The sequence below is a fragment of the Aequorivita sp. IT1183 genome (genome assembly GCF_058068265.1).
In genome coordinates this window covers 173,014-230,684 of sequence record NZ_JBYRHS010000005.1, presented here as the reverse complement: position 1 = coordinate 230,684, position 57,671 = coordinate 173,014, and the positions used below count along the sequence as shown (strand labels likewise).

Annotated in this window: 48 protein-coding genes and 1 tRNA gene (2 of these 49 only partly in view); 30 read left to right on the top strand and 19 right to left on the bottom strand. The window is 37.4% G+C overall.

Features of this window, described 5'->3' with window-relative positions:
- Positions 1-653, top strand: partial view of a glutamate-1-semialdehyde 2,1-aminomutase gene (hemL, locus tag AC3RVF_RS11630; protein ID WP_489693433.1) — the 3' portion only. Its footprint begins 637 nt before the window's first position; 653 of the gene's 1,290 nt are visible here — the last part of the coding sequence; its start codon lies beyond the left edge, outside the window; its stop codon occupies positions 651-653.
- A gap of 117 nt (positions 654-770) precedes the next feature.
- Here the strand turns inward: hemL and AC3RVF_RS11625 are convergent, their stop codons facing one another.
- The 4 genes from AC3RVF_RS11625 to lysS all read right to left on the bottom strand — a co-directional run bounded on the left by AC3RVF_RS11625 (position 771) and on the right by lysS (position 5,943).
- Positions 771-1,118: a hypothetical protein gene (locus AC3RVF_RS11625; protein ID WP_489692166.1), complete on the bottom strand. Its 348-nt coding sequence runs from the start codon at positions 1,116-1,118 to the stop codon at positions 771-773.
- Between the two features lie 92 nt (positions 1,119-1,210).
- Positions 1,211-1,639, bottom strand: a complete 429-nt coding sequence (locus AC3RVF_RS11620; RefSeq protein ID WP_489692165.1) for a DUF4890 domain-containing protein — start codon at positions 1,637-1,639, stop codon at positions 1,211-1,213.
- 313 nt (positions 1,640-1,952) lie between these two features.
- Complete coding sequence (locus tag AC3RVF_RS11615; protein ID WP_489692164.1) at positions 1,953-4,070, bottom strand: T9SS type A sorting domain-containing protein; 2,118 nt, start codon at positions 4,068-4,070, stop codon at positions 1,953-1,955.
- A 181-nt stretch (positions 4,071-4,251) separates the two neighbouring features.
- Positions 4,252-5,943 carry a lysine--tRNA ligase gene (lysS, locus tag AC3RVF_RS11610; protein ID WP_489692163.1) on the bottom strand — a complete coding sequence of 564 codons (1,692 nt, stop codon included), beginning with the start codon at positions 5,941-5,943 and terminating at the stop codon, positions 4,252-4,254.
- Positions 5,944-6,152: 209 nt separating this feature from the next.
- Here lysS and AC3RVF_RS11605 point away from each other — a divergent pair, with 209 nt between their 5' ends.
- The 3 genes from AC3RVF_RS11605 (at position 6,153) to AC3RVF_RS11595 (ending at position 7,689) form a co-directional block, all read left to right on the top strand.
- Positions 6,153-6,311 (top strand): YqaE/Pmp3 family membrane protein, encoded by a 159-nt coding sequence (locus AC3RVF_RS11605; RefSeq protein WP_489692162.1) that lies wholly within the window; start codon positions 6,153-6,155, stop codon positions 6,309-6,311.
- Between the two features lie 3 nt (positions 6,312-6,314).
- Positions 6,315-7,058 (top strand): hypothetical protein, encoded by a 744-nt coding sequence (locus AC3RVF_RS11600; RefSeq protein ID WP_489693432.1) that lies wholly within the window; start codon positions 6,315-6,317, stop codon positions 7,056-7,058.
- 94 nt (positions 7,059-7,152) lie between these two features.
- Positions 7,153-7,689, top strand: a complete 537-nt coding sequence (locus tag AC3RVF_RS11595; protein WP_489693431.1) for a hypothetical protein — start codon at positions 7,153-7,155, stop codon at positions 7,687-7,689.
- 354 nt (positions 7,690-8,043) lie between these two features.
- Here AC3RVF_RS11595 and AC3RVF_RS11590 read toward each other — a convergent pair whose 3' ends face one another.
- Complete coding sequence (locus AC3RVF_RS11590; protein WP_489692159.1) at positions 8,044-10,290, bottom strand: zinc-dependent metalloprotease; 2,247 nt, start codon at positions 10,288-10,290, stop codon at positions 8,044-8,046.
- Positions 10,291-10,471: 181 nt separating this feature from the next.
- Between AC3RVF_RS11590 and lipB the strand changes: the two genes are divergently transcribed.
- Positions 10,472-11,185, top strand: a complete 714-nt coding sequence (gene lipB, locus AC3RVF_RS11585) for a lipoyl(octanoyl) transferase LipB (RefSeq protein WP_489692158.1) — start codon at positions 10,472-10,474, stop codon at positions 11,183-11,185.
- A gap of 33 nt (positions 11,186-11,218) precedes the next feature.
- Here lipB and AC3RVF_RS11580 read toward each other — a convergent pair whose 3' ends face one another.
- Positions 11,219-11,908 (bottom strand): TapB family protein, encoded by a 690-nt coding sequence (locus AC3RVF_RS11580; RefSeq protein WP_489693430.1) that lies wholly within the window; start codon positions 11,906-11,908, stop codon positions 11,219-11,221.
- A 167-nt stretch (positions 11,909-12,075) separates the two neighbouring features.
- Positions 12,076-14,523: a hypothetical protein gene (locus AC3RVF_RS11575; RefSeq protein ID WP_489693429.1), complete on the bottom strand. Its 2,448-nt coding sequence runs from the start codon at positions 14,521-14,523 to the stop codon at positions 12,076-12,078.
- Positions 14,524-14,715: 192 nt separating this feature from the next.
- Between AC3RVF_RS11575 and AC3RVF_RS11570 the strand changes: the two genes are divergently transcribed.
- The gene (locus AC3RVF_RS11570) at positions 14,716-14,946 is read left to right on the top strand and encodes a hypothetical protein (protein WP_489692155.1); all 231 of its coding nucleotides are present in this window, start codon (positions 14,716-14,718) and stop codon (positions 14,944-14,946) included.
- The gene (locus AC3RVF_RS11565; RefSeq protein WP_489693428.1) at positions 14,940-15,233 is read left to right on the top strand and encodes a type II toxin-antitoxin system RelE/ParE family toxin; all 294 of its coding nucleotides are present in this window, start codon (positions 14,940-14,942) and stop codon (positions 15,231-15,233) included. The genes AC3RVF_RS11570 and AC3RVF_RS11565 overlap by 7 nt, the downstream gene beginning before the upstream one ends.
- A 33-nt stretch (positions 15,234-15,266) precedes the next feature.
- Here AC3RVF_RS11565 and rnhB read toward each other — a convergent pair whose 3' ends face one another.
- Positions 15,267-15,878, bottom strand: coding sequence for a ribonuclease HII (gene rnhB, locus AC3RVF_RS11560; protein ID WP_489692153.1), 612 nt, complete (start codon positions 15,876-15,878; stop codon positions 15,267-15,269).
- A gap of 124 nt (positions 15,879-16,002) precedes the next feature.
- On the opposite strand from rnhB, the gene AC3RVF_RS11555 reads away from it, so the two are divergent.
- Complete coding sequence (locus AC3RVF_RS11555; RefSeq protein ID WP_489693427.1) at positions 16,003-17,889, top strand: putative porin; 1,887 nt, start codon at positions 16,003-16,005, stop codon at positions 17,887-17,889.
- A gap of 76 nt (positions 17,890-17,965) precedes the next feature.
- Here the strand turns inward: AC3RVF_RS11555 and AC3RVF_RS11550 are convergent, their stop codons facing one another.
- Positions 17,966-19,108 (bottom strand): acyl-CoA dehydrogenase, encoded by a 1,143-nt coding sequence (locus AC3RVF_RS11550; protein WP_489692151.1) that lies wholly within the window; start codon positions 19,106-19,108, stop codon positions 17,966-17,968.
- Positions 19,109-19,354: 246 nt separating this feature from the next.
- On the opposite strand from AC3RVF_RS11550, the gene AC3RVF_RS11545 reads away from it, so the two are divergent.
- From AC3RVF_RS11545 to AC3RVF_RS11490, 12 genes are all read left to right on the top strand, one after another.
- The gene (locus AC3RVF_RS11545) at positions 19,355-20,413 is read left to right on the top strand and encodes an anhydro-N-acetylmuramic acid kinase (protein ID WP_489693426.1); all 1,059 of its coding nucleotides are present in this window, start codon (positions 19,355-19,357) and stop codon (positions 20,411-20,413) included.
- 46 nt (positions 20,414-20,459) lie between these two features.
- On the top strand, positions 20,460-21,023 hold the full coding sequence (locus tag AC3RVF_RS11540; protein WP_489693425.1) for a DUF922 domain-containing protein: 564 nt from the start codon (positions 20,460-20,462) through the stop codon (positions 21,021-21,023).
- 177 nt (positions 21,024-21,200) lie between these two features.
- Entirely contained in the window at positions 21,201-22,427 is a 1,227-nt protein-coding gene (locus AC3RVF_RS11535) for a Glu/Leu/Phe/Val dehydrogenase dimerization domain-containing protein (protein WP_489693424.1), read from the top strand.
- Positions 22,428-22,449: 22 nt separating this feature from the next.
- Positions 22,450-23,829: a sodium:proton antiporter NhaD gene (gene nhaD, locus AC3RVF_RS11530; protein WP_489692147.1), complete on the top strand. Its 1,380-nt coding sequence runs from the start codon at positions 22,450-22,452 to the stop codon at positions 23,827-23,829.
- 48 nt (positions 23,830-23,877) lie between these two features.
- A complete protein-coding gene (locus tag AC3RVF_RS11525; protein WP_489692146.1) occupies positions 23,878-24,576 on the top strand; it encodes a MotA/TolQ/ExbB proton channel family protein in 699 nt (232 codons plus the stop codon).
- Complete coding sequence (locus AC3RVF_RS11520; protein WP_489692145.1) at positions 24,576-24,968, top strand: ExbD/TolR family protein; 393 nt, start codon at positions 24,576-24,578, stop codon at positions 24,966-24,968. The genes AC3RVF_RS11525 and AC3RVF_RS11520 overlap by 1 nt, the downstream gene beginning before the upstream one ends.
- 93 nt (positions 24,969-25,061) lie before the next feature.
- On the top strand, positions 25,062-25,880 hold the full coding sequence (locus AC3RVF_RS11515; protein WP_489692144.1) for an energy transducer TonB: 819 nt from the start codon (positions 25,062-25,064) through the stop codon (positions 25,878-25,880).
- A 62-nt stretch (positions 25,881-25,942) separates the two neighbouring features.
- Entirely contained in the window at positions 25,943-28,444 is a 2,502-nt protein-coding gene (locus tag AC3RVF_RS11510) for a T9SS type A sorting domain-containing protein (RefSeq protein ID WP_489692143.1), read from the top strand.
- A 12-nt stretch (positions 28,445-28,456) separates the two neighbouring features.
- Entirely contained in the window at positions 28,457-29,674 is a 1,218-nt protein-coding gene (locus tag AC3RVF_RS11505) for a bifunctional folylpolyglutamate synthase/dihydrofolate synthase (protein ID WP_489693505.1), read from the top strand.
- A gap of 147 nt (positions 29,675-29,821) precedes the next feature.
- Positions 29,822-29,899: transfer RNA gene (locus AC3RVF_RS11500), tRNA-Val, on the top strand.
- Between the two features lie 35 nt (positions 29,900-29,934).
- Positions 29,935-30,186, top strand: a complete 252-nt coding sequence (locus AC3RVF_RS11495; RefSeq protein ID WP_489693423.1) for a GIY-YIG nuclease family protein — start codon at positions 29,935-29,937, stop codon at positions 30,184-30,186.
- 178 nt (positions 30,187-30,364) lie between these two features.
- Positions 30,365-31,345: a YitT family protein gene (locus AC3RVF_RS11490; RefSeq protein WP_489692141.1), complete on the top strand. Its 981-nt coding sequence runs from the start codon at positions 30,365-30,367 to the stop codon at positions 31,343-31,345.
- Between the two features lie 60 nt (positions 31,346-31,405).
- Here the strand turns inward: AC3RVF_RS11490 and AC3RVF_RS11485 are convergent, their stop codons facing one another.
- The gene (locus AC3RVF_RS11485) at positions 31,406-32,686 is read right to left on the bottom strand and encodes a UDP-N-acetylmuramoyl-tripeptide--D-alanyl-D-alanine ligase (protein ID WP_489692140.1); all 1,281 of its coding nucleotides are present in this window, start codon (positions 32,684-32,686) and stop codon (positions 31,406-31,408) included.
- Between the two features lie 68 nt (positions 32,687-32,754).
- Positions 32,755-34,428 (bottom strand): gliding motility lipoprotein GldJ, encoded by a 1,674-nt coding sequence (gene gldJ / locus AC3RVF_RS11480; protein ID WP_489692244.1) that lies wholly within the window; start codon positions 34,426-34,428, stop codon positions 32,755-32,757.
- Between the two features lie 220 nt (positions 34,429-34,648).
- Here gldJ and porU point away from each other — a divergent pair, with 220 nt between their 5' ends.
- The 6 genes from porU to AC3RVF_RS11450 all read left to right on the top strand — a co-directional run bounded on the left by porU (position 34,649) and on the right by AC3RVF_RS11450 (position 43,929).
- Complete coding sequence (porU, locus tag AC3RVF_RS11475; RefSeq protein WP_489693422.1) at positions 34,649-38,482, top strand: type IX secretion system sortase PorU; 3,834 nt, start codon at positions 34,649-34,651, stop codon at positions 38,480-38,482.
- Between the two features lie 34 nt (positions 38,483-38,516).
- Positions 38,517-39,677, top strand: coding sequence for a type IX secretion system outer membrane channel protein PorV (gene porV / locus AC3RVF_RS11470; protein WP_489692138.1), 1,161 nt, complete (start codon positions 38,517-38,519; stop codon positions 39,675-39,677).
- A gap of 87 nt (positions 39,678-39,764) precedes the next feature.
- Entirely contained in the window at positions 39,765-40,247 is a 483-nt protein-coding gene (gene cdd, locus AC3RVF_RS11465) for a cytidine deaminase (RefSeq protein ID WP_489693421.1), read from the top strand.
- Positions 40,248-40,506: 259 nt separating this feature from the next.
- The gene (gene pdhA, locus AC3RVF_RS11460) at positions 40,507-41,505 is read left to right on the top strand and encodes a pyruvate dehydrogenase (acetyl-transferring) E1 component subunit alpha (RefSeq protein ID WP_489692136.1); all 999 of its coding nucleotides are present in this window, start codon (positions 40,507-40,509) and stop codon (positions 41,503-41,505) included.
- Positions 41,506-41,508: 3 nt separating this feature from the next.
- Complete coding sequence (locus AC3RVF_RS11455; RefSeq protein ID WP_489693420.1) at positions 41,509-43,194, top strand: pyruvate dehydrogenase complex dihydrolipoamide acetyltransferase; 1,686 nt, start codon at positions 41,509-41,511, stop codon at positions 43,192-43,194.
- 54 nt (positions 43,195-43,248) lie between these two features.
- Entirely contained in the window at positions 43,249-43,929 is a 681-nt protein-coding gene (locus AC3RVF_RS11450) for an SDR family NAD(P)-dependent oxidoreductase (RefSeq protein WP_489693419.1), read from the top strand.
- On the opposite strand, the gene AC3RVF_RS11445 is transcribed toward AC3RVF_RS11450, so the two are convergent.
- Positions 43,919-45,073, bottom strand: coding sequence for a PepSY-associated TM helix domain-containing protein (locus AC3RVF_RS11445; RefSeq protein ID WP_489693418.1), 1,155 nt, complete (start codon positions 45,071-45,073; stop codon positions 43,919-43,921). The genes AC3RVF_RS11450 and AC3RVF_RS11445 overlap by 11 nt on opposite strands.
- A 97-nt stretch (positions 45,074-45,170) precedes the next feature.
- Entirely contained in the window at positions 45,171-47,552 is a 2,382-nt protein-coding gene (locus tag AC3RVF_RS11440) for a TonB-dependent siderophore receptor (protein ID WP_489693417.1), read from the bottom strand.
- Positions 47,553-47,794: 242 nt separating this feature from the next.
- Here AC3RVF_RS11440 and AC3RVF_RS11435 point away from each other — a divergent pair, with 242 nt between their 5' ends.
- The 3 genes from AC3RVF_RS11435 to AC3RVF_RS11425 all read left to right on the top strand — a co-directional run bounded on the left by AC3RVF_RS11435 (position 47,795) and on the right by AC3RVF_RS11425 (position 51,044).
- A complete protein-coding gene (locus tag AC3RVF_RS11435; RefSeq protein ID WP_489692131.1) occupies positions 47,795-48,394 on the top strand; it encodes a SprT-like domain-containing protein in 600 nt (199 codons plus the stop codon).
- 134 nt (positions 48,395-48,528) lie between these two features.
- Positions 48,529-49,608 carry a mannose-1-phosphate guanylyltransferase gene (locus AC3RVF_RS11430; RefSeq protein WP_489692130.1) on the top strand — a complete coding sequence of 360 codons (1,080 nt, stop codon included), beginning with the start codon at positions 48,529-48,531 and terminating at the stop codon, positions 49,606-49,608.
- The gene (locus AC3RVF_RS11425; protein ID WP_489692129.1) at positions 49,608-51,044 is read left to right on the top strand and encodes a DUF389 domain-containing protein; all 1,437 of its coding nucleotides are present in this window, start codon (positions 49,608-49,610) and stop codon (positions 51,042-51,044) included. Before AC3RVF_RS11430 ends, AC3RVF_RS11425 begins: the two co-directional genes overlap by 1 nt.
- A gap of 6 nt (positions 51,045-51,050) precedes the next feature.
- Here AC3RVF_RS11425 and AC3RVF_RS11420 read toward each other — a convergent pair whose 3' ends face one another.
- The 4 genes from AC3RVF_RS11420 to AC3RVF_RS11405 form a co-directional block, all read right to left on the bottom strand.
- Positions 51,051-51,815 (bottom strand): ABC transporter ATP-binding protein, encoded by a 765-nt coding sequence (locus AC3RVF_RS11420; RefSeq protein WP_489692128.1) that lies wholly within the window; start codon positions 51,813-51,815, stop codon positions 51,051-51,053.
- Entirely contained in the window at positions 51,812-52,552 is a 741-nt protein-coding gene (locus tag AC3RVF_RS11415) for an MlaE family ABC transporter permease (protein ID WP_489692127.1), read from the bottom strand. The genes AC3RVF_RS11420 and AC3RVF_RS11415 overlap by 4 nt, the downstream gene beginning before the upstream one ends.
- 68 nt (positions 52,553-52,620) lie before the next feature.
- Positions 52,621-53,727, bottom strand: a complete 1,107-nt coding sequence (locus tag AC3RVF_RS11410) for an alkaline phosphatase (RefSeq protein ID WP_489692126.1) — start codon at positions 53,725-53,727, stop codon at positions 52,621-52,623.
- 169 nt (positions 53,728-53,896) lie between these two features.
- Complete coding sequence (locus AC3RVF_RS11405) at positions 53,897-54,760, bottom strand: glycosyltransferase family 2 protein (RefSeq protein WP_489692125.1); 864 nt, start codon at positions 54,758-54,760, stop codon at positions 53,897-53,899.
- Between the two features lie 53 nt (positions 54,761-54,813).
- Between AC3RVF_RS11405 and AC3RVF_RS11400 the strand changes: the two genes are divergently transcribed.
- On the top strand, positions 54,814-56,370 hold the full coding sequence (locus AC3RVF_RS11400) for a T9SS type A sorting domain-containing protein (protein ID WP_489692124.1): 1,557 nt from the start codon (positions 54,814-54,816) through the stop codon (positions 56,368-56,370).
- On the opposite strand, the gene AC3RVF_RS11395 is transcribed toward AC3RVF_RS11400, so the two are convergent.
- Both AC3RVF_RS11395 and AC3RVF_RS11390 read right to left on the bottom strand, forming a co-directional pair.
- Positions 56,371-56,892 (bottom strand): class I SAM-dependent methyltransferase, encoded by a 522-nt coding sequence (locus AC3RVF_RS11395; RefSeq protein ID WP_489692123.1) that lies wholly within the window; start codon positions 56,890-56,892, stop codon positions 56,371-56,373.
- Positions 56,893-56,934: 42 nt separating this feature from the next.
- Positions 56,935-57,671, bottom strand: partial view of a 3-oxoacyl-ACP synthase III family protein gene (locus tag AC3RVF_RS11390; protein ID WP_489692122.1) — the 3' portion only. Its footprint extends 322 nt past the window's final position; 737 of the gene's 1,059 nt are visible here — the last part of the coding sequence; its start codon lies beyond the right edge, outside the window; its stop codon occupies positions 56,935-56,937.

Sequence of the window (57,671 nt, the reverse complement as noted above, 5' to 3'; positions counted from 1 at the left end):
GTTGCATTCCACCTGCCGAAGGATTTTTAGAAGGCTTGCGAAAACTTTGCGATGACAACGATATTCTTTTAATTTTTGATGAGGTAATGACTGGTTTCAGACTTGCTGCTGGTGGAGTTCAAGAATTATTTGGGGTGAAAGCCGATATTGTAACTTTTGGAAAAGTAATTGGTGGCGGATTGCCTGTTGGTGCATTTGCTGCAAGAGAAGAAATTATGAATCAACTAGCGCCCCTTGGTCCTGTTTATCAGGCGGGAACATTGAGCGGAAATCCTCTGGCAATGGCTGCAGGATTGGCGATGTTAAAAGAATTAAACGAAAATCGAGCGATTTTTGATTCTATCAATAAAAAGACCGAATATCTGCATAAAGGTTTAGACGCGGCGCTTACTTCAGAAAATGTAAAGTTCACTATTAACAGACTGGGATCTATGATTTCGATACATTTTTCTGAAATGCCCGTAACCGATTTTGCTTCGGCAGCTAATGCGAATAATGAAAATTTCAAAATCTTTTTCCACGGAATGTTGGACGAAGGAATCTATATTGCGCCAAGTGCTTTTGAAACTTGGTTTATCTGCGATGCGCTGAGTTATGAAGACTTAGACGCTACTATTGCAGCATGTGGAAAGGTTGCTAAAAACTTGAAATAAAAGTTAACTACTAAGCACAGGAAGTTGGCAAATAGTGTCACAAATATTTTTTGATATTCCAAAAAAAAGACCCTTTCTAAACTTAGAAAGGGTCTTGGAATTACTAATAATCAATCACTAATTATTCATTTTTACCCATTGGGTGTATTGATCTGCCGTTAAGGTTTTTTTCATTGTTTCCTTCAGAGAAGAATCGAATTTATCCTTATTGGCTTTAACGGTTGCATCTTTTACATCTTTACCGTCAATGTGCTTTTGATAGTTTACTTCTTTTGCTACGTAAGCTCTAAAGATAGCACGACTTTGATCACCGTTTAAATTTAATGCATCAGTCAATTTTGCAGTTTCTGTCTTGGCAATTACTTCTGGTCTGCTTTTGTCCTGCGACAACTGCTGAGCCGAGATTGTTTGAACTCCCAAAAGCATGGTTACTGCAAATGCGAATACTGTTAGTAGGTTTTTCATTTTAGTTGTTTTTAAATTTAAAGTTACTAATGTAACCAATTTGATTATAACTAAAACAATAATTGCGCCATAAAATATAATTGGAGTCTTTATTACTTATCTCCGCGCTTCTCCATTCTATTTTTGTTGCTAGAACGATGCTGTTTATGACCTTGGCTTTTGTCCCATTTAGTGTATTGTTCCTCTGTAAGGATTTCTTTCATTGCCTTCTTCATTGCGATGCGTCTGTCTAGCATAGCCGCTTTTGCCTCAAACTTTTGCGTGTCTGTCATTTCTTTTCTGTTTTCAGAACGCTCGGGTTTATTTTTCTGCATTTCGAGTAGCACTTGGTTCACTTTAGTTTGTTGCGCTTCGTTTAAACCTAAATCTAGCGTCATTTTTTTAGCGTGCAATTCAGCTTTTTGTTCTGGAGTAAAATTTTCTTTTTGCTCACTACGTTGCTCTTTTCTATCAGAATTTTTATTCTGTGCGGTAATAGCGAAAGTGGTAAGCGCCATAAAAATTATCATTACTTTTTTCATCTGTTTATTTTTTAAGGTTTTACATAACTATGACGCTCATATTTGAAATAAGTTTAATTACAATCAATTTTATAGATAATTATTGAAGAGTAGTCTTAACTCATTCAAAAGAGGAGTTCTCTAAAAGGAATTTTTTAAGGTTTGTAAAATTCAATAGTTTTATACGACTATAATACTACTACTCATGTTTACTTGCGATGATGCGAGACCACTTATGCCAAGAAGTAGGAAAAAACATGGGCAGTAGATTTTTTAAAAAAAATGAGCCGCATTTCTGCGGCTCATTTCAATTTAATATAAAATTATATACTACTTATTTTACAACGAAGCGTAACACTTTGTCATAATCATTAAATTTCAAGATATACACACCGAATGAAAGATCGTCAATGTTGATGCTGTTGTTAGTTGCATCTACATATTGTTCTTTTACTCTCTGGCCAAGCATATTGTAGATAGCTACATTGTATTCTTGTGTTAAGTTTGATAATGAAATAGTCTGATCGGCAGGGTTTGGATAAAGTGCCACACCGAAAAATTCATTGTCATTAACTCCTGCAGTAACACAAGGCGCTGGTGCAGTACCTGCGTTATTGTCGTCATAATCACAATCAGCAGAATCAGAAAACTCAGCAGAAAGTTGAATTGCGGTACCATCAGAGGCAAACACAACGCCTACAAACGTATGCGATGTAGTTAAACCTGATGTAGATACTGAAGCCGTTCCGTCTCCCGTTAAATCTAAAGTTCCGGTTGCTGGAGGATTTATGAAAGTTACTGTAACATCTGCTGTAAAGAAATCATCACTACCATCTGTAGGAGTGCCATTATCGTTACAAGGAGAAATGTTAGTTGTTTCTATTTCTGAAATGTCGCAAGCATTTGGATCGCAAACGTAGTTTGGTAATACGTAGCCACGTGCTGTAAACCTGTCTGTGAAAGCATCTATCTCTGCACAGCTATAGTTCATATCTATAGCAGCTTGCCTTACAGCAATAGCAGCGTTTTGTTGATTCGTGTTGCTGTTGGTCATTCCTAGACCTTCCCAAACTGCAGCATCCATTTTTTCTCTTCCAATAATTTCCCAGATTTCAAGTAAAACAGTTGCCCAAATTTGTCCATCTGTATGGATTGATCCGGTAAGTCCACCTGGATACATAGCTCCATAATTAGTTGCGCGGCCACCCCAAAATGGGTTGTGTCCGTCCCAGCCAAATACCCAAAAATATTGTGGGTCTGTAATATCCCAAAAACCTGTACTTCTTTTATAGCTATTTGCCCAGTAGTCACCAGTTCCTTCACTTAAACCATTTACTTGGCTAAGATTTCCGTTGGTTATGAAATCGTGAAGACCATGACCCAATTCGTGAAGTACTACGTCCATATCTTCAGCATCATCAACACCACCTTCGCCAAACTGAAGGCTTCCGGCACTGTAAAAAGAATTATCTGCGCCATTGGCACCGTGTGGATCATAACGAACCACTCCGCCATTGTAAAGCGAAACTAAAGGAATTCCTAAATCATCATTGATGTAACGGAAACTTTTATCAATATGGTGATAGCAGTTTGCAGCTTCAAAACCCTGTTGGTCTCTAGTGAAGCTAAAATCTGAAGTTGTCTGTAAAAATAAACCTGTAGACGGAGAGCCTAATTCTGCTATTTCAGTATATGGTCCTCTTAATCTGTAGTTTGTTCCGTCAAAATCAATATCTAATAAAGTTACTGCGGTTCTTGCAGCATCAAGATCTGCGTTGGTTGCGTCGTTATTATCAGAATAGTTTCCGCCATAATTGCTTCCTGTTTTGGTAAGTGGGTCTGGATCAAAAACCATTGCTGTACCAGTAGCCAAGGTTGTTGGTTTTACTGGATGTTTTGTGTCATCCCCACCATTTCTTTTATGGTAAATCGCAATATCTTGTGTGCTTAAAACAGCACCTGTTACAGCATCTACGATAGTTTCCCAATTCCCCATTCGGAATTCAGACATTGTAGTTACCCTGTAAACCAATTTGCTGTCGCCTAATTTTTTATAGACGTAAAGTTTCACCTCCTTTTGAGAAATATATCCCTCAATACTTAAAGCGGTTTTTGCTGTATTTAAAGCATCTTCTTCTGAAATTGAAGGGGTTGTGCTAATTGTTTCAACAGCACTATCAAAAGTACTTGCGTGATAAGTTACTTGGTTCTTGTTTGAAACGTGAACTGCTACTGAAGAATCAAAAACTTCTACACCGTTTACAGTATGTTGAAAGCGAAATGTTTCACCAGAAGGACCTGCGTGGCTGTTTGTTAAGGCAAAACTTTGGTTCGTTTTGTTGATTGGCATATTGTTATCCAGCCAAGTTTGGGCAACAGTTTCTTTGCTGTTCTGAGCAAAGAAAACCTGCGTAAATAACAATAATAGCGAAATGAATAATAGTCTTTTCATAAAAAATGTCTGTTTAGAAAATGTGAATAGATTCCCAAATGTAATTGTAAAGATTTATATTTCAAAGGGTTTTGAAATAAAGTAATTTCAATTCTATTTAAAATGTACTGCAGAATGCCATAAAAAAAAGGAAACTACATTGCTGCAATTTCCCATTTTTTAGGCGAAGTGATACTATTTTCTATAACATAGAAACCATCAAATTATCTTCTGTTTTTTCAACTTTTGCTACTTTAGATGCTGTCAAACCTTTTATGGCTTTATCCCACTTTTTGTTGCTCAAGCCACTTTGCGCTTTAAGATCTTCCAAGGCAACTGGCGAGGTGGTTTTTAAGACTGCAAATACGGCTTTTTCGTCCTCGCTCATTTCTGGCCTCTTCTTTTCTGGGCGCATTTGAGGAAAGAAAAGTACTTCTTGAATAGAGGGATTGTTAGTCAAAAACATAACTAAACGGTCCATTCCAATACCCATACCGCTAGTAGGCGGCATGCCGTATTCTAAAGCGCGTAAAAAGTCGTAATCTATAAATGCAGTTGCTTCGTCGTCGCCTCTATCTGCTAGTTTTAATTGTGCTTCAAAACGCTCGCGCTGGTCTATTGGGTCGTTCAATTCACTATATGCATTTGCAATTTCCTTACCGCAAACCATCAATTCAAAACGTTCTGTAAGTTCAGGATTGTCGCGGTGTTCTTTACACAACGGGCTCATTTCCTTTGGGTAATCTGTAATAAATGTTGGCTGAATGTAATTGCCTTCACACTTTTCGCCAAAAATTTCATCAATCAATTTTCCTTTCCCCATCGTTTCGTCCACCGGAACTTTCATATCGAGCGCCGCTTTTCGGATTTCATCTTCTGTTTTGCCAGTTATGTCGAAACCGGTGAAGTTCAGGATTGCTTCCGCCATTGTTACTCGTGGGTATGGCGCTTTAAAATCTATTTCGTGTTTTCCGAAAGTCGCTTTGGAAGTACCATTTACTTCAATTGCACAGAATTCCAGCAATTGTTCGCAGAAATCCATCATCCAATTATAGTCTTTATAGGAAACGTAAATTTCCATAGCGGTAAATTCTGGGTTGTGGGTGCGGTCCATCCCTTCGTTTCGGAAGTTTTTGGAAAATTCATACACACCGTCAAAACCACCGACGATTAATCTTTTTAGATACAATTCATTTGCAATTCGCATATAAAGCGGAATGTCTAACGAGTTGTGGTGAGTGGTGAAAGGTCGCGCTGCTGCTCCACCCGGAATAGGTTGCAAAACAGGGGTTTCTACTTCAAAATAACCGCGATCGTTAAAAAAGCTTCGCATGGCATTAAAAAGCTTTGTGCGCTTTACAAAAATTTCTTTTACGTGTGGGTTTACCACCAAATCTGCGTAGCGCTGGCGATACCGTTGTTCGGGGTCTGTAAAAGCATCGTGTACTTTTCCATCTGCGTCTACACGTGGTTGTGGCAAAGGTTTTAAGGCTTTGCTGAGAAGTGTAAATTTCTTCACCATTACCGTTTTTTCGCCTACTTGCGTGTTGAATAATTCGCCTTCAATTCCTATAAAATCGCCAATATCGAGCAATTTTTTATACACTTCATTATAAAGGGTTTTATCTTCACCCGTACAAATTTCGTCGCGGTTAAAATATACTTGAATGCGGCCGTCAGCATCCTGAAGTTCAGCAAAAGAAGCTTTTCCTTGAATTCGTCGTGACATTAGTCTTCCGGCAATTACTACTTTTTTTCCTTCTTCAAAATTATCCTTTATCTTTTTAGAAGTATCGCTTACGGGATAAAGATCTGCGGGATAGGGATTAATGCCCATATTGCGCAGTTGTTGTAGTTTTTCTCTTCGGATGATTTCCAGTTCGGACAGTTGCATATATTCGGTATAAAAATAAGTTTGCAAAGATAGGGAAATGATGTGCGAAATACGAAGTGTGAAATGCGAAATACGAAGTTTTGAATAAAGGGAGGCAAGCGGAAAGAAAAAAGAGAAAAGATGTTTTAGCTGCGAAAGAATTACGGATAGGCTATTAACAAATTATTGAAGCGCACAAATAAAGAATATAAATCGTAGCTTTGTTTTCTATGAGTATATGGAGAGTGCTGTTGTCAATTCTTTTTCCGCCATTAGCTGTTATAGACAAAGGCTGCGGATCGGTTATAATTGTTTTTATACTTACCGTTCTTGGGTGGATTCCTGGTGTGATTGCCGCACTTATTATTATAAATAACCCTAATAAATAGACTATGCAATTAAAATTACTCTTTGTTTTTGCTTTGACATTTACTTTGGTGAGTTGCCAATTTTCTGAAACAATGGTTATGAATGCTGATGGCAGCGGACAAATAACTGTTGAAGTTAATTTAAACGAAATGATGGCCTTTGGTGGTGCTGCAATGATGGATTCTGCAGTAGTAAAAATGGACACCATTATTAGTATGAAAGAATTTTTAGAAGAAAAAAGGGATAGTATTTCCACGCTTTCGGCAGTAGAACAACAGAAACTAAAGAAGCTAGAAAATTTTAATTTTCATATAAAAATGAATTCTGAAACTTCTGAAATGATTTATGCTATTTCAACCAATTTCAAAAATGTAGGGGAAGCTAACGATATGCTAAACGGATTGGAGCAAGCTGCAAATTTGATGCCTGGCGACAAAACCGAAGCGATGAAAACAACTAAAGAAGAAGGCTCGCAGGAATTAATTGGCGTGAATTACATCTTTAAAAACGGGGTTTTTAAGCGTGATGCGTATATAAAAGATAAAAAAATGCATCAACAACAAGTAGATAGCATGCAACAGGCTGCAGCTTTTATGGGTGGCTCTAATTATACCTTGAATTATACTTTTCCGAAGAAAATTAAGAAAACGTCGAATGCTGACGCTACCTTTTCCGCAGATAAAAAAACAGTAATTTTACAAAAATCAATTATGGAATATTTCAAAAATCCGGATGTGTTAGATTTGCAAGTAGAATTAGAAAATTAAGATTTTAGCTTTTAGCTGCTGAAATACGGATGCCTTTAGGAAAAACGAATTACTAATTTTTGAATGATATTAACCAATCACAAATTAATATAATATGAAAGCACTATACTTTTTAATTCCACTATTTATGGTCAATGCCTGTAAAACACAGACGGGAACTGTAGTTACATCAGAAAATACAAATATGGCACAACTAGAAAATAATGTTGCAGGTTGCCCAGAAGAAGGAACTTGTACGGTAGTACTGCATAAAAATAAAAGCTTTGTTGTTAAAGAAGATGGCACAGGCGCTGTGTATCCAGAAATGGTGGCTAGCGAAAATATGGTTGTAGAATACACTTACTTAAAGAAGGGGCCAGAGGGTACCGCAGATGGAAATTATTCTGAAACAATACATTTTGAAATACCAGCTGCTACAAATTCCATAAATAAAGAAAATGCTTCATTAAGTGATGTAAAATTACTCTATGGAAAACATTGTTTTTGCAAAGGCGAAGCAGGCTATTACCCAATTACTGATGGAAAGTTAGTAGTTAAAAAATCTGATCAGTCAGTGTCATTCGACCTAAAGTTTAAAGTTGGTAAAACTTCGCAAGTGGTTACGCATATTAAGGAAACGGTGAAGCTTTAGCAAAAAAGTGAGTCAAGAATCACGACCGCTTCGTTATGCGAAAAACGACGGCTGAAACCTAATACCCTTCATAAATTAGAATACAGAAAGAGGCGTTCAAAATTTGAACGCCTCTTTCTGTATAGGTAAATGATTTCTTTCTTATAGCTTTCAAATAAAGCTTAACTACACCTATTCTTCCCTTTTAAGAGCGGGAGAAATAACTATACGCAGCTATTAAACGATATTGAGAGATATTCAATAGAATATCTCAAAGTGAACTGTTTGGTTGAAAATAGCGTAAAAAAAGAAAGAGAAAAGAACAGGATATAAACCCTGTCTTTTCTCTTTACTCAATATGCAATTTTCTGTGAATTAGTTTTTCACAATCTTCTTAGTAGTTACTTTGTTGCCATTTTTCACAACAAGGAAATACATTCCACTTTCAATATAATTGTACTCTAATTGTTTGTTGAAAGTACTTGAAGCAGAAACCCCATCAAAAGTATATTGATTGATCGCTCTTCCTCTTAAATCGTAAAGAGAGATTTCAATTTTATCGTTTGATGCTGGTTTGAAAGTAAGGTTAAATGTTCCATTTGATGGATTCGGGTAAACCGAGAAATTATCAAATGCAAAGTCTTCAACACTAACTACACCATCTACAGTAATAACAGCATTGTTAAGATCGTAAAAAATGTTGTTAGATGAAATAACCATCAATCTACCTGTGGTTGTATTAACGTTTGGTACATTAACCATAGCACTTCCTGTGTTAGGAACGTTTAACGCTACTGAAACTGGGTAAGTCTGACCGTTATCTGTTGAAAACCAAATATCCACGTTAGGGCTATCTACAGGAGCTACGTCAGTTCCGGCTACATCCCACGTAATTGTTTCAGTGTTTCCGATTGTCCAGGTAGTAGCTGTATTTTGTGAAGTAACCACAAATGGGCCTGAAATTCCATCAACTGTTACCGACATATTATCGCTAGCAGTAGCAGATCCACCCGCAACATTGTCGCGAACGGTATATCTGAAATTCATATTTCTTCCAACAGCAGGAACTACTTCCCAAGTACTTTGTGTGTTTCCGGCAAGCACAGTTGCAATTGCTGGCATATATCTATCAGGAGAAGCACTAGGGTCTAAAGTTCTAAAAGCTGGTCCAGTTGTAGATGTATTTGCCGGTGGCATTGGTGCAACTTGTGGGTTCATTTGTTCCCAGCAGTGAGATAATACATTTCCACCATCTGGATCAGATGCAGTACCTTTTAAAATAAAAGGAGTTGACTTTGGAATAGTGTAATTAGCTCCAGCATCTGCTACAGGAGGTAGGTTGTTAGTTGGCGTTTGCACTGCACATTGTCCAGCACCATTTTTAATGTGATTCCATATTTCTTGTATGCTTATAGCTGTAAAATAGTCATCACTGTTGTTTTGTACGTTTGGAGGACAAATTCCTGCATAACCCATAATAGAAGAAGCACTTCCAGGTTCTACAGCAGTAGAACCGTTTCTGTTATTTCCACAAGAGTTGTTAAAAGTATGGTTTGCACCAAATTGGTGACCCATTTCGTGAGCTACATAATCAATAAAGAAAATATCGCCTCTTGGTTGAGTTAAACCAGTAACCCCTCTTGCTTTTTGTCCAGTAACGCATGGTACACGAAGACCAGCAATACCACCACCACCAGTACTAAATACGTGGCCAATATCATAATCAGCATTACCAATAAGAGCGTCGCATGTAGCTTGGTTTTGAGCCAACATAGCACCTCCGTTATTATTAGTGTAAGGATCGGTGTTAGCATCAAGGAAAATAATATCTGTATTGTTTGCAACAATAACCATAGTTAAAGAAGCATCTCTTTCATAAACTCCGTTCACACGTGTCATTGCAACGTTCATTGCAGAAAGTACAGCAGCTTTCTTTACTGCATCTGTTGCTCCTGGATCTATTCCTTGATCGTTAAGGTGAAATTGTGAATATTCCCCAGTAGATGCTAAAGCAAGTCTAAAAGTTCTAAGTATGCCGTCATCTGCATTTCTGTTATTTGCAGGCATATCCATAATTTCAGTCTCTACAGTCAAACATGCGGGGGCGTCAAGATTAGCAGGAACACTATTGATGTTATAAACTATGTAATTATTTCTATCCTGAGTATAAGGATCTATGTAAACAGTAGAATAGTTTACAGATGAAATCATAACATGAACTCCTACGCTAGAAACACTAAAACGAGCAATAGCAGAGCCATCCTCTATACCTTGCGCAACGTATGAACGTATGTTTGGGTGTTGTGCCTGAAGCGCTGGCTCCATTATAGAAGCTTCATAAACTCTGAAACGTTGTATTTCACCGTTATTTGTAGGCAACTCTATAATTACGTTTGACTGCCCACTAAATCTTTGTGGAGCGCTAAGCAATTGGCTTTTTAAAGCTGAAGTATTCAGTGAAAATAGGTTAAAGTCTTGCGGTATAGCATTGCGCAAGGCTTTTTGTCGGTTTTGCAACTCTGTGGGAGAAACTTTTGTCCACAGCGCGCTCTGAGCTTGTAGTCCGAAGCTTAAAAGCAAAAGACATACAATCAGAAATGGTTTTAAAGTACTTTTTTTCATTTGTATTGTAGTTTTTATGAATGTTTAGAACCGTAAATATAATACCCTTTAAGGAATTTAGTAAATATTTAAGATGTTAACTTTAATATATATTGCAAAATATTTCAAAAAAGCACAAAATTTATAGAACTCAATATTTTTAATCAATAGCTTTGTAGCGCCAAATAAAATCGGCATTGTATTGAATAAAAATTTGCAAATAACGGACCTCGGGCTTAGAGATTACAAAGAGATTTGGGAATATCAAGAAGCGCTATTCCAAGGCATTCTACAGATAAAAAGTAACAACAAAAAAGAAGCACTGCTGCAGGAAACGCCCAACTACTTTTTATTTGTTGAGCATCCACACGTATATACACTCGGAAAAAGCGGACATGTTGAAAATTTGCTTATTTCAGAAGAAAAGCTAAAAGATATAAATGCTACTTTTTATAAAATAAACCGAGGTGGCGATATAACCTATCACGGTCCAGGGCAGATAGTGGGCTACCCTATTTTAGATTTGGAAAACTTCTTTACCGACATTCACAAGTATTTGCGATTATTAGAAGAAATGATTATCCTAACCCTCGCTGAATACGGATTAAAAGCAGAACGCAGCAAAGGCGAAACAGGCGTATGGCTAGATGTGGGCACTCCCTTTGCTAGAAAAATTTGCGCAATGGGCGTTCGCGCAAGCCGTTGGGTAACTATGCACGGTTTTGCCTTAAACGTAAATACCAATTTAGGTTATTTTGACAATATGATTCCCTGCGGAATAAAAGACAAAGCTGTTACTTCTTTAAATGTGGAGTTGGGTAAAGTTGAAATTTCTACGGAAGAAGTAAAAGCAAAATTAACAAAGCATTTTCTCGAACTTTTTGAAGCTGAAATAAATGAAAAAACCGAAGCTTAAGCCTCGGTTTTTGAAATTTGAACTTGTATCCTTTTATTCTGAAAACATAGTAAGAACAGTGCTAGAGGTAACCTTCCCTTTTTTATAATCTTCTTGTTTTACCATGCCCACGCCTTCTGCAATCCATTGTTTTGAGTTGCTAGTTTGGGTCATTCCCATCTTGGTACTCATGTCATAAGTTATTACAAAACAATTAAATGTACCGGCAGGGGTAGTTACATTTTCTTGGCCAATAACTTCTCTATTTGTAATTGTAACATCCATATTCATGTTTATACCGCTCATGCTAATTTTCATATTCATTTCGGCATCCGGAAGTTTCTGACCCACAGAAAGATTGTTTGGAATTTCTAAATCAATTCCGCTTATTTCATAATCCATGTTTTTAAATTGCTCCATCATCATTGGGCTAAACATCGAATTGTAGTCTATCGAGATTTTTGAACCGTCGCAGGTAACATTGTATTCAGTTTCGGCTATTAGTTTTCCTTTATCATCTTTTACAGAAGATTGCATAGTTGCAACTTCCCCTTCAGCAGTCTTCGTTTTGCTTAAAACTGTATAAGATACAACTGCTGCTATTTTTCCTTTTTTATCGTAAGATGTTATCTCAGCTTTAGTGCCTTCCTTAAACGGATAGAATTTGCTGCAACTAGATTGTGCGTTTGCCACAGGTAATACTATTGCTACTAGCAATACCGAAATGATTAATGATTTTATCATAATTATTGGTTTTAAGTTATCAAACTATCTTGTCCCAAGGCGATGTTCTAAATACAATGCATCTCTTTGTAAATAAAGAAATTACTTTACAATTTAAATTTACAAAAATTCTTCGAACTAATGTGGAAGTTGTTCTGCTAGTGAATTAATATGCAGGTCGTTATGGATTAATTGATGTTATAAAAAACCACATTATTGGCTTCTCCTTTAACAACCAGACCTGTAGAACTGCCTTCGGCCATTGCTGCTGCAGAGGTTCCGTACACTGGAAAACCGTTTAAAGGGTCTCCATTTTTATCAAAAACATATACCTTTTTCTCTTGGGTTTCGGTAATGGTAACGTATGTTTTTCTATTAATATTGAAAAGCTGAGGTTTAGAATAAAGACCTAAAGGTAGTTCGGCTAATTTTCCGTTAATGCGTAAAAGGTTATCGTCCAGCGTTACTTTTGTACTTCCCAGGATTGTAAACCAATACGTACTGCCTACATCGAGTTTTAGCGATGAAATTTTTCCATCCTGCGAAATGCGCTCTTTAGTATTCTCTTTCGTAATTATCACAAAAGTGTCATCTTCATCTACAATTGGAATTTCAGAGAATTTGAAGTTTTTTGAAACCGTAATCCGCGATTTACCCACGCGACTTAAAATGTTGAGTTTGCCGTTTTCTTCAGCAATAAGTATGTAATCTTTATTGCCCATTCTTAGGTGTACCGGCGATTGTGCAATTGAGCTCTTCGCTTTATTGAAGCCAAAACCTTTAACCGTTTTACCGTTTTTATCGTACATTAAAACTTCTTTGTCTTGTACAATTACAAAGCGATAGTTTCGGTTGTTATCGTAATCAAAAACCGAGAGTGGTTGTGTAATTTTATCTTTAAATTTTATAGGAAATCCGCTCGCATCCTTTCCGTTTCGGTCCAAAATATAGAAAGCATCTTTAGTGGCAAAAGCTATCTTTTTGCTGCCAGAAATTTCAACTTCCTCTACTTTTCCTAAAATAGCCGACTCGAGTTTTTTGGTCCAAAGAATTTTCCCACTTTCCGAAATAAAATAGAGGGTATTACTCATATCCTGCGCCACCACTTTAATACCTCCGTTATTGGTTTCTATTAATTGTGGATTGCCTAATATGCTGCTTTCAAGTTTTATGTTGAATTTTTCCGAAACATTACCCGAAACACTCTTTGCAGAGGCGCCAGCTTCTTTGCAGCTTAGGGTTACGTGCGCAAAATTTCTATCGAAACTAAATTGAAGGACTGCCAGCGGAAATTTATCCAACGAAACATTTTTAATATCCGCTCTACTTTTCGAATTGAAAAAACCAGCGATAGTTTCAGAAAATTCGCCCTGCATTTTAAAAATTAATAGCGAAGACGCAGAGCTTAAACCTTTCGCAGTATTTTCAAAATACGAAGTGTTTTTTAAAGTTGCATTGTTTTGAAACGAACCTATTAATTGTTCGGCAGCGTTTTCAGTTTCGGTAAAAACGAAGAAATTGTCAAGTTGAAAAACGTAGTTTGCCTTTTCAGAATTAATAATTGGCGAAAATGTTTTTTGAAACAATTGCGGCTCACTGAAGCTGCTTATTTCAACTTCGCGAAACATGCTTTTTGAAGTTACAAAACGCGCCAAAGCATCGTTTGTTAAAGAGGCATCAATACTTTTTATAAAAATGGCGGTTTCATTATTAAGCTGAATACTTCCAACTTCACTTACAGATCCGAAAATTCCCGTTGTTTTGTCGGCTACTTTTTCACCTCTAAAAGTGCGTAAATTATTCTGAAAAGTTTCAGCATCGTTAAATGTAAAACTCAAAGCACCCAAAGCATCTGTGGGTACCAAAGCCGAAACATCGTTCTGCTGCGGCACTTGGTCTTTAAAAACGCTAAGTAATTGCGGAATGCTGTCTGTGGCGAGTGTAATTCCCGAAGCGGTAAAAGACTCGGGGGCAATAGCAACGTCCAAAACGCTCCACGAAGTAAAATCTATTTTGGTAGAATCGTTTATAACAATTTTGTTTCCGCGCATTAAAGCCGTTAGACCATTTGCAGAGGGCAGATTAAAGACTTTTTTGAAAGTTGCGTCGCGTTCGGTTTTTCCTTTTAGAATGTTTTGCAAAAGTTGTTGCGAAGACGATAATACAAACACGCTGTCGATAATTGCAGAGTAACTAATCTCTTTGTCAATCGTAATTCTCTGAAATGATTGGTCGTCAAACGTTAGCGTTTCAATGGTTTTATTTTTTATGGAATCTGATTGGAAAAGGTTCTTAGTGTGTTTTGAAATAAAAGTATATGCCGAAACGGAATCATTGATTTCATTAATACACAAAAGACTTTGCGAAGTGGGATGCAAGTTTTTAAGCAGCGACATTCTTTCGGTAAAAAAGGAATAGGGTGCAGTTTTTTCGAATTTGGAAAGCAACGAATTGGCTTTAATATCCGCCTGTAGATTTTCTAGATTTGAAATCTTAAAAACCATTGCAGCATTTTCGGGAACGAAATCCATTAAAGTGCCGGTTTTTTGAGGAGTGTTGTCGCAGCTTCCCAAAACTCCGAAAAGAATAGCAACCAAAAGTAAAAGCGTAACTGTTTTTCCTTGAATTTTTCCCATAAAACAAAAATAGCATGGAATAATGATGGTTCAATGCATTGTAGGAAATGTTTATTGACGGGTTTTCAACAGTCCCCCTCCGCCTTTGGCACCTCCCCCTGAAAAAGGGGGAGGAAAATTCTTGTCTCAAAAGAACAAGATGTTTTTAAGAATTGATTTTTCAGTATATTTATAAAATTAAAGCTGCTTATTATGAATCTGACAGACGATAAAAAATGGATACAAAAGGAGTTGGAATCTGTAACAGATCCAGCCTTTTTAGAAATTATCAAAAACATGTTAGAATACAGAAAGAAAATCTCTGAATCTGAACGCATAAGTATTGAGCAATATAATAAGGAAATTGACGAGGCCGTGGCAGCTATTGAAAGAGGTGAATTTTACACCCAAGCAGAAGTCAAAAAAATTGTGGAAAGTTGGTAAGAGTTGTTTGGCAGAAAAGAGCCCTTGCTCAGTTAAGAAAGATATTTGAATATATCCGTGAGGATTTATTAGAGTCTGCAAGAAAAGTGACAAATAGTATTCTTGACACTGCTGAAAGTCTGGGTGATAATCCTGAAAAATTCCCGCCAGATAAATACAAACTAAATAATGATGGTTCGTTTCGTGCTTTTGAAATATCCAGCTATCGCATTGCCTACCAAACTACTTCAAAAGAAATAAGGATTTTAAGAGTGCGACATATTCGAAGGGAGCCTTTGGAATTTTAAATTCAAAATTTTCAAGAATAATTTTTTCTCCATTTAGGATTTAAGTTTGCCTTCAATTGCCGGGTTTTCTGGGAGTAATCTAAAACTCTTTCGATGAAAAATAGTACTGCCGTGGTTGCGAATGGCTTCGCGGTGCTGTTTAGTGGGGTAGCCTTTATTTTGTTTCCAATTGTACTGCGGAAAATCGTTGTGAAGCGCAGTCATATATTCATCGCGATATGTTTTTGCTAAAATGGAAGCTGCGGCAATATGCAGAAATTTTCCATCGCCTTTTACAACACATTCAAAAGGTGTTTTTCCGAAAGGTTTAAAACGATTGCCGTCAATGGCAATAAATTGTGGAATGGACGTAAGCCCTTTTATGGCGCGGTGCATTCCTAAAATGGAGGCGTTTAGAATATTTATTTTGTCAATTTCATCCATCATTACGTGGACCACTTTAAAACAAATGGCTTCCCGTTCAATAATCACTTTTAACTCCAAACGTTTTTTTTCTGAAAGCTGTTTGCTATCGGTCAAAAAAGGGTGTTGAAAATTATCGGGAAGAATCACCGCGGCGGCGGTAACAGGGCCAGCCAGACAACCGCGACCTGCTTCGTCTGTACCGCATTCTAGTAAATTGGGATTGATTTTTAGCTGCAACATTTGCCAAAGTTACTAAGTTATTCAGTTATTGAAAGAGGAAGGTTGAAATGTATTCAATAACCTAAAAACTCAATATCCCTTTCAGCTAAAAAAAATATACCTTTGCCCGAAAGTTATATCACGGATGAAAAAGACACTTTTGCTATTCCTATTGTTTTGTGCCTCGACAACTGTGTTTTCGCAAACTACTCCCGCAAAAAAGGATAAGCCGCCAATTGATTACTACAAAATAATTTCGGCAGCCCGCGATACTACTTTTATAGACACTACGCTTTCTATTGCGAAAAAATACAAATTCAATTATTTAAGAAAAGATAATTTTGAATTGCTTCAGTTTTCAAACGTTGGGCAGACATATAATTCGCTTGCGTATTCTTTTGACAAATTGAATCTGAAACCGCTTTTTGTAGCGCAGTCGCATCATTTCAATTATAAAGAAATTGAGGATGTGAATTACTTCAACGTTCCAACACCTTTAACCGAGCTATATTTCAAAACAGCTTATGCACAGGGGCAGCAATTAGATGCGTTTTTTACAGTAAATACTTCGCCTCAATTTAATTTTTCAGTGGGTTATAAGGGCGTTCGTTCTCTTGGGAACTATCAACATATTTTAACGAGCACGGGTAATTTACTTTTCACTTCAAATTATCATACAAAAAGCAAGCGCTACAGTGCCCGCATACACTTAGCTGCGCAGGATATTTTAAATGAAGAAAACGGTGGATTGACGGACAATTCTTTACAGCTTTTTATAAACGATGATCCCGAATTTAGTGATCGTGGAAGACTTGATGTTAACTTTGAAAATGCCGAAAACAAACTGGAAGGGCTTCGTTTTTATGCCGATCATTATTACGAATTACTAAGCACTCGCGACAGTACGGGGTATTCCGTATTAACGATTGGGAATGTTTTGAGTTATGAAGATAAGTTTTTTAGATACAACCAAACTGCACCTTTTTCGGCATATGGGCCATCTTACGAAACTGCGAATTTGTTCACGAAAACAAAACTGGAAGATTTTAATGTAAAAGCATACGCAGATTTTAATAATTCGCTTATCGGAAAAATTACGGCTTGGGCAGGTTACAATGATTTTAATTACGGATATGATTCGGTTTTAATTTTAGATGACGAACGTATTCCCAACAGAATTAAAGGAAATATTATTGAAGCTGGCGCGGCATACGAAAAAGAATATAGAGGCTTTAAACTTAGTGGAATAGGAGCCATAAATGTTGCCGGCGATTTTGATGGAAATTATTTGCAGGGCGCAGCATCGTACGATTTAAACGAAGATTACAATGCAAGAGCATCGCTAACAATACATTCTGTAGCGCCCAATTTTAACTTTCTTTTGTACCAAAGTGATTACCAAAATTACAATTGGAAAAACGAGTTAAACAATATAAAAACTCAGGAATTAAACTTTGAAATTAATACTAAGAAATTCGGGAATGCATCTGTTAGTTATACTGGAATTGACGATTATACGTACTTTGGGATAAAGGAAAACGATAGCACGCCATCGCCAATGCAAGCTTCGGAACGAGTTGATTATTTAAAAATAAAAGCTGCAAAAGAATTTAAGTACGGCAATTTCGGATTGGAAAATACGGTGATGTACCAACAAGTTTTAACTGGCGAAAACGTACTTAATGTTCCGCAACTCATTACACGAAATACCCTTTATTTTGAGAATCACTTATTTAAACGTGCATTGTTTTTGCAGACTGGAGTTACTTTTAAATACTTCACCAAATACAATATGAATGGGTATGATCCTGTACTTGCAGAATTTTATGTGCAGAACGATCAGGAATTGGGTGGTTTTCCGTTGGTAGATATTTTCTTTAATGCGAAAATACGGCAGACACGCATTTTCTTGGTTTATGAAAACTTTACTAATTTATTTAGCAGTGGAACAAACGATCATTTTTCAGCACCAGGTTATCCGTATCGCGACGCCGTGTTGCGCTTTGGTTTAGTTTGGGATTTCTTCCTATAAAAAAACCCGTCGCTTGGACGGGTTTAGAATTTTAATGATTACCCCTCGACTGCGCTCGGGGAGACATTTCAAAGTATTAATCTCTCAAAAGTCCTCTTGAAATAACGATTTTCTGAATTTCTGAAGTACCTTCGTAAATCTGTGTAATTTTCGCATCGCGCATAAAGCGTTCTACGTGATATTCTTTAACGAAACCATTTCCACCGTGAACCTGAACTGCTTCCACAGAAACATCCATTGCTACTTGGCTGGCGTATAATTTTGCCATTGCGCCGCTCATATCGTAATCGTTGCCTTGGTCTTTATCCCAAGCTGCTTTCATTACCAAAAGACGCGCAGCTTCAATGCTAGTGTGCATATCTGCAAGTTTAAAAGCGATAGCTTGATGGTTGCAAATTTCTGTTCCAAAAGCTTTGCGAACTTTAGAATATTCTCGTGCAAGATCGTATGCTCCACCGGCAATTCCCAAAGCTTGGGCAGCTATACCAATTCGGCCACCAGCAAGGGTTTTCATTGCGAATTTAAAACCGAATCCGTCTTCGCCAATGCGGTTTTCCTTTGGTACTTTTACGTCGTTGAATATTAAAGAATGCGTATCGCTTCCGCGGATACCCAATTTGTCTTCTTTTGGTCCAATTTCAAATCCTTCCCAGCCTTTTTCAACAATAAAAGCGTTGATTCCTTTGTGTTTTTTTTCTCTATCGGTTTGTGCAATTACTAAATAATAATCTGCAGTTCCACCGTTTGTAATCCAGTTTTTGGTGCCGTTCAGAATGTAATGGTCACCTTTATCTATAGCGGTAGTTTTTTGCGAAGTTGCATCACTACCAGCTTCTGGTTCGCTCAAGCAAAATGCGCCTAATTTCTCGCCAGTTGTAAGTTTTGTTAGGTATTTCTGTTTTTGATCTTCAGAGCCATATTTTTCAAGTCCGAAGCAAACTAATGAATTGTTTACAGAAACGATTACTGAACACGAAGCATCAACTTTGCTGAGCTCTTCCATTACCAAAACGTAACTAGTAGTGTCCATTCCGCCTCCGCCGTATTTTGGATCGACCATCATTCCTAGAAATCCGAGTTCGCCCATTTTCTTAACTTGTTCGGTAGGAAATTTTTGAAGGTTATCGCGTTCTATAACCCCCGGAAGTAATTCGGTGCGGGCAAAATCGCGTGCGGCGTCGCGAATCATTAATTGTTCTTCAGAAAGACTGAAATCCATAAGCTTGAGTTTTGAAAAAATTCGTTTTAGAGAATTGCAAAGGTACTTTAAAATTAAAGCAAAACCCAAATTCCAAATAACAAAGAAGGACCAAACCCCATCCCGATAGTTATCGGGGCCAAAAGGGATGAGAAGGTTTGAAATTTGATGCTGTCATTTTCTTGAAATTTATTTGGAATTTGTTGCGTGTATTTTGGAATTTTTTAAATCTTCTGTGTTATCTTTAAAATAATAACATTTCGAAAATTGGAAAATAACAGTTACCATATTATTGGCGTAATGAGCGGCACTTCGCTAGACGGAATTGATTTGGCAGAAATTATATTTAGCTTATCTGAAAAAAAATGGAATTTCGAAATCCTCGCAGCGGAAACAGTTCCATATTCTACCTTTTGGAAGGACGAATTGCGAGACGCTATCAATAATTCTGAAGAGCAACTAGAGCGACTCGATTTTAAATACACCGAAAAGCTTTCCGAAGAAATTTCTAAATTCATTAAAAAACACAATATTCAAGAAATTGATGCGGTTTGTAGCCACGGGCACACAATTTTACATCAGCCAGAGAGAGGATTTACGTACCAAATTGGCAATTTGCCACGTATTTCAAAAACTCTCGGACAAACGGTGGTTTGCGATTTTCGGGTACAGGATGTTGCCCTCGGCGGACAGGGTGCGCCTTTAGTTCCAATTGGCGATAAATTACTTTTTCCGGAATACGATTATTGCTTGAATTTGGGCGGTTTCGCGAATTGTTCTTTTGAAAAAAATAGAGAAAGAATCGCTTTTGATATTTGTCCTGTGAACATTGTTTTAAACAAGTACGCCGAAAAACTTGGGTTTGATTTTGATGAAAGCGGAAAAATTGCGGCTTCGGGAAAAGTAGATGAAAAGCTACTTCAAAAATTAAATTCGATTTCTTTTTACAATGAAAAACCACCGAAATCTTTGGGATTGGAGTGGGTTAAAGAACAGATATTTCCACTTTTGGATGACTTCAAAATTACTTCCGAAGACATATTGCGCACATTTACGGAGCATATTGCGATGCAACTTGCTAAACAATTTCCATCGAATGCTTCAGTATTTATAACTGGCGGAGGCGTGTATAATTCTTTTTTAATTGAAAGGTTAAAAAACCTCGCAGAGATTAAAGTAATTATTCCTTCCTCAGAAATTGTAGAATATAAAGAAGCGTTGATTTTTGGACTTTTAGGCGTTCTTAAACTTCGAGATGAGGTTAATTGTTTGGCGAGTGTTACTGGGGCTTCAAAGGATCATTCAAGTGGAAAAGTTTACAACTAATATTATTAATAGTAACTTTCGGGCTTTATTTATAATAGATTGATTTATGAAAATTTTTTGGTTTCTGCTTTTTATTACATTTCAATTATTTTCACAAAATGGGCCTGATAAGCCAGATACGGACCTTATTATCTGGGAGCTCGATAAAAAATTAGAATGGAAAGACTTTTCTGGGGAAATCGATCCAAATTTATTCGGAAATGCACTAACAACTTACACGATTGAAATCGTGCCAGAAAATGTCATGGTGGATGAAGAGGATAATATTCGAGGATATGAAAACTTGACGGTAGTAGCAAAATTTTATAGAGATAAATCTTGGTCGGTAACACATACCGATAATTTGCTTGAACACGAGCAGTTACACTTTGATATAGCCGAGCTTTACGCCCGAAAAATTCGAAAAAAGTTTGCTGAATTAATAAATTTAGAAGAAAAGAAATTTGATACTTACGCTAATGCCTACGAAGTCTTATGGCAAGAGTGCAGACAATATCAAAAAAAATACGACTTTGAAACCAAAAATGGAATACTCGAGGACACGAATAGAATTTGGATAAACAAAATTAAACAGGAAATCGAGGTGCTTGAGGATTATAGGTGGAATTAATAATTCAAAAAATGAAATATTAGCCGAATGATTTTTGAGCTTGTAAATTTTAGAGAAAATAAATCTAAACCCCTCACAAGTTTTTTATATTTGTCGTCACTATCCGAAGTCTTGACCACGGACAGCAATCATAACCCGAAGCTTTGGCAATGGGTATTCTAAAAGACTCCATAATTAATGAAGGAATTACTTAAAAAGTACGAAGAAAAAGAACCCGAAATAGTTTTTCATTGGAACGATCCCGAAACCGAAGCCGAAGGCTGGACGGTTATCAACTCGTTACGCGGCGGTGCTGCTGGCGGTGGAACCCGTATGCGAAAAGGACTTGACATGAATGAAGTGCTTTCCCTAGCAAAAACAATGGAGGTGAAGTTTTCAGTTTCTGGCCCTGCTATTGGTGGTGCAAAATCTGGAATCAATTTCGATCCTTCCGATCCTCGTAAAAAAGGAGTTTTGGAACGATGGTTTAAAGCTGTGGCCCCTTTGTTAAAAGGATATTACGGCACGGGTGGCGACTTAAACGTAGATGAAATACACGAAGTAATTCCGTTTACCGAACAATGTGGAATTTGGCATCCGCAGGAAGGTGTTTTTAATGGTCACTTTGTTCCAACCGAAGCAGATAAAATAAACCGAATTGGCCAATTGCGTCACGGCGTTATAAAAGCATTAGAAAGTCCGCAATACTCACCAGACATTACTAGAAGGTATAAAGTAGCAGATATGGTAACTGGCTTTGGCGTTGCAGAAGCTGTTAAGCATTATTACGATATTTATGGCGGTACTGTAAAAGGAAAGCGTGCAATAGTTCAAGGTTTTGGAAACGTTGGCTCTGCAGCAGCTTATTACTTATCGCAAATGGGAGCCAAGATTGTTGGTATAATTGACCGCGATGGTGGCGTTATCAACAAAGACGGTTTTTCTTTTGAAGAAATAAAACAATTTTTCCTTACAAAGGATGGAAATACGCTTGTTGCGGATAACATGATTCCTTTTGAAGAGATAAATGATAAAATATGGAAACTCGAGGCAGAGATTTTTGCACCCTGTGCCGCCTCGCGCTTAATTACAAAGGATCAGATCTCCGAAATGATTAAATCTGGATTAGAGGTTATAAGCAGTGGTGCGAATGTGCCATTTGCAGATAAAGAAATTTTCTTCGGACCTATCATGGAATACACCGATGAACGTGTAAGCCTGATTCCAGATTTTATAAGTAACTGCGGAATGGCGCGTGTTTTTGCATATTTTATGGAACGCAAAGTACAAATGACGGACGAGGCTATTTTTAACGATACCTCTATTACCATTAAAAACGCAATTCAAAATACTTACGATAATAACAGTTCTAAAACGAACATCAGCAAAACTGCTTTTGAAATAGCATTGAAACAATTGTTATAATTTTCAATATTAAGCAAACACTATGGAATCAATCATTATTTTAATTTTCGTAATTGGATACCTTTCCATTACACTGGAACATCCATTAAAACTGGATAAAACTGTACCTGCGCTTATTATGGCAGCACTTATATGGGCTGTTTTGGCTATAGGTTTTGTCAGCGGATGGTTTGATGTAATTAATACTGAAGAACAAGCATTCAGTTTTCTTACTGGAGGCGAGCTTGCCATGGAAGGCTTTGAAGGTACGCTGCTTCACCATTTAGGGAAAACAGCAGAGATACTCATTTTCCTTATTGGAGCAATGACGATAGTGGAGATTATAGATCTTCACCGTGGTTTTGAAGTATTAAAAAGCGCTGTTAAAACAAAAAGCAAGCGAAAATTATTATGGATTATAGGGATACTTGCATTTTTCCTTTCAGCAATAATAGATAACCTTACCGCTACCATTGTGCTAATTACGCTTTTGAGAAAATTGATTCACAGAAGAGAAGACAGGATTTGGTACGCATCTATGGTAGTAATTGCTGCAAACGCTGGTGGGGCTTGGTCTCCAATTGGCGATGTAACAACAACTATGTTATGGATTGCTAAGAAAGTATCTGCTGGTGGTTTGATGGAATTTGTTGTATTGCCATCTATTGTATGTTTTGTAATACCGTTCATAATTGCCAGCTATTTGCCAGCTTTCCGAGGAAATATAGCGATGGATGATAGTGAAGATAAAGAAGGAGAAGCTTTATTAAGCAGTAAAACAATGCTTTTCCTAGGTTTAGGAATGATTGTTTCCGTACCAATATTTAAAACCTTGACGCATTTGCCTCCGTATATGGGAATGATGCTTGCTTTGGGTGTGGTATGGCTTGTTTCTGAATATATCCATCCCGAAGAAGATTTCAGCAAAGAAAGAAGGCATTTATATTCTGCACACAAGGCGTTATCGCGAATTGAAATTTCGAGTATTCTATTTTTCTTAGGTATTTTAATGGCTGTTGCAGGACTCGAAAGTCTTGTTTATGGCGTTGTAAATGGTGAAGAAGTAGGAACTTTAAGATATTTAGCTGAAGTATTACAAAGCGCAATCCCCAATCAAGATGTGGTGGTAATATTGCTTGGTATATTTTCTGCTATTATAGACAACGTGCCACTAGTAGCTGCGTCTATAGGAATGTATGATATGCCAATAGACTCTGTGCTGTGGCACTTTATAGCGTATTCTGCCGGAACGGGTGGAAGTATGCTTATCATCGGCTCTGCCGCTGGTGTTGCTGCAATGGGAATGGAGCGAATAGACTTTATCTGGTACTTAAAGAAGATTGCATGGCTTGCCTTTGTAGGCTTTATTGCCGGAGCAGGTGTCTTCCTTTTATTCGAAAGAGTGTTATTTCACCACACCTAACAATTTCTGAAACCTAATACCGTTATTCACTAAAACAAAACCTTTTTTATGCTAAATTTCTTTATTCAAGAAGGTGCAGAAGTCGCACAAAATCTTGAACCAGTTTCTGAAGAAAAAACCTTATCCATAATGGATCTCCTTCTAAATGGAGGTATGGCAGGACAGATAATAATATTTGTGCTTTTCATACTTTTATTTGTTGCGGTTTACATTTATTTTGAACGTCTATTCGCCATAAAAGCGGCTTCCAAAATGGATAGCAATTTTATGAACCAAATTCGCGATCACGTAGCCAAAGGAAATATACAAGCTGCAAAAGTACTTTGCGCACAGAATAACACGCCGGTTTCACATTTAACTGAAAAAGGAATTTCACGAATTGGAAGTCCTTTGGAAGACATCAATACCGCAATTGAAAACGCAGGTCGTCTTGAAGTTTATAAACTAGAGAAAAATGTAAGTGTGCTAGCAACAATTGCCGGAGCTGCGCCTATGATTGGTTTCTTAGGAACAGTAATCGGGATGGTTTTGGCATTTCATCAATTGGCGACCAGCAGTGGTCAAGCCGAAATGGGAAGCCTTGCAGAAGGTATCTACACAGCGATGACAACCACGGTTGCTGGATTGATAGTTGGTATTATTGCATATATGGGCTACAACCATTTGGTTGTAAAAACAGATAAAGTGGTGCATCAAATGGAAGCCACAGCAGTAGATTTTCTAGACATGTTAAACGAGCCGACTTAATGAACTTAAGAGGAAGAAATAAAGTAAGTGCCGAATTTAGCATGAGTTCCATGACAGATATAGTATTTCTGTTGTTGGTATTTTTCCTGCTAACTTCGCCTGCCATAACCCCAGACGCTTTGGATTTAATACTTCCAAAGGCAAAAGGGAAGACTTCAAATGTGCAAAAAGCTTCCGTTAGTATAACTAAAGATGGAGCTTATTACGTAGACAAAGAGCGCGTAAGCGAATACAGCATTGAAAGCGAACTTAAAAAGGTGCTTGCTGGCCAAGATGAACCTACAATTATTCTTCGCGCTGAAGAAGGTGTACCAATTGAAGATGCTGTTTTTGTGATGGATATTGCAAACCGAAATAGCTTCAAAGTCGTTCTCGCCGTCAGACCTAACTAAAGTAAGCAAATTTAGAAGCAGTATGCAGTTGCTTTTGTTCACAATGGCACTGAAATTGTAAATGCCTTTAATCACTATAATAAAACTTCAGCCTTGAAAATTCTAGATACAGAATATAAACGAAAAAGTATGACTATCACGGTAATCGTGCATGTTATCATTCTTATTCTGTTGTTTTATGTAGGGATGAAATATATGGATCCGCCATTGGAGCAGGGCATAGCGATTAATTTTGGGACTACTGAAACGGGTAGTGGTGAAATTCAGCCAACAGAAAAAATTCAATCTGCACCTCAAAAAACAACATCAGAACCTATTGCACAACCTAAAACCGATATAAAGGAAGATGTTGTTACGCAAGAAAATGTAGATGCTCCCGTAATTAAAAAAGAGCAACCTAAAAAGGAACAAACGGTAACTCCAGTAAAAGAGCAGCCCAAAAAAGAAGTAAAAAAGCCAGATCCAAAACCCGATAAATCTACAACAGATGCACTTTCAAGTATTTTGAACGGGCCAAAAAGTGATGGCACGGCAAAAGGTGGCGAAGGAGATGATAAAAGTCCTGGCGACAAAGGAAGCCCCGATGGCGACCCAAATGCGAGTGCCTATTACGGAACAGGTAAAGGTTTGGACGGAGATGGCAATTATTTGTTGGGCGGAAGAAAAGCTCTTAACAAAGAAAAATTTGTGCAAGACTGTAACGAAGCGGGAACAGTGGTTGTGAGCATTGAAGTAGATAGAAACGGAAGAGTAATAAGCGCAACTCCTGGAGTACGCGGAACTACAAATAATACGCGATGTCTTTTAGAGCCTGCCAAAAGAGCTGCATTAGCAACAAAATTCAATGCTGATGATAAGGCGCCTGCAAAGCAGATTGGCAAAATTATCTATAGATTCAGTCTTTCTCAATAGCCTTTTTCTCTTTTAAAAATACCTTGAATTTTTCAGTATCTTTAAACTTCTAAAAAGATACTATGCTTCGAAATTTTACCTATCTCTTTCTTATATGCTGTTTAGCGGGTTGTAAAAATACTTCCAAAGAAAATAATGACTTTGCTTCCGAAGAAATTAAGGATGAAAAGTATCCGCACGATTTTATGTTTATGCAAAGGGCCTATCCAAACGGTGAATTAAACACTGCGGCATATTCTGAAGCAATCCGTTGGAAACAACAAGCTGCACACAAAAGTAATGCAACCGAAGTATGGCAGTTCAGCGGCCCCTTAAATGTAGGCGGTAGAATTACAGATATAGAAATTCCCTCTACCCAGCCCGAAGTGTATTATGTGGGTGCCGCTTCTGGAGGAATTTTTAAAACCATTAATGGTGGTGACGATTGGATCCCAATTTTTGACGAACAGGAAATGCTTTCCATTGGCGATATAGAAATTTCAAAAAATAACAATAATCTAATTTGGGCTGGCACGGGCGAAGTAAACGCTGGCGGAGGTTCATTGGTGTACGATGGCGATGGAATCTATAAAAGTACAGACGGAGGAACCACTTGGCAATCCAAAGGTTTGCCAGAGATTGGCAGCGTTGGTAAAATTGTTTTAGATCCAAATAACGATAATATAGCTTTTGTTGGCGCAATGGGTCCATTGTTCAAAAAAAGTACAAATCGCGGTGTTTATAAAACCACAAACGGCGGCGATAGTTGGCAGCAAGTATTGTTTGTAAGTGATTCTACGGGGGTTGTAGATATGTCAATTCATCCCACCAATGGAAATATTGTTTACGCTGCAAGTTGGGAGCGCATCAGAAGACCTAATAATAGGCAATACGGCGGAATTACTTCGGGAATTTACAGAACTACAGATGGTGGTTCTAATTGGACAGAGCTAACAAATGGACTGCCAAACTTAGCTTCACAAAAGGGAAGAATCAGTATAGATATTTCAGCATCGAACCCAGATGTACTTTATACCCGTTACGCAGATGCTTCGGGAAATATTCAAGGAGTTTATAAAACTAATAACGGTGGAGATTCTTGGACGGCCGTTAATTCTAGTCAGTTGAACAATGTAGGTTTTCATTGGTGGTTTGGCGGGATTTATGTAGATCCCACAGATGAAAATATAATTTATAATGTAGATTTCGTTGTTCAAAAATCTATAAATGGTGGTACTAGTTGGTCAAATGCTTTTTCAAATGTACACGTAGATCAACATGCGCTCGCGTTTAATGCATCGGTGCCAGGAGAAGTACTTCTCGGCAATGACGGCGGACTTTATTACAGCAGTAATGGTGGCGCTTCGTCGGTTAAAGATTTAAAGCTGCCCATTACACAATTTTATAGAATGCATGTTGATGCACAGAACGAAAATAAAATATACGGCGGAGCGCAAGATAACAGCACCAGCCGCACACAGACGGGTGGATTGACAGATTGGAGTATCATTTTTGGGGGCGACGGTTTTCAACCGCTGGTTGATCCTACAAATACAAACGTTATTTATGCGCTCGCTCAAAATGGAACTTTGGGAAAATCTACCAACAATGGCAGCTCTTTTTCCAATGCCACTTCTGGTATTTCTAGTGGCGATCGCAAAAATTGGGACACCCCAATTACTTTTGATCCATCAAATTCACAAACGCTTTATTTCGGAACAAATAAACTTTACAAAACCACGAATGCCGCTGGCTTTTGGTCGGCTATAAGTCCGGATCTCACGGATGGGCCACACGCTGGCAACCTTACATTTGGCACCATAACAACGATTAGTGTTTCGCCTTTAGACAACGAAATTATTTTTGTGGGCACAGACGATGGCAAAGCGTGGGTTACGCAGGATGGTGGTTCAAATTGGATTGATATTTCGGCAGGAGTTCCCAACAGATGGGTTACAAGAGTTTTGGCTTCGCGTGAAGATCCAAATATTGTTTACTTAACGCTTTCGGGATATCGGTTTGGTGATGAGGTGGGCCATGTGTATAAAAGCAATGATTTAGGAACTAATTGGTTCGATATTTCTGCGAGTTTGCCAGATATTCCAGTGAACGACTTGGAGCAAGACAGTTTTGGAAATCTATTTGTAGCAACAGATGTAGGTGTTTTGGCGACAAGTGATGAAGGTGTAAATTGGAGTGTTTTAGGCGAAAATTTGCCTTCGGTTGTGGTTACAGATTTGTTTATTCACGAAGATTCACAATTCCTTTTTGCCGCTACTTATGGTCGGTCAATTTATAAAATTGATATTTCAGATGATATTTTGAATTTAGATGAAAATAGTTTTTCTTCGGAAGTGAAAGTTTATCCAAATCCCGCTACGGAAATGGTGACTATTTCGCTTAAAAACACTTCAGAAAAAGCTTCATTAATAGTTTATGACGTTATGGGAAGACTTGTAAAACAACAGGCTTTTAAGGGTGAAAAAGATCTTCGTCTTTCTGTTGAAAACCTTCAGCCGGGAATCTATTATTTGAAAATTTCCGAAGGAAAAAAGCAGACCACAAAAAAACTGATTGTAAAATAAAAGAATTTAGCTATCAACTATTCAGAAACCATTGCTTGGCTTTTTGCGCAACTCCCAATGTACCAAAGGGTGGGGCAGAGCGCATATAAAGCAGATTTGGCAGCAACGATTAGCCTTGCCAATCATTTAGATAATCCCGAGAAAAGTTTTAAAAGCATGCACGTTGCCGGTACAAATGGCAAGGGTAGTACGAGCCATATGCTGGCTTCAGTTTTTCAGGAAGCGGGTTATAAAACGGGGCTTTACACTTCGCCACATTTGAAAGATTTTCGAGAACGGATAAAAATTAATGGCGAAATGATTCCGCAGCTATACGTTTCAGAATTTATTGAAAAACACAAGTCTTATTTTGAAAGTAACCAACTTTCATTTTTTGAAATGACCGTCGGTTTGGCTTTTGATTATTTCAGAAATGAAAAAGTGGATATCGCTATAATTGAAGTTGGAATGGGCGGTAGGCTGGACAGTACAAACATTATTACTCCGGAAGTTTCTGTAATTACGAATATTGGCTTAGATCACACCCAGTTTTTGGGCAGCACTTTAGATAAAGTGGCTTCAGAAAAAGCTGGCATTATAAAAACTGGAATTCCTGTTGTAATTGGCGAAACCCTTCCTGAAACTAAACCTGTCTTTCAAAATGTTGCTTCGGAAAGAAAAGCACCAATTACTTTTGCCGAAACAATGGATGTGGTTGATTATACTTCAGACTTAAAAGGCATTTATCAAAGAAAAAATATAAAAACTGTTTTAACAACTTTGAAAATTTTACAAGAAAATGGTTGGAATATTTCTGAAGAAAATATAAAAGATGGTTTATTAAATACCGTTAAAAACACTGGATTGATGGGGCGTTGGCAGATTTTAAAAGAAAATCCAAAAGTAATTTGCGATACAGGACACAATAAAGAAGGGCTGCAATTGGTAATGGCACAGCTCGGAAAAGAGGATTTTCAAAACCTTCACATTGTGCTGGGCGTTGTAAGTGATAAGGATTTGGCGTCTGTATTACTGTTGTTTCCTCAAAATGCGACTTATTATTTTTGCAAACCAAATATTCCTAGGGGCTTGGATGCTTCACTTTTACTCACTAGAGCTCGCGGATTTGGACTAGTTGGAGATGAATATATTTCAGTATCAAAAGCTTATAAGTCCGCGCTTGATGCCGCAACAGCTCAAGATTTTATTTTTATTGGGGGGAGTACTTTTGTGGTTGCAGAAGTTTTATAATTTTTTTCAAATAAATGTTTGCGGGAATTAAAAACTAGCTTATATTTGCAACCTCTAAACAATGAGGGCGATTAGCTCAGCTGGTTCAGAGCATCCCGAATTAACTTCGGGAGGTTCGGGGAAAAGTTTAAAAATATTGTTTTAAGAGGGCGATTAGCTCAGCTGGTTCAGAGCACCTCGTTTACACCGAGGGGGTCGGGGGTTCGAACCCCTCATCGCCCACCAGATTTAAAACCGAAGCTTTCGCTTCGGTTTTTTTTATGGCTTATTTTATCTACATACTATATTCTGGAACTTTAGATAGAATCTATGTTGGCGCTACAGAAAATATCTCGTCCCGGTTAAAAGAGCATCTTTGGAAGCACGAGGGTTTCACTTCAAAAGCTAAAGATTGGGAACTTAAATATTCCGAAAGCTTCGCGACAAAAACTGAAGCGTTCTTACGTGAAAAACAGATTAAAAAATGGAAAAGTAGAAAAATGATTGAGAAATTAATAAATTCATTGAATTAGCTCAGCTGGTTTAGAGCATCCCGAATTAACTTCGGGAGGGTCGGGGGTTCGAACCTTCCGAAGTTAATTCGGAACAGGCGCTCATCGCCGACCAGATTTTTTTATTTTAATACACCGCGTTTTATATTAAAAGGAATAAGTCTAACTTTGACCGCATCACTAATTAAAACCAAAATACTTGATTCCATTTATCCATAAAATTATAATCGACGTAGTAAAAAAGCGGCAAAAGAGCGGAAAATCAGCAAAAGCTTCTGAGCCTTTCGAAAAGCGCGTTAAAAACCTTGAGGTTGAAATTACGCACGAAGTCGTAGATATTTTCTATCTACTTCTCGGAGTTCTATCGGCGTCATTTGGTTTAAGAGGTTTTTTGATTCCCAGCGGTTTTATAGATGGTGGAGTTACCGGAGTTTCACTAATGGTGAATGAATTGGCGGGTATTTCATTTTCGCTACTGTTAGTGTGTTTCAACCTGCCCTTTTTAGCATTGGCTTATTTTTCCATAGGAAAAAGATTTGCCGTTAAAAGTGTTTTAGGAATAGTGCTTTTAGCGGTTGCTGTGGCTATAATGCCTTATCCAACTATTACGGACGATCAAATATTGGTCGCTGCTTTTGGAGGATTATTCCTTGGATTAGGGATTGGATTGGCAATTCGTGGAGGTGCAATAATAGATGGAACCGAAGTATTAGCCATTTTCATTAGCCGCAAAACTAGCCTTACAGTTGGGAATGTTATAATGATATTTAATGTAGCAATTTTTACTACTGCGTCTTACTTTCTTTCTACTGAAATTGCGCTGTACGCAATACTCACTTATTTCGCAGCTTCAAAAACAGTCGATTTTGTAATTGACGGTATTGAAGAATTTATGGGGATTACTATTATTTCTGAGAAAAATGACGAAATACGAATAGCTATTATTGAAAAAATGGGACGTGGATGTACTATTTTTAAAGGCGAAAATGGCTTTTCAATAAACGGCGAGCCAAGAAAACCAGTAGATATTGTTTATACTGTAATTACGCGTTTGGAGATGAGTAAGCTAAAAACTGAAGTAGATAAAATTGACGCGCAGGCTTTTATGATTATGACTTCCGTTAAAGATGCTAAAGGAGGAATGATTAAAAAGAAACCCATCAAAAAATTCGACAAGTAACGCCGAAAGAACTGTTGGTTTAGAGATATTGCCAACTATGATTTGCTTGCAGATTTTTTTTTACAATAATTCTAAAATTCTTTCTAAAGCCATTCCGCGAGAGGCTTTAATTAAGATTGTTGAATTTTTCGGCACATTAGTTTCAATCTCTTTTTTCAATTCTTCAAATGTTTCAAATTGCTTTATGTGTGAAGCATTATTTTTTGATTTATAAAAATTACTTCCTACGAAAACCGCTCTTCCGAACGGGTTTTCTCTTAAAAAGTCAACGATGTTTTGATGCTCTGTTTCGGCTTCTTTTCCCAATTCAAACATATCGCCTAAAAACATAATTTTGTTTTCGCCTTTAGCCTGTTTAAAGTTTTCTAAGGCTGCGAGCATACTTGTTGGGTTGGCATTATAGGCATCCATTAAAACAGTATTACTACCTTTATCAACCAATTGTGAGCGATTGTTGGATGGAATATAGCTTTCTATACCAGCCTTTATCTTTTCGGTTGAAACATTTAAAAAGGCGCCCATAGCGATAGCAGCAGAAAGGTTTGCGAAATTGTAGGCGCCAACTAAATTGCTTTGTATTTTAGTGCCTTCAAATTCTACTAAAAGGTGGTGCGAGCTATTTATTAATTTAATGTTGTAAGCGCTTTCAGGTGTTCCAAAAGTTATTCGAAAAATGCCTTGCGAATTTTCTATTTGCTTTGGGTCGTTGGCATTCACAAATATTTTCTTGTCGTGTTTTTTTAGATATTGATAAAGTTCAGTTTTTGCTTGAATTACTCCTTCAAGGCTTCCAAAACCTTCTAGATGTGCTTTCCCAAAATTGGTTATATACCCGTAATCTGGTTCTGCAATTTCGCTTAACATTTTTATTTCGCCTAAATGGTTGGCGCCCATTTCTACAATTCCAATTTCGGTTTCTTTGTCCATCGCTAGCAATGTTAAAGGAACTCCAATATGGTTATTTAAATTTCCTTGGGTTGCAACGGTTTTAAACTTTTGGGAAAGTACTGCGTTTATAAGCTCTTTTGAAGTAGTTTTTCCGTTACTTCCGGTGAGCGATATAATTGGAAGATTTAAAGATTCTCTGTGAAACCTAGCTAATTGTTGAAGTGTTAAAAGTACATTTTGCACTAAAATAGTTTCGCCAGTGCTTTTGTGAAACGCTTCTTCTTCTACAATTACTTTTAGCGCACCTTTATCTAATGCTTCTTGGGTAAAAAGGTTTCCGTTGAAATTTTCACCTTTAAGGGCGAAAAAGATACAGTTTCTGAATATTTTACGAGTGTCTGTGCTTACGCCGCTACTCTGCAAAAAATACTTATGTAGGGATGGTATATTCATAAAATAAATATACTAAAAAACCCTCCGAAGCTGTATGCCAAGGAGGGTTTTTTATAATTTTTGAAATTTTAATTTCTTGGGCGTTTGCCTTTTTTCGATTTTGAACCAACGCGACTCATTGCGCATCTAAACCCAATATAGTCTGTTGCCATATCTTGTGGGAAATAACGTCTTTGAGCTGGGTCTAACCAGTAATCTCTATCTCTCCAAGAACCACCTTTATAAACACGTACTTCATTGTCAACTAGTGTAGTTCTGCTTGAAGATTTATCGTATTGACGATCTAAAGAGCCTGTGCTATCTGCAAATACTTTTTGAACTGGGGAGTTGTACATTCTGTTGGCACCATTACCACCTTCACCTTCTTCATCAGCGAACGATTGGTAGTAACGTGATGAACGTTTGTCGCCATCTCGGTAATCGCGATTATCGCTTTCAGAAAAGTTGGTACGCAAATAAGTTTCATTTTCGTCAACTGGTACTTGATAAATTTCTCCAGGTAAGTTGCGAGCAATGATTTTTCCGTTGCTTAATGTGTCATAAACTATAGAGTCCATAGTAACAACTTTTACTTTTCCATCTTCGCCAATAGCATTTTTGGTGTAAACGTTTCCACGGTAATAGTTAAAGTCATTAAAGTCGTCGTCAACAATAGGGCGGTAAACATCTGCAACCCATTCGGCAACGTTTCCAGCCATATCATAAAGCCCGAAATCGTTCGGTTCATAAGATTTTACTTCTGCTGTAATATCTGCACCATCATCACTCCATCCAGCTATTCCACCGTAATCACCATCACCTTGCTTAAAGTTTGCCATTTGGTCACCGCGCGTTTTTCTTTTTCCAGAGCGGGTATATTGACCTTCCCAAGGATATTTTTTCTTACCTCTGTAGGCATTATAATTACGAAGTCCAACTAAACCAAGTGCTGCGTATTCCCACTCAGTTTCGGTAGGAAGACGGTAGGCCGGCATTAGCAATCCATCTTTACGTTGAATATATAAGTTTGTACTATCCTTACTTCTTTTAGCAATAGATTCAGATTTTTTTCCACCACGGGTAATTGAATCGTTACCACCGTAAGTTAGTGTTGGAGCGTTTAAGTATGTTTCTGTGTTAAAAGTCTGTCCTGGTTCTACATCGTAACGAGCGTTGCGAACGGTAACGCCTTCATTTTCTAACACCATTTCGTTTACACGATCTGTTCTCCAGTTACTAAATTCAACTGCTTGAATCCAACTAACACCTACTACAGGATAATCTGCATAGGCGGGATGGCGAAGATAATTATTAGTCATTACTTCGTTAAAACCTAAACGGTTTCTCCAAACAAGCGTATCGGGAATCGCACCTTCATAAATTCTTCTGAAATTTTCATTAGATGGAGGGAACACTTTTTTCAACCAATCTAGGTATTCAAGGTACATTAAGTTTGTAACCTCAGTTTCATCCATATAAAAGGATTGAACGTGTTGTTGGTTTGGCGAATTGTTCCAATCGTGCATTGGATCATCCTGAACCCTACCCATCGTAAAGGTTCCACCTTCAACAAATACAAGGCCTGGGCCCGTTTCTTGCTCTTTAGATTTTGGGTTGTATTGAAAACCACCTTCTTTGGCGTTCATTTTCCAACCAGTGGCTCGAGAACTGTCTTTGTAGTCTCTGGATTTGTTGCAACTTACTAAAAATGTGGTTGCTATTAAAGTAACTAATAACTTAAGTGTTAGGTTTTTTCTTAACATCATAGATTCAAATATGATAAAATTGGGTTCGCAATATAGTAATTAACGACAAAATCACAATAATATTTTGTTATTATTGCGCTGTAGGGTTTTAAAAGGTTTTGAGACCAATCAAGAATGCAAACGTATTAGTTTTAAAATTATTATCCTAATTCGTCAAGATAGAAAACTTTAAAAAATGTGTTATACTAAGTGTATATTTGAAGCGTTATTGGTACTAATGAGAAAAGCGATACTTCTTTTTATTTTTATAATACTTCCTTTTATAGGAATGGCTCAATCGAAAAATATAACAATAGATTGGGGAGACTCTAAACCAACGGTAAATACTATAGGCAATCCTGAAACGGCAGCTTCGTCTAAGCAAAGGGCAATAGCAGCCTTAAAGTTGCAATTAAACAAGGAGGTTGTTACTTATCAAACAAAATGGGAAGACGGCAATTTTGCCGATAAAAGCTCTGTGACGATTACCAATGTGGGTTATGGACCCATTTCTTCGGTAGAATTGAGTAAAATAGACACAGACTTAGTGCCGAATAATCTTGAATATACTATTGGAAGTTCTCGTTCTAGGGAAAAACTTTTCACAATGTTAAAGATTTCTCCAATAGTAAAAACAGGCGGCGGGTACCAAAAGGTACTTTCTTTTGATGTTAACTACCGTTATTCTCCGCCTTGTACAGATTACACTCCAGAAATAACAAACTCCGTACTTGCCACGGGTGATTGGTATAAATTTAAGGTTGAAGAAACTGGAATTCATAAAATAGATAAATCGTTCCTAAGTAGTTTAGGCATGAACACTGACGGAATTAATCCAAGAAATTTAAAGGTTTTTGGTTTCGGCGGACAATCGTTGCCGTTACTTAATTCTGAAAATAAATTTTTTGATCTTCCGGAAAATGCTATTCAAGTTGTGGGCGAAGAAGACGGATCTTTTGATAGTGGCGATTATATTTTGTTTTATGGAACCAGTACAAACGGTTATGTTGAAGAAAATGATTCAAATTTAAATCCATATAGCGACGACTCTTTTTATTACGTAACTGTTAGTGGCAATGCTGGAAAACGCGTTCGGCCAATGGTGGAGCCAACTGGGACAGTTGAATTTACTATAAATGAATTTGACGATTATCAATTTCACGAGAAAGATGAAGAAAGTCCTACGAAATTGGGAAGAAAATGGTTCGGCAATCGATTCGATATTAAAAATGATCAAAGCTTCAATTTTGAATTTCCCAACATAGTTTCAAGCAAACCAATGCAGCTTACAATTAAAACTGCTGCGGCTTCCGAGAGTGTAACTACAATGGCAGTAACTGTAAACAGCACTACTTTGGACCCAATAATATTTCGCCAGTTGGGGGTAGGAGGACTTTTAGACTTGGATACTTATAACGAAGAGATACCGGCCAATGGCGAATCTGTACAAGTAGATTTAATGTATAGCAACGGTGGCAATCCATCGAGCATAGCTTATTTAGATTATATAGGTTTATGGGCTGTTAGAACACTAAGCGGTGTAGATGGTCAATTACCTTTTAGATATAATAAAGCTGCAACGCTAACAGGTGTTGGCGAGTATCAATTAACTAATGCATCGCAATATTCTCAAGTTTGGGATGTAACCGATATGCAGTTTATTACTTCAAAACAAAATGAAGGCAATGCGTCTTCTTTCGGCTTTAAGCAGACTTTAGGCGAGGTACGCGAACATGTTGCAGTTGGCACAAATAATTATTTAGTTCCACTTAAAACTGCACAATCAGTAGTTCGGAATCAAAATTTGAAGGGAACTATTTTTAAAGATGGTTCCGGAAATTTTCAAGACGTAGACTATTTAATTATTACAGCACCTTTTCTTATTCAGCCTGCATTGCGGTTGGCAACCTATCATAAAAGTTTGCAAGGTCTAAATGTGAAAGTGGTAACCACAGATAAAATTTATGAAGAATTTGGTGGTGGCCGTCAGGATATTGGTGCTATTCGGAATTTTGTTCGTTATGTATATAACAATGCCTCCACAGAAGCAAAACGCGTAAAATATCTGGGAATTATCGGGGATGCTTCCATAGATTATAAAAATAGGCTTTCAAATAACAATAATATTGTCCCAACATTTCAAACGCTTACGGGTGTAAGTATTGCACAATCATTTATGTCTGACGACTTCTTTGGAAGCATGGACGAATGTGAAGGAACTATAGGTTCTGGTAGTAGCGACATCGATTTGCTAGATATTGCAATGGGTAGAATACTCGCAGACAATGTTTCTATGGCCAATGCCATGGTAGATAAAATAATAAAATATACATCGGAAAGTTCTTATGGTAATTGGAGAACTAATTTTGTACTTATTTCAGATGATATTGATAAAGAAAACGAGGAGCAACTGGAGTTAAAATTGGATGCTTTGGGCGATGAGATTTCAATTGAAAAGCCGTTTATAAACGTAAAGAAAATTCATGCGGATGCCTATCAACAAGAAGCTTCGGCGGGAGGAAGTCGCTATCCAGAGGTTAATAAGGCTATTATAAGCGCCTTTGATGTTGGGGCAATAATCATTGATTATTTTGGTCACGGGGGCGAAGATGGCCTTGCTGCAGAATATATCTATACTAAAGAAACCGCCCAAAACTTCAAGAATAAAGATAACTTGCCTTGTGTTATTACCGTTACTTGCGAGTTCACAAAATTTGATAATCCGCTGCGAATCACTGCGGGAGAATTAACTTATCAAAACAAAGAAGGGGGTGCTATTTCTTTAGTTACTACAACACGAGCAATTTATATTTCTACTGGGGTAACATTCAATCAGCTCCTCGCAAACAACCTTTTCGGATACAATATGGATGTGCCAAATACACCGGCAGAAGGGTTGCGACTTTCCAAACAAGAAATAGATAGCGATTTAAGACGTGTGGTTTTCTACGTAGGCGATCCTGCAATGCATCTCGCTTTTCCTAAAAAAAGTATTCGTCTTACAATGTTAAATGATTTGCCTATTGGTCAGTCCACAGATACACTTAAGGCTCTAAGTAAAATAAAACTTGCAGGCGAAGTTGTAAATGAAGCGGGCATGCTAATGGCAGACTACAATGGTATACTTGAAGCAAAGGTGTTCGATAAAAACGTAATGCGTCAAACATTAGACAACGATAACTTCAACTTTGTAATGGACTTCACCACCTTGGGCGAAGTTCTATTTAATGGGAAGGCAACTATATCCAAGGGGCTTTTTGAATTTGAATTTGTAGTGCCTCGAGATATTCAAATACCCGTGGGTAAAGGACGGGTTAGTCTATATGCAAAACGAGATAACGTGCTTGAAGATCAAGCTGGAGTAAATTTAGATTTGAACGTTGGCGGCCTAAATGAAAATGCACCCGAAGACAACGAAGGCCCATTAATTAAGCTCTATATGAACGATGAAAGTTTTGTTTCGGGTGGAATTACGGATGATTCCCCTATGTTACTCGCAAAACTTGAAGATTCTAATGGTATTAATACCGCTAGTGGTATTGGTCATGACATTGTAGCTATTTTGGACGGTGATGAATCCAATCCATTTGTTTTAAATGAATTTTACCAAGCCGATGTTGATGACTATTCAAAAGGGCAAACTACTTTTAAATTTCGCGATCTTGAAGATGGATTGCATACCCTAACCTTAAAAGCTTGGGATGTTTATAATAACTCATCTACTGCCGAAATTCAATTTATAGTTGCAGGTAGCGATAAACTAGAAATTACACGCGTACTCAATTACCCGAACCCATTTGTGAACTATACTCAGTTTTGGTTTAACCACAACAGACCAGATGAGACCTTAGATGTACAAGTTCAAGTGTTCACTGTAACCGGAAAAGTTGTTTGGACCAAAAACGCTACCTTGCCACCATCCGGCAGTTATTTATGTCGCGAAATTACGTGGGACGGACGTGATGATTTTGGCGATCGTATCGGAAAAGGTGTGTATGTGTACAAGATTACAGTTAAAACTGCGTTAACAAATCAGCGGGTTGAAAAATTTGAGAAACTCGTTATTCTATAAAAATTAAAATTATATTTGCTCAAAATTATTTAATATGAAGAAATTACTTATTCCAATTTTGTTAGGCCTTGTAGCGTTTAAATCTGTAGCACAAGAAGATAATACAGGAATCGAGAATCGAGTTATAACTACAGGTGTTCCTTTTGTACTAATTGCTGCCGACCCTCGTGCCGCCGGTATGGGAGATATAGGGGTTGTTACCTCTGCAGATGCTTTTTCACAACAATGGAACCCAGCAAAATACGCTTTTTCACTTTCAAAACAAGGCGTTGGTGTTACATACACACCTTACTTAAGCAAATTGGTGAACGATATATTTTTGGGTAACATTACCTATTATAATAGATTAACCGAGCGTAGTGCTGTTGGAGCAAGTTTCCGATATTTCAGCAATGGAGAAATAGAATTACGCCAAACTGCAGATGAAGAGCCTTTGTTGGTTAAACCAAACGAATTGCTTTTTGATGTATCCTACTCACTTAGACTTAGTGAGCGTTTCGCTATGGCTGTTGCAGGTCGTTATATACGTTCAGATTTAAAACTTCAAACCGCTGTAGCAGATGCTTCTGCGGCAAGTACATTTGCGGTGGATATTGCAGGGTATTACCAAAGTGAAGAAATACCTTATGACGATTTTGACGGTCGTTGGAGAATGGGTTTCAATATTTCGAACATAGGTCCAAAATTAAAGTATGACGAAGTTGGTTCAGAAAGTAGCCTTCCAACAAACCTTGGTTTAGGTGGTGGATTCGATTTCATATTAGACGAATACAACAAAGTTGGAGTTTCTACTCAGGTTAACAAACTATTAGTGCCTACTCCAAGCGATTCAAACAACGACGGATCTATAAACAATCAAGATGATTACTACAACGAAAGTTTCTTCGGTGGAATGTTCTCTTCATTTAATGATGCACCCGACGGTTTCAGCGAAGAATTAAAAGAATTTACTTGGGCTTTAGGTGCTGAATACTGGTACCAAGATGTATTTGCTTTCCGTGCTGGGTATTTCAACGAAAGTGACGATAAAGGAAGTAGAAAGTTTATGTCCTTTGGTGCAGGTTTCCGTTACACCGCAATAAATATTGATATCTCTTACTTATTCTCAACCTCAAAATTAGCAAACAGCCCATTAGACGGTACCCTTCGTTTTGGTTTGACGTTTAATTTTGGAGATGAGTACGACGAATATTAATAAAAAAGTTTAATAGTTGAGTGTTTAAAAATTTAGAGACTTTAAAAGGAATTCTATTTTTGAACAACTAAACTCATCATTTAAGAAGTGAAAAAACAAAAAATTGAAATCGATTTGGTGGTTTTTGAAGATATTTCAGAACTTCCAAAAGACATTCAAGAATTAATGATTAAGGCGCAGCAAGCACGTGAAAACGCTTATGCGCCTTATTCACGTTTTAAGGTGGGTGCTGCTATAAAGCTATCTTCTGGTGAAATTACAATCGGCAGTAACCAAGAAAATGCAGCTTATCCTTCGGGTCTTTGTGCGGAACGCGTTGCTATATTTCATACGGGAGCTCTTTTTCCTAATGAAGAAATCAAAGCAATGGCTATTTCTGCCAGTTCATCCAGTCAAATGCTAACAGAACCTATTGGTCCGTGTGGCGCTTGTAGGCAATCCATGGCAGAATATGAGCAAAAGCAAAATTCACCAATCGCCATTTACTTTATGGGCGAAACAGGAAAAATTGTAAAAGTTGCTTCGGTTATGGATTTACTACCGCTTGGCTTTGATGCTAAATACCTCTAAAATAAAAAAGCACCAAATTCTAAAACACATCTAATAAATTTCAAATTATAATTGGCAACTCTTCCTTCAAGTGGACTTGTCATTTAATTGAATTTTCACTTTTCATTTTTGTGATTTATTTGGAATTTGGTTTTTGATATTTGAAGTTTATTTAAGATTTGGTTTTTGGGATTTGTAATTTGTATTTTCTACTTATAAAGTGCTACTTTTGTTATCCGTTTAATAAATTTTCCCCTTGGGAAAAACTTATCGCAGATAGATGAAGAAAATCACCAAAAAAACGTACCTCGATTGGTACGAAAACATGCTCTTTTGGCGCAAATTTGAAGATAAATTAGCCCAAGTTTATATCAATCAAAAAGTAAGAGGTTTTCTACACCTCTACAACGGTCAGGAGGCTGTCTTAGCAGGTGCATTGCACGCTATGGACCTCACCAAAGACCGAATGATTACAGCATATCGAAATCACGTACAACCTATCGGGATGGGTGTGGATCCTAAAAAAGTAATGGCAGAGCTTTATGGAAAAAGCACCGGAACCTCTCAAGGTTTGGGTGGCTCCATGCATATTTTTTCTAAGGAACATCGTTTTTATGGTGGGCACGGTATTGTGGGTGGACAAATTCCACTTGGTGCTGGCTTGGCATTTGCCGATAAGTATTTTGATAGAGACGCTGTAACGCTAACATATATGGGAGATGGCGCAACACGTCAAGGTTCACTTCACGAAACTTTTAACCTTGCAATGCTTTGGAAACTTCCAGTAGTATTCTGTGTTGAAAACAATGGTTACGCAATGGGAACTTCCGTAGCGCGAACTGCAAACCACACAGATATCTGGAAACTTGGTTTAGGGTACGAAATGCCTTGTAAGCCAGTTGATGCAATGAAACCAGAAGTGGTTGCAAAGGAAATGGACGAAGCAATTAAACGTGCGCGTCGTGGCGATGGCCCAACATTTTTAGAATTGCGTACCTACCGTTACCGCGGTCACTCAATGAGTGATGCGCAACATTATCGTACCAAAGAAGAAGTTGCCAAAAAACAGGAAGAAGATCCAATTACATATGTGCTTCACCAGATTTATGAAAATAAATGGGCAACCGAAGCTGAGATAAAAAAAATTGACAAAAAAGTAAAAGCTATGGTAGAGGAATGCGAGAAATTCGCAGATGAATCTCCATACCCAGATAAGAACCTGATGTTCGATGCTGTTTACGAACAGGAAAATTACCCGTTTATATCAGATAAATTATAAGAAATGGCAGAAGTAATAAACATGCCGCGTTTGAGCGACACCATGGAAGAAGGAACGGTAGCAAGCTGGCTTAAAAAAGTGGGCGATACTGTGAAGGAAGGCGATATTCTAGCCGAAATTGAAACTGATAAAGCCACAATGGAGTTCGAATCTTTTCATGAAGGAACGCTGCTTTATATAGGAATTAGTGAAGGCGAAACCGCAGCTGTTGATAAACTTTTGGCGATTATTGGAGAGAAAGACGAGGATATATCAGATTTAATCGGTGGCAAATCTTCAGATAAAAAGGAGGATAAAACTGAAGCTAAGGATGATGACAATGAGGAAGCTTCCGAAGATGATTCGGAAGAGAAATCTGATAGTTCTTCTAATTCAGATGAGGGGTCATCGAGCGATGCCGAGTTGCCCGATGGTGTTGAAATTATAACGATGCCACGTTTAAGCGATACAATGACTGAGGGAACAGTCGCATCTTGGCTTAAAAAAGAAGGCGATAAAGTAGAAGAAGGCGATATTCTTGCCGAAATCGAAACCGATAAAGCAACTATGGAATTTGAATCATTCTATACCGGAACGCTTTTAAAAATAGGCATAGGCGAAGGCGAATCTGCTCTCGTTGATGCAGTACTTGCAATTATTGGCCCTAAAGGAACTGATGTGTCTGGAATAGTTGAAAACTTAAAAAAGGGCGGAAAATCTTCAGATAAAAAAGAAACCGCTGCCGCTAAATCTGCGGCTGACAAAAAAGAATCTAGCGCTAAAGCTACGGAGGATAAGGGCTCTGCTCCAACGAAAACTACGGAGAGCAAAGGCAATTCATCATCTTCACAAACTACAAATGAAGGTCGCATTTTCGTTTCGCCTTTGGCTAAAAAATTGGCTGAAGAGAAAGGAATCAATTTACGCCAAGTGCGCGGAAGTGGAGAAAACGGCCGCATTGTAAAAAGCGATATTGAAAATTACCAACCTGCTGCAGGTGGTGGGCAAGCTTACACTCCAGTAGGAACTGAAAGCTTTGAGGAAGTGAAAAATTCTCAAATGCGAAAAACTATTGCCAAACGTTTGGCGGAATCTAAATTCACCGCGCCAGAATATTATTTAACGGTTGAGTTAGATATGGATTACGCAATTGCCGCTCGCGAAGCAATAAATGCCGACCCAGATGTTAAAATATCTTTCAACGATATGGTTATAAAAGCCTGTGCAATGGCATTGCGTAAACATCCGCAAGTAAATAGCCAATGGGCGCCAGAAGCTACAAGAATAGCGAAGCATATTCATATTGGTGTTGCTGTTGCTGTGGACGAAGGTTTGCTGGTTCCTGTACTTAAATTTGCAGACCAAATGACATTTTCTCAAATTGGCGGGCAAGTAAAAGAACTTGCCGGAAAAGCGCGTAATAAAAAAATAACTCCGCAGGAAATGGAGGGTAGTACGTTTACAGTTTCCAACCTTGGAATGTTTGGTATTACAGAATTTACTTCAATAATAAATCAGCCTAACTCTGCAATCTTATCTGTTGGTACAATCGTTCAAAAACCGGTTGTAAAAAATGGGCAGATTGCAGTTGGCAATACAATGATGGTAACTTTAGCTTGCGACCACCGAACAGTGGACGGAGCAACAGGTGCTAAATTCCTTCAAACATTAAGACAGTATATCGAGAATCCTGTGACGATGTTTGTATAACCTATTTCTTCGGTAGGCGCGCGATTAATCGTGCGCCTACCAAATTTTAAAAACATGAAAAACGTTATAATTACAGGCACTTCCCGTGGTATCGGTTTCGAAATGGTAAAGCTATTTTCGGAAGCCGGACACAATGTTTTAGCACTTTCGCGAAATTCAAAGCCGATTTCAGATTTAAAACTGAAAAACGTAACAGCACTGGAATTTGACATTGCAGATGAATCTGAAATAATTAAACTTAGTTCGTATCTTCAAAAAGCAATGCAGTCTGTTGACGTTTTAATAAATAACGCTGGATATTTAGTAAATAAACCTTTTGCCGAAATTACTTCCGAAGAATTTAAAAGTAGCTATGACGTAAATGTTTTTGGCCCTGCATCATTAATAAGAACTACGCTTCCATTTATGAAAAAAGATGGACACGTCGTGAACATTAGCAGTATGGGCGGTATTCAAGGCAGTGTAAAATTCCCCGGACTTAGCGCGTATAGCAGCAGCAAAGGTGCAATCATAACTTTAACCGAATTATTAGCCGAAGAATTTAAAGAAACGGGTCCATCATTCAACGTTTTGGCTTTAGGATCTGTGCAAACTGAAATGCTTGCGGAAGCCTTCCCAGGATTTAATGCACCACTTTCAGCCACTGAAATGGCAAAATACATTCTCGATTTTTCCCTTACGGGGAATAAGTTTTACAACGGAAAAATACTGCAAATTTCAAGTACTACACCTTAATTTTTCTTTGTTTTTTCGGTTTTTTCTTCAATTTATTTAGCCAAATAATCACTCCAGTTATAGGTAGACTTGTTGCGATTAAGCAGGAAATAAAATAAATGGTTTTTGAAAACCAGCCGAAAATGGTTCCCATATGTATGGCTTTTATGGAACTCGCAATTTGAACATTCAATGGTTTTTCTGAAAAAATTTCTTTTGAAATCACAGTACCGTCTCGATCAATTTTTAACTCGTCTGTTGCAGTTTGGAAAAAATCTTGATCGTGGTATTTTCTAACGCTAAATATTTCTGTTTCAGCTTTTGGTATTTGTAATACAGTGGTGCCTTTAAATTGTAATTCTTGTTGGGTGATGTTTAATATTTCGGCAAAATCTACAATCGTTTTATCTGGCGCAACATAAGATTCTATTTTTTGTCCGCCACTGCGACCGGCAAAAACTTCTGTGCCTAGCACGGCACTTCCCGCATCTTTATACCATTCAAAAGACCAAAACAAACCTGTAAGCGACATTATAATTAAAAATATAGCGGTATAAAATCCTAGCGTAACGTGTAGGTCGTGGTTAAGACGTTTCCATTTTGCGCGCCACGCAACTTTTAATCCAGGTTTTAGATGTTTCCATTTCAGTTTTTTTAATTTTTTCTTCGGAAACCATAGCACAATTCCGGTGATGGAAAGTATTAAAAAGATTATAGTTGCCACGCCAACGATGGGTCTTCCAATAGAAATATCTAATAATAACCAACGGTGCATTTTAAACATCGTCATAAAAAAGCCGTCGAGCACATTGGGAGCTTTTTTTGTATAAGTTCCCTGGTATTGATCCATAAAAAAGGTTGTGCCGCGCCTATCTTCTTTACTCGTTTTTACCGAAAATTCGTATGGCTTTGAGGTTTCAGGACTTATCGTTAAACGCATTACTTCGCCTTCAGCAGCTAATTTATTTGTTAAATCTTCTATTGGAAGAAGCTGCGCTGTTGGAGTAACGCTTATTTCTTCGGCAAAAATATTTTTTATCTCTTCTTCAAAAGTAAGAACCGTTCCTGTTAGACAGATTATTAGCAGTATGATGCCACTGCCTATTCCAAGCCAAAGGTGCACGTCGTTTATAAATTTCCGAAGGGTGTATTTTTTATTTTTCATAATTTATTTTTAATAAAACCTTAGGTTGCCAGGAGTTTCTATTACAACTAAAAGGCACAACCTAGGTCGTGCCTTTTTCAACTAACAACTCAAACAATCAAAAATTATAGCGTAGCACTCCAGCAAAGTTTCGTGGATCGGTTTGGTTTATATAGCTAGTTCTATATGTGTTGTAACCTATTTTATCGAACACATTATTCAGTAAAAATTGAACGCTCCAATTTTGATTGAATTTATATTCCGCTTGCAAATTCACCAAAGTATAGGCTTCTACATCAAACGGTTCTTGGCCTGGTACAATTCCTTCGTGTGTTACTGGTCCTGAAGACCAATCGTTAATTGGACGCTCTCCAGTATAATATGCACCCGCTCCAACTGAAAGTCCTTCCAAGGCATTATTTCTGAAAGAATAATTGGCGTATGCGTTAAATGTATGCTTTGGCGTATTTAAGGGGGCCGAACCGTATACGTAGGAGGTGTGTTCTTTGTATTGCGCATCGATATATGCGTAGCCCCCAATTAATTCTAGGTTTTCTAACGGACGTCCGGTAAGTTCTACTTCTATTCCTTGACGCTGGTCGTTACCACCTTGGGCATAGTAGAGAATATTTGTCCAAGTTTCGTCATAAACAGGAAGGTTTATGTTTTCATTATTTATTTTATAAAGCGTTAAATTGAATCGTAAACGGTCGTTGAGCCAAGTAGTTTTAAAACCAGTTTCCAATTGATCGTAGCGCTCATTGCCTAATTCTTCGCCATTTTGACCTAAACGGGAAGCTGAACGCGGGTAGGAACTGTTAGTGTACGAAACAAAAATATTTATATTTTTAATTGGTGAAACGATTATACCTCCCAACGGATTAAAGGCGTCGCTGCGCGTATTTTCGACATCTGCAATTGTTTCAGTTGAACTGTAACGCGCTCCCAAAAATGTTTTAAGCCAACCATTCCACGAAATAACATCCTGCGCCACAAAGCCCAAAGAATTTGTTTTTCCACCGTTTAAACTAGCTTCACCAAGTGTTACGTTTGGTAAGCGGTGTTCAATATTTTGAAATACATTTATAGTATCCAAAACACCAGCAGATTGGCTGGTAGTGCTATAATCTGATGAACGGTAATCGAATCCAACTTGGAAGGTGTGTTTAATCGAGCCTGTATAAACATCATCTCCAATTAAATCAAACTGTAGTACGCTATTGTTATCGTCACGCGTAGAAGTTGAATAACTGCGCTGGCGTACATTGTATAATGGAACATCGTTTTCAACAATAGTTTTACTTAGTCCTGCGCCTTTATCATTTAACTTTAAAGAAGAACTGTAGAAGGCACCTTTTAAAGTTAATTTATCGCTTAATTCGTGATCCATTCTAATGGCATAAGTGGTGTTTTGCGTTATGGAACGGTCATTCTCGAACCCTAAAAACTGCGAATGGGGAAGATCGTAAATTGCGTTTACATCATTTTCTGCCAAGTTTACCGTTCCCAAATCTGGGGTTCGGCTGTCGTAATAATGATCTAATTCGAGGGTTACTTTTGTCTTTTCATTTATTTTCCATTCAAAAGAAGGATTAAAGTAGAAACTTTCTTTTCCCACGAAATCTCTAAAACTATCGGCTCTTTCTAAAGCGCCGTTTATACGGAAAGCAATATTTTTTTCTTTATTCAGTGGGCCATAAACATCGAAAGTTGGTCTTACTTGTCCGAAGCTCCCACCGCGAATACTCACACTTCCGCCGGTAGTGTATTTGGGTGTTTTTGTAACAATATTTATAATTCCACCCGGGCTTCCTAAATCTGTTGCAACCCCTTGGGTTATTGAAGCCGTTCCTTTTAAAACTTGAATATTATCTACGCCTTGCATATCGGTTAGAATACCCACACCGCGAAAATCTGAATGTATTCTCACCCCATTTTTCAGAATAGGAATCCCTCTAAACCCTCGTGACGACATACTTTCACGTTTGTTTCCGTAAGTTGCAAAAGTGTAAACCCCGGGAACATTTTTAGTAGCTTCTGAAATGCTTAAGGCGCCTTGATCTTCAATTAATTTTTCAGAAAGTACAGAGATACTTTGAATTTGCTCATAGGTTTTTAACGGTAGGCGAGTAAGCGTTTCAATCTTATCTGGACGGTCGTTGCGGTTTCCGAAAACTTCAACTTGGTCCAGTTCATTGTCTAAACTAAGTTGAAATCGAAGTCCGCTTAAGGTAGTTTCATTCGGATTAATTATGATAGTGGCAGGTTTAAAACCTACGGCACTCGCCGTTAATTGCCACTGCCCATGAGGGATGTTGTAAATTGTAAAAGTTCCGTTTTCGTCTGCGGCTCCGCCTTTTTTAAGTTCGGAAATGTAAACACTTGCAAAAGGCACTGGATTATTGTCTATATCGTTTACTGTTCCAGTTATCTGAGCTACTTCTTGTGCAAAAGTTATTTGAACACAAAAGATGAAAAGTAGTGTTGGTATAAATTTCATTTTATATCTATTTTTATTTGGATTGATTTTAAATAAGGTGCAAATCTATTATGATTTTGTTAATTTTCAAAGACTATTTAGAATTGATTTAAATAAAAAATTATAAATGATTGAAATAAAAAGGAGTAGGTGGAGTTTATTTTTGAATTGCTTATATTTTCTTTACTAAATCCACCTGCTTTTAATGTATACTCGGTATTTTTGAGCAGCAAAAAGAGGACGGTAACCCTCATTTCAGATATATGACGCAAATTCTTGAAAAATATATTCCACAGGCTTCGGTGACCTCGGCTTTTGACTTGATAAAAACTCATAATGTTCATCTAAAAATTGTAAATGAGCGTGTTACTCGACACGGCGACTACCGAAAAATGGCCAATGGGCAGCATCAAATTACCGTAAATGCATCGTTGAATAAATACCGATTTTTAATTACACTAGTTCACGAAATAGCGCATTTGGAAGCTTTCACAAAATATGGGCACACTATAAAACCGCACGGGTTGGAATGGAAGCGTACTTTTCAGTTATTAATGCTGCCGTATTTACGGCCAGAAGTTTTTCCAAATCAATTATTGCCTTTGTTGGCACGGCATTTTAAAAACCCGAAAGCTTCTAGTGACACAGACGCAGCATTGGCGCTTGCACTAAAGCAGTTTGACCCCGAGAACGATAAAAATTATATCTTTGAGATTCCTCATGGCGCGCATTTTAGATTGTACAATGGTAAAATCTTTAAACGCGGGAACCAGCGAGTGAAACGGTTTGAATGTGTAGAGGTTTCTACAGGTAGAATCTATCTTTTTAATCCGAATGCAGAAGTGGAATTCTTAAGTCAATAAGTAGATGAGTCGATGAGTTTATTAGTTGAAAGATTTGTAAAAATCGGACTAAAGACAAACGGTACTTAAGTAAAACAGGACGCAGGAAACTGCGATAAATTAATTAAAAGATACCTGCCTACGCAGGCATTCCTATGAACAAAAATTATTACGCAGTAATTATGGCCGGTGGAATTGGTTCTCGATTCTGGCCAATGAGCACCCAAGAATTTCCAAAGCAATTTCACGATATGTTGGGGACGGGGCAGACGTTGCTACAAAAAACGTTTTCACGGCTCAACAAAATTATTCCTTCAGAAAACATTCACATTCTTACTAACGACAAGTATCTGGATATTACGTTGGAACAACTTCCCGAAATTTCAGTCAAACAAGTGGTTTTAGAACCTGCGATGCGAAATACTGCGCCTTGTATTCTGCTTTCTGCATTAAAAATTAAAAAGGAAAATCCCAACGCATTAATGTTAGTGGCGCCCAGCGATCATTGGATTGAAGATGAAGACGCTTTTGCGAATGATATTCAAGCTTGTTTTGATGCTGCCCAACGTGAAGATATTTTGCTAACCTTAGGCATTGAGCCAACTTTTCCAAATACTGGTTACGGATATATTGAAAGTGATAAAAACGCGGCTTCCGAAATAAAACCGGTGAAGCAATTCCGCGAAAAACCTGATTATAACACTGCCAAAGAGTTTTTAGCTGCAGGCAATTTTCTTTGGAATGCTGGTATTTTCATTTGGAGCGTAAAGAGCATTGTTGCTTCTTTTGAAAATCATTTGGCTGAAATGAATTCTTTATTTTCAAAAGGGATGACTTCCTTAAATACTTCCGAAGAAAATAAATGGATTGAAAATAACTATCCCGAAGCAGAGAATATTTCGATTGATTATGGAATTTTGGAGAAGGCGAAAAATGTTTTCGTAAAAAAAGCGACTTTCGATTGGAACGATTTAGGCACTTGGGGTGCGCTTTACGATAGATTAGAAAAAGTTGAAGATCAAAATGCAGTTGTAAATGCTGAAACTCTTTTAAAGAATTCAAGCAATAATATGATTTTTACCGATTCGAAAAAACTTGTTGTTTTAGACGGCATTGAAGACTATATTGTAGTGGATAAAGAAGACGTTCTTTTGTTGTTTCCGAAGAAAAAGGAGCAGGAAATTAAGGAACTTCTGAAGGAGGTTTCAACAAAATTCGGCAAAAAATATTTGTAATGGCTACAACGGAAAATAATAAGGATATTAAAATAACTCCGAATGATGAGGAATTTGAAGCTGTAAAACTAAATACGTGGCAGAGCATCAAAAAATTCCTAATAGAGCTTTTTGATATTAGATCAGATTCAGACCGAGATGCTACTATTGAAGCTGTAAAGAAAGATATTTCTTTTAAGGGGCATACGGCGTGGATTCTTATTTTTTCAATCTTTGTGGCATCTATTGGACTTAATGTAAGTAGTGCAGCTGTGGTTATTGGAGCGATGCTTATCTCGCCATTAATGGGGCCAATCGTGGGTATTGGACTTTCCGTAGCAATTAATGATGTAGACACATTAAAACGCTCGCTTATTAATCTGGGAGTGATGGTGTTTTTAAGTGTTCTTACTGCTTTTCTATACTTTAAACTTTCACCTTTAACCGAAGAAACCCCGGAGCTTCTGGCCAGAACCTATCCTACTATTTTGGATGTGCTTATTGCAATTTTTGGTGGTTTGGGATTAATTGTCGCAAAAACAAAAAGTGGAACCATTGCTAGTGTAATATTCGGTGTGGCTATTGCTACCGCCTTAATGCCGCCACTTTGTACCGTGGGCTACGGTTTGGCTGTCGGTAATGCTTCGTATGCTGGAGGGGCTCTTTATTTGTTTTCTATCAACGCGGTATTTATTGCGCTTTCCACATTTATAGTTTCAAAAATATTACGATTTCCATTAGTGCGTTACGCCAATAGCAAGCGTAGAAGACGAACCGCACAAGTAGCATCGTTGATTGCTATTGCTGTAATGGTGCCTAGTGTTTGGTTGTTTCTTAAATTATTAGATCAGCAGGTTTTCGAAAATAAAACGAAAGATTTCGTAAAGAATGTAATTAATTATGAAGGTGCCGAAGTAGTAAAATTTACGCAAGATTATAAGTCGAAAAATATTGATGTGTATTTAATCGGACTTCCGGTGCCACAGAATAAAATTAATGATTGGTTGAAAGAATTGGAAGCAACCGAAAATTTAGAAGGAACTCAGTTGCGTATTTATCAGGGTGCCGATCAAAGTGGAGAAATGGCAGCGAAGCTTTCTGGTGAAATAAAAGCTGGAATTTTGGAAGATTTATATGTGAAGAATGAGCAAATTATTCAAAATAAGGATGAAAAAATTCGGTTTTTGGAAAACGAAGTAGCAAATTTAAAGGTTCAAAATGTACCTTTTAAACAGTTAAGCGAAGAGATTAAAATTAACTACGACAATATTGAAACTTTTAGCTATTCAAATAAAATAACCACGAATTTTAAAACTACAGATACGCTTCCTGTAATTAATGTGCGGTGGAAAAAGAACGTGCCTTCTAAGGAACGAAAAGCAGATTTAAAAAAGATTGAAGCTTGGTTGAAATATAAAATGAAGCTCGATACGCTTCAGGTTTCAGAATATCCTTAATACAGATTAGCCCTGTTTTAACTGTACTAAACGTATCTTTTTAAAGAGGTCTGAAGAATACACAAAACTGGTTACATCTTCGTTATCGGTTTTAAAAATCTCGTCGTTATCGCCTTGCCACACAAGTTTGCCTTGTTTCAGTAAAACCACTTTCTCACCAATTTCCATTACAGAGTTCATATCGTGTGTAACCACGACGGTTGTAATATCGTATTCGTGCGTAATTTCTTGAATAAGTGTATCTATTAATGTAGCCGTTTTAGGATCGAGACCAGAATTAGGTTCATCACAAAAAAGGAATTTTGGTTTATTCACAATTGCACGTGCAATAGAAACTCGCTTCTGCATTCCCCCAGATATTTCTGCCGGAAATTTTTTATTTACATTTTCAAGGTTAACGCGTTTTAGAACTTCGTTCACCCTATCCAGCATATCAGACTTTTTCTGTTTTGTGAACATACGCAACGGAAACATTACATTCTCTTCAATATTCATAGAATCGAATAGTGCGCCACCCTGAAAAAGCATTCCTATTTCTTCACGTAGCTTGCGTTGCTGCTCGTCATCCATATCTTGAATGGCATCCTCGTCGTAATAAATACGACCTTGCTCGGGCTTAAAAAGGCCTATTAGACATTTAAGCAAAACAGTTTTTCCACTACCACTCTGGCCTATAATGAGGTTGGTTTTTCCTTTATCAAATTCCGTGGTTATTCCTTTCAGAATTTCTTCATCCCCAAAACTTTTATGTACGTTTTCTACTTTTATCATGAGCTTAAAAGGAGTTGGGTTATTATATAGTTAGATGCAATAATTAGAACACTTGTCCACACGAATGAATTGGTGCTTGCCTTACCCACTTCTAATGCGCCACCTTTCATATTAAAGCCTTGCCAAGAAGGTACGGTTGCAAGAATAAATGCAAATACAAAGGTCTTAAAAAAGGCGTAAAATAGTTGATACGGTATAAAATCTTGCTGAACGCCTTCAATAAATGCAGCAGAGCTTGTAAAACCTCCATAAACACCAGCCACCCAACCGCCAAAAACACCGAGAAACATGGAAAGAATGATAACAAAGGGGTAAAACATTAAAGCTACTATTTTTGGGAAAACTAGGTAGTTTAGACTATTAATTCCCATTACTTCCAGCGCGTCAATTTGTTCTGTAACTCGCATAGAGCCTATGCTGGAGGTAATAAATGAACCAACTTTTCCGGCCATAATTATGGAAATGAAAGTAGGAGCAAATTCTAAAATAACAGACTGTCGTGTTGCAAAACCAATCAAACTATCTGGAATGATAGGATTATCCATGTTTAAAGCTGTCTGAATTGCCACAACCCCGCCTACAAAAAAGGAAATAAAGGCAACAATCCCTAAGGAACTAATGATAAGATCATTGATTTCCTTAAAAATAAGGTGCTTTAAAACAGATGTTTTAGTGAAACCACTAAACACCTTTTTAAGCATCAAAAAATAAGATCCAATATCTTGTATATATTTCATATAACCGCTAGCTATGGCTAAAATACTAAAATTAGAGCACTGATAATTGAAAAAGCTTTTTTTGGCTTTTATTTATCAAAAAGGCGCATCATTTTGTAATACACTTCAATGCTCTCAAAAATTCCATTGAATACGGAAGCGCCCGGACCCTCAGCAAAAACGGGCACCATCGTTCCTGAATGACCAGTGGTAGAAAAGGAAGGTTTTATTTTGTTGTAATCACTACCATCAGATGCCAGCGTGAAACCGCCAGTTTCATGGTCTGCGGTTACAATTACAAGTGTTTCTCCATTTTCTTTAGCGAAGTCCAAAGCAACGCCTAAGGTTTTGTCAAAATCCAATAATTCTTGGATTAAATAATCGGCATCGTTGTTATGTCCGCCCCAATCTATCTGGCTTCCTTCTACCATTAAGAAAAAACCATTTTCGTTTTTGGAGAGTTTTTCCAAAGCTAATTTTGTTGCCATTGGAAGAAAATCGCCACGGCCTTCACTCATTTTCGGCATTGCATCTTCAGCAAGTAAAATAAGTTCGTTTTTCTCGCTTGGCGTTTTTGGAAGTTGGTCTGTAATAACTTCATAACCGTTAGCTCGCATTGTAGCTAATAAGTCTTTTCCGTCTTTTCTGTTGTTGAAGTATTTTAACCCACCGCCAGCGAAAAAATTAACGCCAGAATTTGGCGCGAATTCGGTGATTTCCTCATACATTCTTCGGCTTTTTACGTGCGAATAAAAACTTGCCGGCGTGGCGTGCTGAATGGAAGAAGTTGAAATTATCCCCGTAGCAAAGCCTCGTTTTGATAGTTGTTCAACAATTGTTGGTACTTGTATTGTGTCTTTGTCAACTCCAATTGCTCCGTTAAACGTTTTAATGCCAGTTGAAAAAACAGTGGCTCCAGCTGCAGAATCTGTAACCAAAGCGCTGGCAGAAGATGTTTTGCTTAGTCCGATAGTACTAAAACGCTCAAAATTTGGTTTACCATCTTTGTAGTAAATAGCTGTAGAAACTTGGCTCAATCCCATGCCATCTCCAATTAAAAGTATGATGTTTTTAGGTTTTTTTACTTCCGAAGAAATTGTAGTAACCGTATTGTCTTTTACTTGAACAGAAACACAAGAAGTTGAAAGTAGCGCAAAAGAAAGGAGAATTGAGAGGATAGAAAGTTTGAATTTCATTGATAAAATTTTGCGAGCAAAAATAACGAATTAAACTGCGATTAAATGTTAAGGAGATGTTGTTGTAACTAAAAGTTTCAGGTTTCAAGATTGAAAATTGCGGACTTAATTTTCCTTCGTGAATCTCAGTGCTTTGTGCAATAACCCCACGAATCTAAGGCTGAAAAAATTATGATTGAATACCGAATTTCTTTCGAATATTTCTCCAGCGCAGTTTTCTAATAAACTCGCCTTCTTTTTCTGAAACAATAAAACCCCTATTTCCTTTGTCTTTTTTAGCTTTTTGATACCCTTTCATATAATCTACAAAAAACTGAAAACTATTTTTTTTGGCAGCGAGTTTTGCTGAAGCGATAAAAGTGAGCCAAAACCCGTAGCGCATTTTATAAAATGCTTCGCCTTGTTTGTATTTGGAGGCTTTTGTGTAAACCTTGCCCGTAGGTTTTAGATGTTTTACGTGAAGTGAAGTATCAGTTTTTACATCCCAGCCGTGATATTTAGCGAGAAGCTCGTCTACGGTATCCCAACCAATTGATTTTTTGAGACCGCCAATTTCTTCAAAACATTGTTTCCGGTATAATTTTATTGGGCCACGGACTTTTGTTTTTTCTGAGATGGCTTCAAACTCCCAGCCGTTCTCTCTTTCAATATAAAGGTTGCCGCCGGCAATGCCTACTTTATCATCGGAAGTGAATAAAGCTAACACTTTTTCAAAATAATCTACCGGTAAAATAAGATCTGCATCAAATTTGCCAATGAGGTCAAAATTGGCGTCAAGAGTTTCAAAACCTTTGTAGAAAGCGTTGACTACTTTACCTCCGGGTTCGTGAAGCGCTTCAGAATTAAGAAAAACGCTTTCAATAAAAGAATATTTTTCTGAAAATTGATTAATGACATTTTGAGTACCATCCATTGAAGCGTCGTTTACCACGATTACTTTATTTGGAAGAAGAGTTTGCTCAACAATGGACTGGAGTAATGTTCCAATAAATGCTTCTTCATTATGGGCAGGTATGATAATATAAATCTTCATTTAGTAAAAATATTATATATTTATTGATATTGTATAAATTTAAAATTTCTGTTATGCACAAAATATTATTTTTTTTGGCGCTTATCCTGTTTAATTCAATCAACGCACAGGTTTATGATGTTGTTATTTATGAAAAAATTGGATTCGAAATTGGAGGTTTTACGGGTAGTTTAGATATAGAGGATTGGTTTGGGTATTCTGTTGAAGGAATTGGTGATTTAAATGGTGACGGAATCAATGATGTGGCTATATCTGCGATTAAGGATGATGATGGCGGATTTAATCATGGAGCTGTTTATATTCTTTTCCTAAATATTGAAGGTTCTGTAAATACTTATCAAAAAATTAGTGGTGTAGAAGGTGGTTTTGAGGGGCAGTTAGATGAATGGGATATTTTCGGAACCTCTATATCATATTTAGGAGATATAAATAATGATGGATTAATAGAAATAGGTGTCGGTGCAGAATATGATGGAGATGGGGGTTATTGGCATGGAGCTGCTTGGATTCTATCCTTAAATAATGATGGAACTGTAAATTCTCACGTTAAAATTAGTGATACTGAAGGTGGATTTAACGCGCCACTAGGTGATGAGGATGTGTTTGGGACGGATATTGAAGCTATTGGAGATTTAGATGGCGATGGAATTCAGGATATCGCGGTTTCGGCTAGAAGAGATCCTGACGGTGGGTCGGATAGGGGTGCAGTTTATATCCTCTTTCTTAATGCTAATTTAACGGTAAAAAATTATCAAAAAATAAGTGATACGCAAGGTGGTTTAAATGGCGCCTTAGAAGAGGGTGATTATTTTGGGGGATCAATTGCGAATATTGGAGACATTAATGGCGATGGAATTATTGATTTGGCCGTGGGTGCTTATCGTGATAATGACGGAGGCTATAGTAGAGGTGCGGTTTATATCTTGTTTATGAATACAGACGGCACGGTCAATAACTTGCAAAAAATTAGCGATACTGATGGAGATTTTGATACTGAATTCAATGACGAAATGTTTTTTGGAAAGTCAATTGATTTGATGGGAGATTTAAATGGTGATGAACTGACTGAAATAGTCGTTGGCGCAAGAGGTTATCGTGAGAACGGGGCGCTTAATTTTGGAGCTTTTTATATTCTTAATCTGAATTTTGACGGTACTGTAAATAGCTATGTGAAGTATACGGAAGGGCTTCAGCATTTTGATGGTGATATTGAGGAAGGAGATTCATTTGGTTTTAGCGTAAGTAATGTTGGGAGGCTTTCAGAACAAAGCAGCATAGCTGTGGGTGCCTATTCTGATAATGAAGGAGGTTCTGAAAAGGGAAGCGCTTGGATTTTACAGCTTGGAGCTATTCTGTCTATTGAAGAAATAGATAATAAATTAAACAACTTTTTTCTTTACCCTAATCCATTTAAAAACTCCTTTAGTCTTAACAGTTTAGCTGATGTTACCCATATTCAAATATTTGATATAAACGGAAGATTGGTTGTTACTTATGATAATTTGAGTAATAACCTTTTTAATGTCTCTTATCTGCCAATTGGTAATTATGTGGTAAGAATTTCTTTAGAAAACGGAAATTCAAAAAGTTTTAAACTAATAAAACAATAGTTACAATTTCTCAGCGTAAACCAAATAATATCTGGGTGTAAATCTGCGTAGAATTGGGCGAATTCCTAATTTGTTTACGGGATTGGTGAATTTTTCACTTTTCACAATTCGCCAGCCAGCTTTTTCGAGCAACCAATCAAATTGCCAATCTTCAAATTCGTGATAGTGGCGATCCCACTTATCTGTTTTACTTCTGTAGGCATTAGTAAACCACAGTTTTAGCGGAATAGAAGCGACCAATTTTTTTGCTTCAATATCCTTCAAAACATTGAAAGGAGAAACTAAATGTTCAAAAATTTCAAAGGCAGTTACTACTTCGTAATCATTTGTTTTAACAACTTCGGTTTCAAGATCAAGATCTTGTCCTTTAGTATTTGTAACGTTAAAACCTTCTTTTAAAAGTATTTCAGAAAACGGATTAGTAACCCCTAAATCCAAGATTTTTTCATCTTTGGAAATAACGTCGTTCAGAAAATTTAGGGTGTGATTGTATCGCTTCTTCGGAAATCTATCTTCGTACATTTTCTTTAATTCAGAATTCAGAATTCATAATTCTGGATTATTTCAAACTTTATAAACGATGGCATTAATATTCATTCCTGCGCCTACACTTGCAAAAATAACAACGTCGCCTTTTTGGATTGAATGGCCTTTTAACTCGCCGTTTAATACCAGATCGTAAAGAGTTGGTACCGTAGCTACACTGCTATTACCAAGTTTATTTATGCTCATAGGCATAATTTTATCGGGTGCAGTTTTACCGTATAGTTTATAAAAACGGTTTACGATAGCCTCGTCCATTTTTTCGTTGGCTTGGTGGATAAAGATTTTTTTCACTTCATCTATTCCCAAACCACTTTTTTCAAGGCATGTTTTCATTGCATCGGGCACGTGGCTTAGAGCGAATTCATAAATCTTACGGCCATACATTTTTATGTATCGGCGATTGTCTTTTTTCTCTAGATTGTTGCTTTCGCCAAAATATATAAAATGAGCTTCGTCAAACGCATAAGTTGCGCTTACGTGAGAAAGAATACCTCCTTCTTCTTCGGAAGCTTCAACAATCGCAGCACCTGCACCGTCGCTATATATCATAGAATCACGATCGTGTGGATCTACCACGCGAGAAAGTGCTTCGGCGCCAATTACCAAGCATCTTTTAGCGATACCTGATTTTATAAAGGCGTTGGCTTGTATCATGCTTTCTATCCAACCAGGACATCCAAAAAGCATGTCGTAACCTACACAACTTGGGTTTTTAATTTGAAGTTTATGTTTTACACGAGTTGCAATGCTGGGTA

Bases quoted from the DNA above. Each gene is read 5' to 3' on its own strand.
- AC3RVF_RS11615 (WP_489692164.1), bottom strand. From the start codon at position 4,070: ATGAAAAGACTATTATTCATTTCGCTATTATTGTTATTTACGCAGGTT.
- AC3RVF_RS11620 (WP_489692165.1), bottom strand. From the start codon at position 1,639: ATGAAAAAAGTAATGATAATTTTTATGGCGCTTACCACTTTCGCTATT.
- AC3RVF_RS11540 (WP_489693425.1), top strand. From the start codon at position 20,460: ATGAAAATTTTTTGGTTTCTGCTTTTTATTACATTTCAATTATTTTCA.
- AC3RVF_RS11415 (WP_489692127.1), bottom strand. From the start codon at position 52,552: ATGAAATATATACAAGATATTGGATCTTATTTTTTGATGCTTAAAAAG.
- AC3RVF_RS11435 (WP_489692131.1), top strand. From the start codon at position 47,795: ATGACGCAAATTCTTGAAAAATATATTCCACAGGCTTCGGTGACCTCG.
- AC3RVF_RS11430 (WP_489692130.1), top strand. From the start codon at position 48,529: ATGAACAAAAATTATTACGCAGTAATTATGGCCGGTGGAATTGGTTCT.
- AC3RVF_RS11590 (WP_489692159.1), bottom strand. From the start codon at position 10,290: ATGAAAAAAAGTACTTTAAAACCATTTCTGATTGTATGTCTTTTGCTT.
- AC3RVF_RS11555 (WP_489693427.1), top strand. From the start codon at position 16,003: ATGAAAAAGACACTTTTGCTATTCCTATTGTTTTGTGCCTCGACAACT.
- AC3RVF_RS11520 (WP_489692145.1), top strand. From the start codon at position 24,576: ATGAACTTAAGAGGAAGAAATAAAGTAAGTGCCGAATTTAGCATGAGT.
- AC3RVF_RS11495 (WP_489693423.1), top strand. From the start codon at position 29,935: ATGGCTTATTTTATCTACATACTATATTCTGGAACTTTAGATAGAATC.
- AC3RVF_RS11510 (WP_489692143.1), top strand. From the start codon at position 25,943: ATGCTTCGAAATTTTACCTATCTCTTTCTTATATGCTGTTTAGCGGGT.
- pdhA (WP_489692136.1), top strand. From the start codon at position 40,507: ATGAAGAAAATCACCAAAAAAACGTACCTCGATTGGTACGAAAACATG.
- rnhB (WP_489692153.1), bottom strand. From the start codon at position 15,878: ATGTTGCAGCTAAAAATCAATCCCAATTTACTAGAATGCGGTACAGAC.
- AC3RVF_RS11410 (WP_489692126.1), bottom strand. From the start codon at position 53,727: ATGAAATTCAAACTTTCTATCCTCTCAATTCTCCTTTCTTTTGCGCTA.
- AC3RVF_RS11455 (WP_489693420.1), top strand. From the start codon at position 41,509: ATGGCAGAAGTAATAAACATGCCGCGTTTGAGCGACACCATGGAAGAA.
- AC3RVF_RS11450 (WP_489693419.1), top strand. From the start codon at position 43,249: ATGAAAAACGTTATAATTACAGGCACTTCCCGTGGTATCGGTTTCGAA.
- lysS (WP_489692163.1), bottom strand. From the start codon at position 5,943: ATGCAACTGTCCGAACTGGAAATCATCCGAAGAGAAAAACTACAACAA.
- AC3RVF_RS11485 (WP_489692140.1), bottom strand. From the start codon at position 32,686: ATGAATATACCATCCCTACATAAGTATTTTTTGCAGAGTAGCGGCGTA.
- nhaD (WP_489692147.1), top strand. From the start codon at position 22,450: ATGGAATCAATCATTATTTTAATTTTCGTAATTGGATACCTTTCCATT.
- AC3RVF_RS11535 (WP_489693424.1), top strand. From the start codon at position 21,201: ATGAAGGAATTACTTAAAAAGTACGAAGAAAAAGAACCCGAAATAGTT.
- AC3RVF_RS11605 (WP_489692162.1), top strand. From the start codon at position 6,153: ATGAGTATATGGAGAGTGCTGTTGTCAATTCTTTTTCCGCCATTAGCT.
- AC3RVF_RS11405 (WP_489692125.1), bottom strand. From the start codon at position 54,760: ATGAAGATTTATATTATCATACCTGCCCATAATGAAGAAGCATTTATT.
- AC3RVF_RS11580 (WP_489693430.1), bottom strand. From the start codon at position 11,908: ATGATAAAATCATTAATCATTTCGGTATTGCTAGTAGCAATAGTATTA.
- porU (WP_489693422.1), top strand. From the start codon at position 34,649: ATGAGAAAAGCGATACTTCTTTTTATTTTTATAATACTTCCTTTTATA.
- AC3RVF_RS11575 (WP_489693429.1), bottom strand. From the start codon at position 14,523: ATGGGAAAAATTCAAGGAAAAACAGTTACGCTTTTACTTTTGGTTGCT.
- AC3RVF_RS11600 (WP_489693432.1), top strand. From the start codon at position 6,315: ATGCAATTAAAATTACTCTTTGTTTTTGCTTTGACATTTACTTTGGTG.
- AC3RVF_RS11425 (WP_489692129.1), top strand. From the start codon at position 49,608: ATGGCTACAACGGAAAATAATAAGGATATTAAAATAACTCCGAATGAT.
- AC3RVF_RS11440 (WP_489693417.1), bottom strand. From the start codon at position 47,552: ATGAAATTTATACCAACACTACTTTTCATCTTTTGTGTTCAAATAACT.
- AC3RVF_RS11525 (WP_489692146.1), top strand. From the start codon at position 23,878: ATGCTAAATTTCTTTATTCAAGAAGGTGCAGAAGTCGCACAAAATCTT.
- AC3RVF_RS11445 (WP_489693418.1), bottom strand. From the start codon at position 45,073: ATGAAAAATAAAAAATACACCCTTCGGAAATTTATAAACGACGTGCAC.
- AC3RVF_RS11420 (WP_489692128.1), bottom strand. From the start codon at position 51,815: ATGATAAAAGTAGAAAACGTACATAAAAGTTTTGGGGATGAAGAAATT.
- porV (WP_489692138.1), top strand. From the start codon at position 38,517: ATGAAGAAATTACTTATTCCAATTTTGTTAGGCCTTGTAGCGTTTAAA.
- AC3RVF_RS11595 (WP_489693431.1), top strand. From the start codon at position 7,153: ATGAAAGCACTATACTTTTTAATTCCACTATTTATGGTCAATGCCTGT.
- AC3RVF_RS11400 (WP_489692124.1), top strand. From the start codon at position 54,814: ATGCACAAAATATTATTTTTTTTGGCGCTTATCCTGTTTAATTCAATC.
- gldJ (WP_489692244.1), bottom strand. From the start codon at position 34,428: ATGTTAAGAAAAAACCTAACACTTAAGTTATTAGTTACTTTAATAGCA.
- AC3RVF_RS11570 (WP_489692155.1), top strand. From the start codon at position 14,716: ATGAATCTGACAGACGATAAAAAATGGATACAAAAGGAGTTGGAATCT.
- AC3RVF_RS11625 (WP_489692166.1), bottom strand. From the start codon at position 1,118: ATGAAAAACCTACTAACAGTATTCGCATTTGCAGTAACCATGCTTTTG.
- AC3RVF_RS11550 (WP_489692151.1), bottom strand. From the start codon at position 19,108: ATGGATTTCAGTCTTTCTGAAGAACAATTAATGATTCGCGACGCCGCA.
- AC3RVF_RS11395 (WP_489692123.1), bottom strand. From the start codon at position 56,892: ATGTACGAAGATAGATTTCCGAAGAAGCGATACAATCACACCCTAAAT.